Origin of the sequence: Methanosphaerula palustris E1-9c (assembly GCF_000021965.1) — an archaeon.
In the GTDB taxonomy this organism is placed as follows: Archaea; Halobacteriota; Methanomicrobia; order Methanomicrobiales; family Methanospirillaceae; genus Methanosphaerula; species Methanosphaerula palustris.
The window spans coordinates 2465687-2521763 of sequence record NC_011832.1; the positions used below are offsets into that span (position 1 = coordinate 2465687).

Sequence of the window (56077 nt, forward strand, 5' to 3'; positions counted from 1 at the left end):
TCATCGAAAAAGAGAAACCCGATGGGATTCTTTCGGGGATGGGCGGACAGACCGGTCTGAACCTGACCGCAGAACTGGCAGAGCTCGGAGCCCTCCGAAATGTCGAAATTCTTGGCACCCCGCTCGAGGCGATCTACCAGGGAGAGGACCGAGAGAAGTTCAAGGCCCTGATGCAGAAGATAGGAGAACCGGTCCCGAGAAGCATGATCTTAAACCGGCTCGACCAGCTTGGCGAGGTGATCGAAAAGGTCGGACTGCCAGTGATCATCAGGCCGGCCTACACCCTCGGGGGCGCCGGTGGCGGTATCGCCCATACCGTCGACGAACTCAAACGGATCGTCGAAATTGGCCTGCAGCGCTCACGGATCCACCAGGTACTGATCGAAGAGAGCGTGATGGGCTGGAAGGAACTCGAGTTCGAAGTGATGCGCGATGCGAAAGACACCTGTGTGATCATCTGCTCGATGGAGAATGTGGACCCTATGGGGGTTCACACAGGGGAGAGCGTGGTCGTCGCCCCGATTCTGACGTTGCGGGACGACGAATACCAGATGATGCGGTCGGCTTCGATCAAGATCATAAGGGCGCTCGATGTGCAGGGAGGGTGTAACATTCAGTTCGCCTTTCAGGACGGCGACTACCGTGTGATCGAGGTAAACCCCCGGGTCTCTCGTTCATCTGCCCTCGCCTCCAAGGCGACCGGGTATCCGATCGCGCGAGTTGCGGCCAAGATCGCCATCGGCATGCACCTCGATGAGATCACCAATGCCGTCACCGGATGCACACCGGCTTCGTTCGAGCCGTCGATCGATTATGTGGTCGTCAAGGTCCCGCGCTGGCCGTTCGACAAGTTCACGAGGGCCGACCGGACCCTAACGACGGCGATGAAGTCCACCGGCGAGGTGATGGCCATCGGCCGGACCCTCGAGGAAGGATTTAAGAAGGCGCTCCGTTCGATCGACACCGATATCAACACCCATACCAACCACAACGAGATCAGGATGATCCTGACCAGCCCGACCGATGAACGATTCGGGTGCATCTTTGACGCGTTCAGGGAGGGGTTCACGGTGGACGAGATCGCATCCCTCACCTCGATCAATCCGTTCTTCCTTCACAAGATGGAGAATATCGTGAAGATCGAGCGAACTCTCGCGACCGAGCCGACCGATCTCAGGATCCAGGAGGCCGCTGCCGCCGGGTTCTCGATGAAGGAGATCGCAGAACTGACCGGTCGACCGGTCGATGAGGTTCGAACCGCCGCCGGCGATCCGGTCTACAAGATGGTCGACACCTGTGCAGCCGAGTTCCCGGCCACGACTCCGTACTACTACTCGACCCACGGGGTGACCACCGATATCATCCAGAACGATAAGAAGAAGGTGCTGATCCTCGGGTCAGGGCCGATCCGGATTGGACAGGGGATCGAATTCGATTACTGTACCGTCCATGCCGTTAAGGCCCTACGGGAGGAGGGGGTCGAGGTCCATATCGTCAACAACAACCCCGAGACCGTCTCAACTGACTTCGACACCTCGGACCAGCTCTTCTTTGAACCGATGCAACTCGAGGATGTCGTGAACATCCTTAAAACGGACGATTACTTTGGAGTGATGGTGCAGTTCGGAGGACAGAACGCTGTCAATCTGGCCCTGCCGCTGCTGCAGGAGATCAAAAAACTCGGCCTCCCAACCGCGATCCTGGGCTCGTCCCCGGACGCAATGGATATCGCCGAGGACCGGGACCGGTTCAGCGAACTGCTGGACGCCCTCAAGATTCCATCGCCGCCGAACAGTTCGGCCTACTCTGAGGAGGCCGCACTGGCCATGGCCAATAAGATCGGCTTCCCGGTGCTGGTCCGCCCCAGTTACGTACTCGGCGGGAGGGCGATGGAGATCGTCCACGACAATTTCGAACTCGAGTCGTACATGAAGGAAGCAATGCGGGTGAGCAAAAGCCACCCAGTACTGATCGATTCGTTCCTGCAGGAGGCCATCGAGCTGGACGTGGACGCGGTCTGCGACGGCGACGAGGTGCTGATCGGCGGGATCATGGAGCATATCGAGGAGGCTGGGGTTCATTCGGGCGATTCGGCCTGTGTGATCCCGACCCAGTCCCTCTCCGATTCGGTGCTTGCCCGGGTCAGGGAGTATACCAAGAAGATCGCCATGGGGCTCGGCGTTGTGGGGCTCGTAAACATTCAGCTGGCTGTCAAGGACGACATCGTTTATGTGCTTGAGGCCAACCCCCGAGCATCCCGTACGGTCCCCTTCGTTTCCAAGGCAACCGGGATCCCGCTGGCCAAGGTGGCCGCGAAGGTGATGATCGGAAAGAAACTGAAGGACCTCGGGTATAAGGAGCGCACGTTCCGGCATGTGGCGGTGAAGGAGGTGCTTCTCCCATTCAATAAACTCCCCGGGGTTGACACCGTCCTCGGTCCAGAGATGAAATCCACCGGCGAGGTGATGGGGATCGACTACGACTTCGGCAGGGCCTACTACAAAGCCTGCATATCAGCGGACAACGAACTCCCGATCGAAGGGAACGTCTTCATCTCGGTCTCGACTGAGCAGAAGGAGGAGGTCCGAAGGATCGCAGCTCAGCTCCGGGACCTCGGGCTGACCCTCTTTGGAACGAAAGGGACCGTCGAGACGCTGATGCAGGCTGGGATCGAGGCGAACCTGGTCAGAAAGGTCCAGGAAGGATCCCCGAATGTGATCGATATGGTGCGTAAGGGTGAGATCAGGCTGATCATCAACACCCCGGTGGACAAGCAGTCCCGGCTCGACCATTACCAGATCATGCGAGCGGCCGTCGACTACGGGATCCCGTACATCACGACCCTGCAGGCAGCCCGGGCAGCTGCGCTGGCCATCGATGCGATCAAGCGGGAGAAGATCACGCTGGAACCAATCAGCCATTATCTTTCAGAGGTTGAATGATGGGAAAAGGAACTGTAATTCTGGCATTTTCTGGAGGGCTTGACACCTCCATCTGTGTACCGCTGTTGAAAGAACGCTACGGCTACGACCGGGTCGTAACGGTTGCTGTCGATGTAGGGCAGACTGCTGAGGACATCAACACTGCCACCGAGAAGGGGAACCTGATCGCCGATAAACACTTCACGATCGATGTGAAGGACCGGTTCGTCGCCGAACACCTCTTCCCCTCGATCAAGGCGAACGGGTCGTACGAGGGCTATCCAATGGGCACTTCGCTGGCTAGACCGCTGATCGCCGAGGAGATCGTGAAGATCGCACGGGCTGAAGGGGCGACGGCGGTGGCCCATGGTTGCACCGGCAAGGGGAACGACCAGCTTCGGTTCGAGTTCATCTTCCACGGAGCCGGCCTTGAGGTCGTTGCACCGATCAGGGAGTTGAACCTAACCCGGGAGTGGGAGATCCAGTACGCCCAGGAGAAGCAGATCCCGGTGCCAGTGGTGAAGGAGAAGCCGTGGTCGGTGGACGAGAACTGCTGGTCCAGGTCGATCGAGGGAGGGAAACTCGAAGACCCTGCCTTCCACCCGCCTGAAGAGATCTTCCACTGGACTGTCTCCCAGGAGGCAGCCCCGGTCACCCCTGCAGTGATCAGCATCCAGTTCAAGGACGGGGTACCTGTCGCGCTGAACAATGAACCGATGAGCGGCCTCGACCTGATCTTGGCCCTGAACACCCTGGCAGGTGCGCACGGTGTCGGCAGAAACGACATGATGGAAGACCGGATCCTCGGCCTCAAGGCACGAGAGAACTACGAGCATCCTGCCGCGACGGTGCTGCTGGTAGCCCACCGGGATCTGGAGCACCTGGTCCTCTCCAGGCAGGAACTGGCCTTCAAGGAAACGATCGATGCCAAGTGGTCAGAACTGGCCTACATGGGACTGATCTACGAACCGCTCTACTGGGCGCTGACATCGTTCATCGACAAGACTCAGGAACGGGTGAATGGGACCGTCGACCTGAAATTATACAAGGGCTCGGTCCATGTGCTCGGCAGGTCTTCACCTGATACGCTCTACTCGGACGAGTACGCCTCCTTCGACAGCACCACGGTGGACCAGTGTGATGCGGTCGGGTTCTCCAAGTATTACGGGCTCCAAGCCCGTCTCCTGATGAACCAGAAGCGGGATTGACCCGCCCCCCATTTTATGAAGGTGATCTGCCTCCTCTCAGGGGAACATCCGGTCCTCCCGGCCAAAGAACTCGAGGTTGCAGGTATGCTTACCGACCTCTGGCCCCAGGTGGCCGTGATGGACTGTCCGGATCCAGAAAAGACAGGCCGGCTCGCCCAGACACATCTGGTGCTCAGGTATCTCGATACCTGTGAGCCAACGCTGGAGGCGGTCAGAACGATGCTTGCCGATCTGGCCCTCTCGCCTGATGGAACCTTTGCGGTCAGGGCGAAGAAGGTCTGTGGTACCCCAATCGAGGCAGAACCGCCGGCGATCGAACGGTTCGCCGGCGGTCTGATCCAAGGAAAGGTCTCTCTCGCCGCCCCGGATCACGAGTTCCACTTGGTTTTCTCAGGGGACCGGTGCTTCTGCGGCGAGCTCCTCCTCCGGATCGACCGGAGGACGATGGACCTGCGCAACCCGTACGGGCGGCCGTTCTTTCACCCCGGCGTGATGATGCCGAGGATGGCACGGACGCTGGTGAACCTCTCGCTCGCCGAGCCGGGAGAGATCCTCTACGACCCGTTCTGCGGCACCGGGGGGACGATGCTCGAGGCTGACCTGATCGGGATCCAGGCGTACGGCTCAGACACCGATCGGGCGATGCTGATCGGTTCCCGACAGAACCTGCCCAAAGCCGGGGTGCTGGCCGGCGATGCAACCTGCCTGCCGGTGAAATCCGCCGCTGTCGACGCGGTCGTCTCCGACCTGCCGTACGGGCAGTCGGTGCCAATCATCGCCCCGAGCCTGGAGAAATTATACTCCGGCTCGCTCGAGGAGATCCGGCGGATCCTCAAGCCGGGCAGGCGGGCCGTGATCGTCACTCACCAACCGATCGGTTTGATCGCGCAGGAGTACCTGACCGTCCTCGGCCAGTACGAACAGCGGGTGCACAAATCGCTGACCCGCCGGATCCTGGTCTTAGAGAAGTGATGCCCAAGATCCTCTGATGAATACCTGGATCTTCACGATTTTTAGTGACATAAGGAAGCGATGAGAGACCAGCAGGCAATGTTCATAACTGTCTTCGGAGATATGACAGAATCATCGTCCTCTTCATCCAGTCTTGATCACAACCTAATAAGGGATTGTAGATGGAAGCAGGAACGCCAAACCTATTTGAAGAAATATGATGAAGAAAAATTCGAACATTCGGAGTCGCAGCGCCCGTCAATTCCTGCATAGGACATATCCAGGAGATCTGATCTGGATAGGTGGGACCCACAAAAAACACAAGATAAAACCAGAAATCTTCTGCCACAGAGTTACGTTGAACTGCCACACACGCTGAGTCACAGGGAGCAGGCGATTCGTCAGCCTGTCTACCCTCACACCTTTCAACACAATACATAAAAAATCCATAAAATTCTTTTTCAGGACCAATCCGGATATTTTCACAAACATACAATGAAAAAATCCGTTATCCCTCCTGAATAGATCGCAGTCGAAAAAAATGACGATCTCCTCACTTTAAAAAAATGATTGTCACGCCATCTCATCTCACCCTGTATACGATCAGCCGAACGGAGTTCGCGATAACCGGCAGCGACGACAACTCGTGTACCAGTGCCCCAGTCACCGGATTCAGAATGCCGGGAATGGTGAGCACCACAGCGGCGACCAGCACAACCACCGAGAAGATGAGGTTGTTCCGGATTGTCGAGAGCGCTTTCTTCGAAAGCAGATGAAGATGGGGCAGCGAGGCGAGATCATCTGATAGCAGGGCAATATCTGCTGTCTCAATAGCGACATCGGTGCCGCTCAGTCCCATGGCAATCCCGACATCTGCAGCAGCAAGGGCCGGCCCATCATTGACCCCGTCACCGACAAATGCAACACGATGGCCTCCTGACTGCATCTCCCGGACAATCGCGACCTTCTCCTGCGGCAGCACCTGTGCATAGATCTCCGTAATACCAAGGGCACGTCCCACCGAAGACGCAGAACACTCCTGATCTCCAGTCACCATCACACAGCGGAGACCGGCCAATTTGAGCCTGGTGACGATCGCGCCGGCATCTTCCCGAAGAGAATCCTCAAACATCAAAACTGCCGCGATTGTGTTATTGATCGCAAGATAGGCGATTATCTGTGAGTCCATGGCGCAATGCCGGGTGATATCCGCTGCATAAGGATCCACAACAACTCCATAATCCACCATGAGCAATTCATTTCCCAGAAGAACCGATGCTCCTCCAAGGACAGCACACACACCCCGGCCCGGCAAAACCTGGAATGATTCCGGGTCTGGGACGATCAGGTGACGACGCGACGCCTCCACCGTTATCGCCCCGGCAAGCGGATGTTCACTGAACTTTTCTATACCTGCCGCCACCAGAACGACGTCATCCTCTGTAAGGTTCCTGAGCGGGTGAACAGCGGTGAGAGCCGGCTTTCCGACTGTCAATGTCCCGGTCTTATCAAAGATCACCGTATCCACAGCTGCCATCTTCTCAATCGTCTCCCCGGTCTTGACGAGATTTCCGTACCGGGCGGCATTGCCGATGGAGGCGACGAGTGCAGTCGGTGTTGCAAGGATGATCACACAGGGGCAGAAGACGATGAACATCGTGATTGCACGCAGGATATCCCCGCTCCACCACCAGATGAGACCACCGAGAAGGAGTGCTGCAGGGGTGTACAGCCGGGAGTACCGGTCGAGCACCCGTTCTATCGGAGGTTTCTGGTCTTTTGCTTCCACAATCAGGTTCCGGATCCTCCCGAGGAGAGTCTGATCACCTGTTGTACCGGTGCGGATCTCAAGCGCTCCACACTCATTGAAGGTTCCGGCATAGACCATATCTCCGCTGGTTCTAGAAATTGAAACGCTCTCGCCGGTGATGGTAGCCTGGTTTATGGATGCCGTCCCGGAGATGACTTCTCCATCAACCGGGATCCGTTCACCAGACCTGACAAGCACGATCTCTCCTTCTCTCACCTCATCGAGAGGTATGAGGATATCACCGCCATCCTGCCGTACCGTGACCTGATCCGGCAGGAGAGCGGCAAGCGCTTCCATGGCGTTACTCGCCCGAGCAGCCACATACGCTTCCAGCATCCCACCAACAAGAAGAAGCACCGCGACAACTGCTGCCGCCGGGTACTGACCGATCGCAATTGCAGCGAATGTCGCAAGCGAGACCGGGATATCGGTCGTAAAATCCCGGTTCCAGATCCCCTGCAGTGCTGATAACCAGATCGGGATAGAACCGGTGAGTGCTGCAATCAGATAGAAGAGACCGCCCGTGCCGGAGGTGACGGTTTCATGGAGCATCATGTCGGGATCGATAAGGATCGCGATGGCGAGCAGAAGACCGCTAGCCAGAGTAAAAATTGTCTCAGGTTCCCATAACAATTCCCGGTAGCCAGTGCGGGCCGGTCTCTTTGAACAACACGAACAGGAACTCATGATGAATCACCCCAGCAGACAGATCTGCAAAGCCCGGTTACCTGCATCAGATACTCCCAGTTCCTTCTGCCAACCGTTCCCCTTTCTGCGTAAGGTTATACAGGACCGGGAATGATGCCCCGTTCCGTGCGCAGCACGATGCACAGCAATGCCGGCAACCGCTCTCCGAATCCGCCATCTCTTCCTGTCGGGCAAGGTACCCCTGCCGCTCCATCAGGGCGAGCCGATCTGCAAGCTGCTCGCGGGTGATCCCGATATCATCTGCAATCTCTGCATGCGTTACAGTCCCAGATTGGATCATTCGGGCTATCGATATGATCATTCCCGCCATTGCAGTCAGGCCCCCGCGAGATCGTTCAGGAATGCACGACCCCAGGTGATCAGCCCGATAATCGGCACGAGTGCAAGATAGAGCATCGGGACGACGAGCTGGATCGGGACCCAGCTTTCCTCACCCTCAGAGAAGAGGAGGATGTCGATTCCCTGCGCCCCGAGTGAGACAAGGGCGACAGCACCGAATACCAGGGACATAATCATTCCGGTATAAAGGAACGCAGGTCCATCTACCGATCCACGAACCAGTTTGTGGCATGCAAACAGAAACACCGTCCCGATAACACAGAGGACAAAACCGCCGGCAGGATCAGCCGGGATGAGATACACGCCGGTTAATTCAGCGAGTGATGGTATCGCAGCCGATGTGATCATCGCGATGCCGAAGATCAGGTATAGGACGCCAAAGAGTGCAGCAAATATGATCTTTCCATTAATCGCCATTTCAGTTCCCCCCAATGACAAAGTGCCCGAGGCTGGCTATGATGAATGCAATGATGTACGCGACCGAAAGGCCGTAGAAAACCGAGAAGCCAGTCCATTTCCATGACCCGGTCTCCTTGCGAATGACGGCAAAGGTGGTGAGACAGGGGAGGTAGAGCAGCACAAACGCCATCAGGGCGAATGCCGTGACTGGTCCGAGGTGTGGATCTGCCAGCAGTGCACTCTGAAGCGACCCTCCTTCGTCCCCGGTCCCGTACAGGACGCCGAGGGACCCGACCACGACCTCTTTTGCCACAAAGCCGAAGAGGAGCGCGACTGCGATCTTCCAGTCAAAGCCCAGTGGCGCGACAAGCGGCTCCAGCACGTGGCCGATCAGGCCGACAAAACTTTCCGCGCTGCCGTACTCAACCCCAAAGGGAAGCGATGCCAGGCCCCAGACGATAATACTTGCAAACAGGATGATACCTCCTGCCTTTCGAAGATACATCGATCCCCGGTCCCACATGTGCACGACCGAGGTCGCAAACGTCGGAAGCCGGTACGGCGGCATCTCCATTAAAAACGGCGCAGGTTTCCCGGGCAGAATCGTCTTCCGGAAGAGCCATGCTGATCCGATCGCAACCGAGATCCCGAGCACATAGAGAACAAAGACCACGGTTCCCCCATTTTCCGGGAAAAATGCGCCGGCGAAGAGGATGTACACCGGCAGGCGTGCCCCGCAGGACATGAACGGGTTGATCAGGATCGTGATCAGCCGGTCTTTCGGATCTTCGATAGTCCTGGTCGCCATGATGGCTGGAACATTGCATCCAAAGCCGATCAGCATCGGGATGAACGATTTGCCCGGAAGGCCGATTGAATACATCAGCCGATCCATGACAAAGGCCGCACGGGCAAGGTACCCGCTGTCTTCGAGGATCGAAAGGAGGAGGAGGAGGATGAAAATGTTGGGGATGAAGACGAGGATCGCACCCATCCCGCCGATGATGCCATTTCCTAATAAGGAACCGAGCCACGCGGGTTCCATACCGGATCCAACGAGATCCGCACAGTAACTCATGAGAGCATTGATTGCGTCTGAGAACGGAGCCCCGGCTGCAAACGTCAGCTCGAAGGCTCCCCACATCAGCGCAAGGAAGATCGGGATGCCAAGCCAGCGGTTGGTGATCACCCGGTCGAGGAGGTCCGAAGCGTTCATCGTCCGTACACAGGTCGCACAGACCTGCGGGAGGAGTGCTGTGATAACCTCGTACCTCCGGTCCGCCATCGCAGCCTCGGTCTCTGCTGGGTCGATCATTGCAAGCACAGCCTGGGCAGCGTTTCGGGCGGGACTTTCTATGATCTTCTCAAGGGCATTTTCATCTCCTTCAAGGAGCCGGATCGCCAGCCAGCGGGGAGGATACCGGGTGGAAAGCGCCGGATCCTTCCCCAGTGCCGTAACGAGTTCGGCAATCAGACGCTCGGTTTCATCGCCATACCCGATTGCGTGCTCATGATGCGGGGAGGTTTCGGCTTCATGGATTGCAGTCCGGAGGAGTTCGTCGAGCCCTTCCCCTTTGCTCCCCACAGTTCTGACAGCCGGGATCTCGAAGAATTTTTTCATCATAACCTGATCGATGGCAGTACCGTTCTTCTCGGCCATATCTGACATGTTGAGGGCGATCACGAGCGGGACCCCCAACTCCATGAGCTGGGTGGTGAGGTAGAGGTTGCGCTCGAAGTTGGTTGCATCCACGACATGGACCACAACATCAGGTTTCTCCTCGATGATATAGTCCCGGGCGATCACTTCGTCTTCAGAATACGCGGTCAGGCTGTAGGTGCCGGGAAGATCGACAACCTCAATCTCGTACTCCCCAAGACGAGCAAAACCGCTCTTCTTCTCGACCGTGACCCCTGGCCAGTTACCGACCTGCTGACGAAACCCGGTGAGGGCGTTGAAGATCGTACTCTTACCGACATTCGGATTTCCAGCAAGTGCGATCCGGATGCTCTTCTTCATGGTGAACCTGCTGCCACGCTCATGCCCACGAGAATCTTCATGGCCATGCCCCTGGATAGGGCATACCGGGAATCGGCAACTGATATAATCAGGGAGCCCCTGTCCGCACAGACCACGGTCACCCGGCTGTCAGGATAGATCCCCATAGCAACGAGCCGTCGGAGCGTGCCGCCTGTTGCCCGAATATCAGCTACGACAGCTTCCGTCCCGGGTGAGAGAAAGGAGAGAGGCATGGTCCCCATCTTCACGCACCCTCTGATGTTACCGAGATGAGTCGGGCTTCCTCTTTCCTGAGGGAGAGAAAATAACCTTTCACCTGGTATTCGACCGGATTGCCAAGCGGGGCTGCACGTACCGCTTCAACGACAGCGCCCTGAACAAAACCGAGGGCGAACAGTCGTTTGCGGACCGGACCCTGTGCCAGCACCGAAACTACACGACAGGTTCCCGGGGGCAGAATCCGATCGAGCGTGGTGATGCTGTCGCGCACTTCGGATCCCTTCGGAATCTCTTTTGATAATTCCATGTAAGAATCTCAGATGTTTGGTCTGGATAACAGCGACCCGAAGATCATTCGGATCCAGTAGAACCGGTCGAACACTCTTCGGATTTTTCCCCGGAACTGAAATTTTTGCGCAGATAACCATATTTAGGGCAACCTAAATATTATATTCTCTAATGATCAAGATCGATTATGCATTCGCTCAGCAGGAAAGCGGAAGATTATCTCGAAGCTATCCTGAACGCTTCATTTGAGAAGGGGTACGCTCGCACCAAGGATATCGCCCAAGAGCTCTGCATCCAGCCGCCGACCGTGGTCGAAATGGTCAAAAAACTCGACCGGATGGGCATGATTACCTACCGAAAGTATGAAGGAGTCACCCTGACGCTGCAGGGAAAAAAGATTGCAGAGGTGATCCGGGACCGGCACGAAACACTCCAGTCTTTTCTCGAGTTGATGAAAGTGCCCCATGCCATTGCGGTCAAGGATGCCTGCATGATGGAGCACGAACTCAGTACAGAGACCATCGAGCAGCTCCGTATGTTCCTGGCCTTTCTCAAAGTGAACCCACAGGTTGGATCGGTCATGAAAAATTTTGAAGCCTTTTCGATCAGAGTGGCAGATAGGCACCAGGATGATGCCCGTGGGAGTGGTCAGTCCAGTTTCCAGTCATGATCGATTCAATGTGAATGCTCGGGCAACCCGTCATGGTGATGGCTCTCGATATGATGAAAACATGGTCCCGATCCCGTGGCCGGGTCAACATGGATGGTGGCATTCGACAGGTACCGGAGATAGTGGAGGAGTTCGTGTTGAAACTCTTTAGCAATCGCGTGGCCGTTCTCCACAGTCAGAGATGAATCGACCGTGATATTGACCTCCGCATGAAGCCGGTGCCCCAGCCATCGGACCCTAACATCGGTGATCGCCAACACACTGTCGACATGATCCACAGTATGGCGGATCTCGTCAGTGATCGCTGGATCAACGCCATCGAGCAGGCGGGTGAGGATTGTTTTTCCTGACTCCCAGACGATCCAGAAGATCGTGATCGTGATGATGAGACCAATAATCGGGTCGACGAGCGGAAATCCACAATAGACCCCGACTGCACCAACAAGGACCGCTAGGCTCGTCAGCCCGTCAGTCCGTGCATGCAGGCCGTCGGCAACGAGTGCGGCACTGCCGATCTCTTTTCCGACCCTGATGCGGAGGCGTGCCACGGCTTCGTTCCCGATAAACCCAACAACTACCGCTACTGCAACCGCCCAGAGATAGGTCACCTCCCGCGGGTGAACGAGCCGATCGATCGAAACGTATCCGGCTACAATCGCCGAGGTCAGGATCATCAGCACCACAAAGACGCCAGCAAGGTCCTCGACACGGCCGTACCCGTAGGTGAACCGTTTCGTCGGACTCCACCGGGCCATCATGAACGCGAACAACAGTGGGATCGCGGTGAGTGCATCACCTAAATTGTGGATCATATCAGCGAACAGGGCGATGCTGCCTGAATAATAGACGATGACGACCTGGATGAATGCGGTCAGGAACAGAATAACAAACGACCATTTGACCGCCCAGATCCCCCGTTCGGTGGTGAGAATAGACGGGTCGACAATACCATGGGTGTGGGTATGGCCATGATGGCCAGCCCCGTGCTCAGGGTCGTGATCTCCGGGGTGTTCATGGTTATCATGATTATGAATCATCCTTCCTTGACCTCCTCATTCGTAAGACCCTCTTTTGGAGCCTGATTCATCATGCTCCAGGGGAGAACGGTGATGGTGGTCCTACTCTCCCAACAGTATGCCTCGACCCGGGTCACCACCCGACCGGCCATGCTGCTGGAGGTCAGGATCAGCGAGTCCTGCCCACTGAGCGCGCGAAGGATGCATTTGTCGATCACCCCATAGGTGAACTCGAGGGTCAGGTCCTCCAGGGTGGCACATTGTTTCGCACGGGTTCCCATCGCCCCAATTGCGAGGCCAGGGTGATCATTCACCCACGCGGCGATCGATGACGTCTCCACCTCATCGACATTGCAGACCGAGATAGTACCCGGCGTCGGATGAACGCAGGCCTCGTGATGGATGTGCTCGAGGATATAGACCATATCAAGGACACTGCGTGGTTTATGGTCAGGCTGAACGAACCCGCGCCGCCCGAGCTCCTGTGAGAGTTCGAGGAGGGTCGGCACCGAGAGGTGCGCTCTCCGCACATACTCGGTGTTCCCGAACGCCACGTCCGGCACGTCCTCCTTGAGGATCCTGCCGTCGAGCAGGAGGATCGCCCGGTCTGCCCACGGATACGCCAGTTCGACATCATGGGTGGAGATGATCACCGTCTTTCCGTCATGGTGCAACTCATCGAGCAATTCCATGAGATCCTCCGAGCCGGCAGGGTCGAGGCCGCTCGTCGGCTCGTCGAAGACCAGCACGTCAGGGTCCATGGCGAGCACCCCGGCGATCGCCACCCGTTTCTTCTCTCCGCCAGAGAGCTGGTGAGGCGGGCGGCGCTCGAACCCCTCGAGCCCGACATACTGGAGGGCAAGCGCAACAGCCCGTCGGATAGCCGGCTCATCGAACCCAAGGTTGGCCGGGCCGAACGCCACGTCCTGGTACACGGTCGGCGCGATGATCTGACGGTCGGAGTTCTGCAGCACGTACCCGACCCGTCGTCGGAGCTGACGGAGGGACCGGGTATCGTACCGGATCGGTTCATTATCGAAGAGCATGGTGCCAGCGTCCGGACGGATCATACCATTGAACATCTGCAACAGCGTGGACTTGCCGGCGCCGTTGGGGCCCACGAGCGCGATCTTCTCACCCGGACGGATATGGAAACTGATCCCCCTGATCGCCTCTCGGCTCCCCGGGTACCGATACCTGATATCCCGTGCTTCGATGATGATGCTCATGGGATCATCCCCCAGGGCCTCATCGCCAGCAGTATACCGGTCAGCCCGGCCAGGTACAGCAGTACCGGGACGAGTGACTGTAATTGCATCGGTTCCGCCAGATCCAACGAAGGAAATATACCATCATAGCAGCGGCAGTCCATCGCATGGATCAGGTCCTCTCCTGCACACCAACTGGAGATGAAGAGCGTCCCGCAGAGCATGGAGAAGGAGCGGACGGCCTCCCCTGGTCGGCTGTAGCCGAGGCGCATCACCTGCGCATGCCAGATCTCGACGGCCTGGTCATAGATGATGAAGATGTACCGGTAGACGATCATCATCAGGTCGATCAGTTCGATGGGGATCCCGATACGCTTCATACCGTTGAAGAGGTCCGTCATGGGCGTCGTCAGCGTGATGAAGAAGAGCGAGACCGAAGAGCCGAAGACCCGACAAAGCACCAGCAGACTCTGGCTGACAGCCCCAGTGGTGATGGTGAGATTGATCCATGGCACCGGGTTGAACCGAAAGATCACATCTCCTCCCCCGAGCATGAAGAGGAGGACGACGACGCTCATGGTGGTGAAGACGATCGGACCGAGCAGGAGTTTCCCATACTGGATCGGTGAGACCCGCCCCGGACCGATCAGTACTAGACTGAGGATAATGCCCGAGATCACCGGCACCACCGGGGACGGGGAGATAAGACAGAGGATCAGAGATCCCAACGCAAAAATGAGTTTTGTTCCGGGGTGGATATGCCGGAATGCACTCTGCTGGGCGATGGAATCCAGATTCGTTTCAATCATAGAACTCACAGGGTTGGCGAGGATCGTCGCTGCCCCAGCCAGTACCCGAGGACCAGCCCGACCACTAAGCCACCGAAGGTGGCCTGTAAGGCAAAGAGCGAGGACTCGATCTCACCACTTGGGGGGACGTACTGGGGGATCAGGGGTTTGAAGGAGTCGACAGAGTGGCCGGTCAGGTTGGCGATCATATCAGACCCCACGTCGTCAGACCCGGTAAATTCATGAGTGCCCCCTGAACTGGTGATGATGAAGAGCCCGACAAAGGCGATCAGGGTGATGAGGGTGAACACTTCAAGTTTCCTCTTAAACATCAGGCCACCTCTGCATCGCCGGCCAGCCGCGCTTTCGCGATCTGTTCCTCTGAGAAGACATGAAGTTTCAGGATGATCTCAGGCTTGAGCTGGATGATGTACTTGAAGACCAGGGCGAGCACGACACCCTCCATGATCGAGAGCGGAATCTGAGTGATCGCAAAGATCGAGAAGAACGCTGAGAATGATGCCAGGAACCCGCCGACCTGGGCCGGGTAGGCCAGGGCCAGCTCGAAAGAGGTGATGATATACGTGACAATATCAGCAACGGCAGATGCCAGAAAGACGGTCACATAGATGTTGATCGACGTGTCCTTCATGAGTTTGTACACGGCGTACCCGGCTATCGGACCGCCGATGGCCATGGAGACCATGTTGGCGCCCATCGTGGAGAGGCCGCCATGAGCAAGCAGGAGGGCCTGAAAGAGAAGCACGATCGCACCGACGACTGCAGTGACACAGTACCCGAAACAGATGGTCGACAAACCAGTCCCAGTCGGATGGGAACAACTCCCAGTGACCGAAGGGAGCTTCAGGGCCGAGAGGATGAAGATGAACGCTCCGCAGACCCCGAGCAAAGGCAGGTACTCCCGGTCTTCTTTCATCATTCGACGCAGTTGAATAATTCCCATGACAAGGAACGGCAGGGCGATGAGCCACCATACGAGACACCAGCCGGCCGGTAGAAATCCTTCCATAATATGCATTTTATTTCTCCACTCAAGTGTACCTGTTATAATTAAATAAAATTTGCTTTTTGATTTTATCGTGGAATCCCCATCCATTCGGTGTTGGTTGGAATTTCTGGATCGGATCTGACACAGGAACCTGGAGATTGATGATACGATCACAGCATACTCCCCTGGGTTGCCTCTCTCAGGGGGTCAGGATGGTTTCAACAGGAAAGCATTCCAAACTGGGCGAACTGATCGGAAAGGGGGTGATCTTGGCCCCCAGACCGCACTGGAACGTCAGACCGACCCCTCGCCAGCCTCTCAGAGGAACGTCCTCGACCGGCTTGCACGCTTCTCGGTGACTGAGGAGGATCTCTGAGGATGTGCTCAGGATCTGGCAAATGAGTCCCGGTCGACGGGGCTCTCAAAAGAGGCGTTCATCACCCGGTTGAAGATGCTGGCGCAGGATCCGTCGCTCGTCGTCCTTGTGGCGGCACTGCTTCATATCATCGATGAAGCAGCCTGGGGTCTCCTGCCAGAGGCCGAGGCCTGCGAGGTGGCCAGCAGCATAGTGAAGCATACGGCCGGAGTCGAGGTGATACCATGGGATAAGAAAAGGACCACGGTGCAGGAGTCGATCCTGCACGATCTGAAGATGACTGTATGTACCTGGGTACTGCAGGATTGTTCGGGTGTGAACACCCCTCTGGCACCAATGCAAAGGGGAACGGTAAAGCAGAAGTCATGAGATCTGAAAAGAGAGAACATGTCAAAAATTATTGGATTCAGTCCTGATTCGTCAACGATGCAGGATATAGAGGAGTTTGAGAACAAAGTGATGATCCGGCGGAAGAACCGGGTGCTGCTGGGAACGGTGTATGCCGATATCCAGCAGGATCAGTGGGCGGTCGCGATGGCATATAACCTATCCCATCATCCGGGACTGTACGGACATGAGCATGGGCTCGAAGTGAGGTACTCCTATTCACCACAAACCGGGGCCGGCGTGAGGATGTTCCGCTCTGATGTCGACCAGGAGCGTACGCTGGATGTGGCCGGGTTCAAGAGCCCGGATGCGTTTATCAGGTATGCAGTGGACCAAGAGAAGAGACTGGCGAACGAGTAAAATTCTGTTGATCCGAGGAGGAGGGAGGGGATGATCAGCCAGACTGAGTTCCATCGCCAGCCTCTTTGGAAGGTCAAACGCGATCGGGTGGAAAATGGATAAAGAAAAAGGAGATTGAGATTAAGAGCGATATCTTCTTCACTCAATTAACTCTCAATCAGTGCCGGCTCGCCGGGCAGACCAGTGAGCCGCGATGAAGAGGCGGATCAGTTCGGTGGCCACCGCCGCCGTCTGGCCGTCATCGGTCGGGCAGACCTCGACATAGTCGAAGCCGACAGCCTGCGGAGCGAGCCGGGTCACCACCTCGCGGAGATCATACGGGGTCAACCCGAACGGCTCCGGGGTGCCGAGACCGGGAGTATAACAACAGTCGATTGCATCGGCGTCGATCGAGAGATAGACTCCCTGATCCCCAATCGTCTGCTGCACCTCGTCGAGCACTACGCCGATCCCATCCCTCCGCACCTGGTCTGAGGAGTAGAGGATCAGTTCCTTCGCAAACTCGTACTGCTCGCGGGTGCCGCTCCGCTGGCCAATCATCACGATGTTGGTCGTCCCCTCATTGTAGACCAGCCGGGATGTGCACCCATGGTTATAGACTGCGCCCCGGTACTCCTCGCGGAGGTCCAGATGGGCATCACAGACGACGAACCAGTCGGGCTTCACCGCCCTGACCGCGCCGACGGTGAGCGTGTGCTCTCCACCAAAAAAAATCGGAATCTTTCGATCCCTGATCAGGTCAGCGATCGCCTCTGCGACCATTGCGACCGCCTCCTCTGAGACAACCGGCAGGTCGAGATCCCCGAGATCACAGATCGGGACCTGATCCAGGTCCAGATCATAGACTGGGATATAGGGTTCAAAATTATAGGAAACATCCCGTATAGCCCGGGGGCCAAAGCGCGTTCCTGGCCGGTACGATGTCGTACCATCAAACGGGCCCCCGAGCATACAATACCGGGCGTCGGCATAGAGTGCCTCGGCATCAGCAAAGAGATAGTTCAGGACGTTTTGCATACGGTTACTAGAGCCGTACTGATTAATCCAGTTTCCGCATCCCCATCGATTCGATGTAGGTGACCTCTTTCCCCACCTCGACATCGTTCTTCTTATCATCGGTGATCTTGATCTCGAAGTTCGTGAACTCCTTAAGGTCCATCAACTGAGCCATGTCCCCGCTGATCGAGAGCACCTGTGCCGCCTTCCGTTCAACGATCGGGACGTATGTCTTGGCTGATACCGGCTGAACAATCGAGCGCTTAACGCCGTCAAAGATTCCGACCACATCGATACGTGCCTTGGCCGCACCGTGTTTGCCTGGCTTTGATGTGTTGATACCGAGAATCTTGCATGGCTGATCATCGACCACCATGTACCGTCCGTCCTTGAGCTTTCCAATTTCTGTCTGTTCCTTCATCTTAATAACACCCGATATATCAGTTGCAGTGATAGTTTATCTTGATTGAATTACATAAATACGACGTACGGATACCATAAAAAACCGGAGGTTTCATGGAGTTTCTTGCTGCTTGTGAAGAGATGGCTGAACAGGTCGGGACGGCGATCGCCGATCTCGTCGATACCGAGGATGGAGATCAGTTCATCAGGATGGGGGCCGATGGCACCCCGACCAAGAAGATCGATCAGATCGCCGAGGATCTGGTCGTCGAGTACCTGACCACCCACCGCCTCTGTAAAACTCTGATCAGCGAGGAGTGCGGTAAGATGGATATCGGTGGCGAGAAAGGGACGATCTTTCTCGATCCGGTCGACGGCACCTACAACGCCCTATCAGGGATCCCATTCTATGCGATCTCGATCGCCTATGCCGAGGGGGGCGTGGTCAGGAAGGGGTTCGTCCGGGACCTGGCCAATGACGAGACCTTCTCTGCAGAACTCGGTAAGGGAGCCTTCCATAACGGCGAACCGGTCACCACCTCGTCGACTTCGTTGCTCGAGGCGAGCGCGATGTCGATCTATGGGCGCAAGTTCGATCCGGCCAACGTGATGGATCTCGGCCGAACCGTCCGCCGCTGGCGGCTGCTCGGGGCATCGGCCCTCGAACTCTGTTACACTGGTTGCGGCCGGCTCGACGGGTTCATCGATCTCCGTGGCACTCTCCGGGTCACCGATGCGGCTGCCGGGATCCTGATCTGCACCGAGGCCGGTGGAACAGTCACGGACCGGGACGGGCTCCCACTCCACTTCCCCGACGAGGTGACGATCGGTCGCTGCCTGGTCGCTACCAACGGGGTGCTCCACCCGAAAGTGATCGAGTACCTGAGATGATCCCATGAAACTGCTGCTGATGTCCCGTATCGACAGCGAAGAGACGCTGGCATATACCCGGACGCTCGGAATAGACCTTGAAAATGTCGGTTTTCAGATCATCTATGACACGGCCACAGCTTCAGCCTTGGAAGTGAATGGGGTTCCCCTCTCCTCTGCAGACCCGGACGCGGTCGTGGCGATTGGCGGGGACGGGACGATCCTGCTCTGCATTCAGCAGATGAACATTCAGCGCCCCATCATCGGGATCAACCGGGGTGAGGTGGGATTCCTCGCGGACCTTGAGCCAGAGGAGGCGTTCTCGTTTCTGAAGGAACTGAAGCCCGGCTTCCCTGTGGAGCGAAGGATGAGGATCGACCTCTCGGTCGACGGCAAACCACTCGGAACCGCGCTGAACGAGGCAGTGATCGTGACCAGCCGGCCAGCCAAGATGCTCCGGTTCTCGGTGCTGGTCGATGGGGTCCGCGCCGAGCAGTTTCGGGGGGACGGCCTCCTGATCAGCACCCCGACCGGCTCGACGGCGTACGCGATGAGTGCCGGGGGGCCGATCATCGACCCCCGGATCGAGGGGTTTCTGCTGGTTCCGCTCGCACCATACATGCTCTCGTCCCGCCCGCACCTGATCTGTGCGACCAGAACCCTCGCAGTCAGGCTGGAGGCGAGCAAACCGGCGCACCTGGTCTTGGACGGGCAGCGGACGATCGATCTCGGGGACCAGGCGACGATCGAGATGACCCGCTCGCCAGAGCCAGCACAGTTCATCGATGTGAACCGGAACTTCTTCTCCAAGGTCGAGCAGAAACTCCGAAATCTCTGATCCTCCCTGAATCCCCCCATATTTTTTGCAGTTCAACGAGTGAACCATGACCAGTATGCCAAAAACCATAGATCACACAGCCAGAGCAGTTCCCCGGACCTACCAGCAGAGTCTTGAACAGGAGCAGGCGGTAGTAATTCTTGGTATCTCCCGCAAAACAGTCTGGCGCGACATTCAAGAGGCACACCGTAAGGTCACGGATGTCCTCATGCATGGCCAGCATCACCAGCACCATCCCTTCCCAGAGCACCGAGACCGGTCGCTGGACACGATGCGGGTGTTGAATAGACCCTATGCAGCGGAACCACGGAGTATCTTTGACAACACACAAGCACATCTTCGGACCAGTCCTCTCCCGCAGGCTCGGACTATCGCTCGGCATTGATCTGATCCCATTCAAGACCTGCTCGTATAACTGTGTCTATTGTGAATGCGGATCCTCGCCAGATCTGACCATTATACGGCAGGAATTTTTCCCCGTAGAACAGGTCATCTCCGAGGTCCGTGACGTGCTCGCATCCCGCCCCCACCTCGATTCGATCACGTTTGCCGGTTCCGGTGAACCGACCCTCTCCCGGTCGCTCGGGCAGGTGATCACGTTCATAAAACGCGAGTACCCGGAGTATACCCTGAGTGTCCTCACCAACGGAAGTCTCATGACCGATCAGGGGGTTCGGGATGAACTGACCCCTGCCGACCGGGTCATTCCGACCCTGACCACGGCCTCCCAGGAGACTTTCGAGCGCATTCACCATCCCCACTCCTCGCTCAGCATAGAGGCGATCATCACGGGAATGGTGCAGTTTCGGAAGATGTACGCCGGTGCGCTCTGGCTCGAAGTGTTCGTCATCCCCGGCCTGAATACCTCTGCAGCGGAGCTGGCCGGCCTGAAATGGGCGATTGAACGGATCGATCCGGATCGTGTCCAGCTGAATACCCTTGACCGGCCTCCTGCCGAGGATTGGGTTCAGGCGGCTTCGGACGCCGAACTGGAACGGGTCAGTGCAGTGCTTGGACGGTCTGGGGTCGAGATCGTCGGCCGGGACCATCCCGGTTGCCGGGCAGAAAAGACGAAGACGAATGTCAGCGACCTGATCCAGGCGACGCTCTATCGCCGGCCGTCAACCCTCGAAGACCTCGTACGGACCACCAGCCTGAGCACCGGCGAGCTGGCTGACATTCTTGGCGTGCTCGAAGAGAAAGGGACGATTACTTCCCAGAAGGGGACCCGCGGAATTTTTTATTCAATCTGCCAGAAAAATTCCATCAATGGGATACCTGAATGAAGGTTACCATTCTCGTGGACAATACCGCTCTCTTCGACCGATTCTTCATCGCAGAGCACGGTTTTTCCGTATTTGTTCCTTCCTCCAGGGAGAAGGTGCTCTGGAAGAGGAGGAGTCCCAGCTGTCATAAACGGGGGATGGGTGATTCCAATTGATTGAAATTCAAGATCTGTTGAAATCCTCTAGTACTATGATCGCACGATAAGGCAAATATCTAATAAGAATCGTTGCTCCTTGAGTCAATGGCAAAACCAACAACAAGGAGCAGAGATAATGTCAACGAACTGGTATATCAAACTTATCAGATACATCTGTTCAGTACTACGATCCTCCCATTTCCCTCTTTATTCCTGCAAATATTCCAAGAGAACGTATACTCAGCATCAGCTCATGGCTATTCTTCTCTTTCGTGAAGCCCTTGGTACTGACTATCGGGATGTGGTTGAACTCATCAGTCTGATGGGTCGGATCAAAGACATCCTCCAGTTGAACCAGGTTCCCCACTACTCGACCATCCATAAGTTCATGGCTCGAACTCCTTCTGCAATATTCTCGATATTCCTGAATAAAACTCTCAAATTGTTTTATTCCTGGGGTGAAATTGTTCCAACAACTGCCATCGATTCTACGGGATTCACAAGTCCGTACGCCAGTCATTATTACTCCTGGCGTACGGGAAAAATGCGAAAAAACATTGTGAAAACGTCGATTGCAGTAGATACACGCAAGCAGGTGATTCTCTTCTCCAAAATCTCGCTGAAACCAGTTCACGACATTAAACACACTGAACCACTTCTCAGGCAGTGCCAGAAGACCAGAAAAACCGGGTGTTATGTGATGGATAAAGGGTACGATTCCGAGGAACTTCATCGACAGATCAGGGAAGAGATGGGTGCTGATTCGGTGATACCTGTCAGAACCTGGAAAGGAAAGATCTATTCGGGGAAATACAGACAAGAGATGAATAACAACTTTGATTCAGAACGATATCGCGAGAGGAACAAAGTTGAAACAGCGTTTTCAGTCATCAAAAAAAGATTCGGAGAGGACCTCAAGGCACGAAAATATTGGTACCAGGTCAAGGAGATCAAGGTCAAAATGATCCTCCATAACCTCACGAAGGTGATTCAATCAGTCGTGATTATCACCATAGTTGAAGCATTTCAACAGAGCCGAAATTCAGTCATGGTGAACCTCAATCTTCGTTTTGGGTTAAACGTTTGCTTCCCCCGGGTCCAGGAGGTACCACCGCACGATTTCACTCACTCTTCTCATCGTCGGTCATCTCTCCAAGGATATCCAGAGTCGGTCCGACTTCGATGATCCTGCCACCCCGCATGAGAGCGAGACGGTCGCAGATATCCCGGACGAAGTCCATGTCATGAGAGACGACGACAAACGTCTCATCCATCTCATCGCGGGCATGCAGGATCGAATGTTTGACATCCTGTTTTGTGATCGGATCCATCGTTCCCGTCGGCTCATCAAGGATTACCAGGCGCGGCTCCCGGATCATTACCTGCGCGAGGGCGACCCGGTGCTTCTCCCCCTCGCTGAGGTGACCGGGCAGGCGGTCGAGGATCTCCCTGCTCTTATCCTCGGTGAACCCAGCCATCTTCAGGGTCACGACCGCCTTGCGCACTGCCAATTCTTTCGGAAACTCCAGTCCGATCGCATCGGTCAGGTTGTCGATAACCGTTCGGTGCGGGTAAAGGTCGTACTCCTGGTGGAGGAGCCCGATGTAACTCTTCGCCCTGCCACGGAACTCGATCCCCGGTTTGGTCATATCGATCCACTCCTCTCCGACCTTCATATTCAACTCCCCGCCCGTGGGTTCAATAATACCGGCGATGATCCGTGAAAGAGTGGTCTTGCCAGCCCCACTCTTCCCGATGATGCCGAAAATCTCCCCCCGTGAGACTTCGAACGAGACCCCGTTGACAGCCCTGATCACGCCCCGGTCCACCGAGATGTAGCGCTTCTCGACATCGCGGGCCGTCAGGATTTTCTCGCCATGTTTCACAGGCACTGAGGATTCGATCTCATGGTAATCCTCTGCAAACGAATCGATGATCTTCTTCGGGGATCCGATCGCGACGATATCTCCATCCACCAGCAGCATCGCACGGTTCGCCAGGTCCTCGATCACCTGGGAGAAGTGCGATGTGACGATCATACCCATTCCGTTCTGTTGCACTGCTTGCGTGAGCATCCTGTGCACCTGCCGAGCCGTCTCGGGATCGAGCGTTCCCGTTGGTTCATCGGCAAAGAGCATCGCCGGATTCTTTGCGAGCTGCCGGGCGAGGACCACCCGCTGCTTCTCGCCACCCGAGAGATCACGGGCGATATGCATCATCCGGTGCGAGAGTTTCACCTGTTCGATGAGGTCGGCCGCTCGACTGACCGCACGCTCCTGAGGGTAACGGATGTCGTCGAGGGCGTGGAGTACGTTCTCAATGACCCGGTCATTACCATAGAGGGCAAACGTCCGCTGGAACATGATGGCGGTTCGGTTCATAACCCGGGACTTCATACCGTCGTTCTTCTCATCCCAGAGATCGACGTCGACGGCCACGAGCTTCCCCCCGCATTCTGGGCATCTCCCGCCGGCCCGGCTCTGGACGTCCATGAATGTACAGCGATCACATCCCACCATGTGGTAGACAATAGAGCCTTGGGTCGGTGGTTGTTCAACCCCCCGGAGGAGGTGCATCAGCACGCTCTTACCAGCCCCGCTCCTTCCGATGACACCAATAATCTCCCCTTCCTGGATCTCGAACGAGACCCCATTTAAGACTCGTGTATTCCCGAAGTCCATGCAGAGGTCATGTACACTGATGAATGGTTTTGGCATCTCTCATCCTCCTTTGTCTTATTATTATCTACACATATGCGCATAAGTATCTGATCATAAAAAATTTTAAAAGAGAATGCAGCAGAGATCGGTCCTGCACGCATTGCGGATAAGGTGTAGACCGAGATCTAAATGAATCCATTATAATGGTGAGTCCGGGACCACAATCTCTTGATATCTACAAGATTCAACCGTGAGAGGTGTCATTTGGGACACTTTGGACACCGGCCCTCAGCTGCTTTTGTACAGCCAGAGATTTCGATCCCTTTCCCGTGGACCAGCGCGTCAGCGATCTTGCGCCGGGCTTCATGCAGATCCCGCCATGCAGTCTTGCGTGAGACTCCAAGCCTTGCTGCCGCTTCTTCCTGCTCAAGTCCTTCGAGATCTATAAGTCGTATCAACTCGATTTCATCTGGTTGCAACGAGATGCCCGGTCCTTCTTCCTCCGGGCAGCAGCAGGGTCTGAAACAGCGTGATTCCTGGTTGCCATTGATTATCCGCCGGAGTCGTGGCCTTCCCCGGCGTGGACACTCCAGTGCCTCATCAATTTCATCAGATCTCATGACCAGCTCCTTATCATAGAATATACCCAGAATCGTATAACTTGTTTCCCGGTTCTGCTGCAACCTCACGATTCAAAAGGTGCCCGATTTCCAGAACATTAAAAAAAGGTTCCTCTCGGGTCCTGTCGGAGATATTTAAAAAAGGGGATATCCTCACTGGCAGTTCGGGCCTCGATTGCATCGATGTTGATTATCCCCTGGTACACGCCCGGATCCGCAGCAGCAGGTATCACCGGATTTCAGGGCGGACGTGCAGGATTCCCAGTGGTGGCCGGCGCTTTCCAGATGTTGCTCACCACACGCACAGGTGTGCAGGGTAGTGGATTCAGTCTCGTCGCTGGGATTGATTGTATCCTTGTTAACTGGTTGCGTGTCTTCTGGCATAGGTTCACCAACCGTACGACTGCCGCACGGTAATTACTCATATGCGCATAAATGACTTAAACCATTGCACCAGAACCCAACACATCTCATCGACGTGAATCGGCACTTCCTCTCCAAGTCGAGCAGAAATTCTGGAATCTCTGATCCCCATTATCCTCCATCTTTATATTAATGAAGGGCAACGAGTGAATCATGATCACTCTATCAAAAACTGTGGATTACGCAGCCGGCGCAGCTGCCCTGATCTCTCTGTTGGGACTCTCTGGCTCACCGGTGGCCATCCGGTTCGCAGCGACAAAGGAGGCGGTTCCTGAAGGGATCGACGAGGTGCCTGAGACAATCCGGCACTGTAGTATGGTAAATCTGGCACGCAAGGAAGGGAAGATCTTTTCTGCGACTGCGGAGAAGCACCTCTGCAACGGTGGTGCCTGGTCGCTCGGGCTCAGGCCGATCACCCAGAGTCTTCGGGACGGGGAGTTCTACTACAAACTCGGCAAGTTCGAGTCAGACGCTGCCTGCAAGCGGACGATCGATCAGATCCCGCGTCTGGAGACCGGTTCCACCTATGCAACGCTCTACGCCCCGCTCGAAAAGACTCCGTTCATCCCTCAGGTGATTGTGATCATCGCCAACCCGTTTGCGATGCTGAAACTGGCCCAAGCCTCCCTGTACCACCTCGGCGGCCGGCTGCACCCCTCATTCGCCGGGATCCAGTCAGTCTGCGCCGATGTGACCGCCAACACCTACCTCACCGGAGCGGTCAACATCTCGCTCGGCTGCGACGGGTCACGGAAGTTCTCGGGGATCGCCCCTGACGAGATGGTGATGGGTTTTCCAGCAGAACAGCTCGGCGAGATCGTCGACGCATTGAAGATCGTCTGCGCCGCACCAGGTTCGCAGAAGAAATAAAAATAGAGGATAGAGCAAAGCAAAAAAGACTGGGAAGGATCAGAGATCCTTCACCTTATCCATGATGTCCTGGATGAACCCTTTTTTTTTTTCGGACCTCGGGCCCTTCTTCCCTTCGATCACGAGGATCTGACGGTACAATTCTTTTTCTTCGTCGCTTAACTGCCTCGGAGTGATGATTCTGACCCGGACCAGCAGATCCCCGGGTCGGCCCCGCCGTTTGACCCCCTCGCCAGGGATCTTCAGGGCAGTGTTGAACTGGACCCCGGCCGGGATCTTCAGTTCGACGGTCCGCTTGTCGATTGTCTGGACCTCGATCGTCGACCCCATGGCCGCCTGAGCAGGCGAGATCTCCACCTGAGACTCCAGATTGTCACCGCTTCTGACAAACCGGTTATGCGGTGACACCTGCACCTCGATATAGAGATCGCCGTTCTGGGCCCCATAGTCCCCGGCCTCCCCGTATCCTTCCATCCGGAGACGCATCCCGGTATCGATACCAGCGGGGATGTGGACGTTCACCTTTCTGCGCACGCGGGAGTGGCCAGAACCCCCACACGCTTTGCAGACCTTATCAGGAACCTGTCCCTTACCCCCACATTCGGTGCAGGGAGCAGTCCTGACGAACTGACCGAAGATCGTCTGGCTCGTCTGTCGCATCTGCCCTGAACCCCCACACCGGGTACAGGTATGCAGTTTCTTACTCTCACTGCCGGTCCCCCCGCAGGCTTCGCAGGGCTCGGTGTGGTAGACCTCGATCTCCCGGTCCACCCCGGTCACGGCCTCCTCAAGCGGGATCTGCATCCGCATCAGCAGGTCGTCGCCGCGCTGCGGCCCCCGGGGCCCTCCACCCCGGGCACCGCCAAAGAAGGTATCGAAGATGTCGCCGAAGCCAGAGAAGTCGGCGTTGAATCCGCCGCCATAGGCCCCGCCACCGGCATACGATCCCTTTGAGGCGTTGGTGAAGGTCTCATGTCCCATCTGGTCGTACTGGGCCCGTTTCTGCTGATCTGAGAGGACACTGTAGGCCTCGTTGATCTGCTTGAACTTCTCCTCAGCACCCGCCTCTTTGCAGACATCGGGGTGATACTTCCGTGCTAGGTTGCGGTACGCCTTCTTGATCTCCTTCTCGCCTGCTGTTCGTGGGACCTCCAGGATCTCGTAGTAGTCTCCCGCACCCATCTACTCACTCTTCTTTGACTTTGTAGTCGGCATCGACGACGGTGTCGTCCTGCTTCTGGGAGGTGCCTTCCGATCCTGCGGTTGCCTGCTGTTCTGCCGCGGCTGCCTGGGCCTTCTGGTAGATCTTGGTCGTGGCTCCATACACCGCTTCGGTCAGTGGCTCCATCTCCTTCTTGATCGCTTCCAGGTCATCATCTTCGAGTGCCTTCTTCAGCGCTGCAACGCCGGCCTCAATCTTCTGTTTGTCCTCCGCATCGATCGCATCGGGGTTGTCCTTCAACATCTTCTCTGCCGTGAAGACAGCAGTGTCTGCACCGTTACGCAGTTCGATCTCCTCCCGATTCTTCTTGTCGTCCTCTTCGAAGGCCTTGGCGTCGTTGACCATCTTGTTGATATCGTCCTCGGAGAGTTTCTTGTCCCCTTTGATCGAGATCGCCTGTTCATGGCCGGTGCCGAGGTCCTTGGCCGAGACATGGATGATCCCGTTGGAGTCAATGTCGAAGGTGACCTCGATCTGCGGGATACCCCGGGGTGCCGGCGGGATGCCGGTCAGCTGGAATTTGCCGAGGGTGAAGTTGTCCTTCGCAAGTGCACGCTCACCCTGGACCACATGGATCTCAACACTGGTCTGACCATCTGCCGCTGTGCTGAAGATCTGGCTCTTCCGGGTCGGGATCGTGGTGTTCCGCTCGATCAGCTTGGTGGAGATGCCGCCGAGGGTCTCAATACCAAGGGTCAGCGGAGTGACGTCCAACAGGACGATATCCTTCGCCTCACCGGTCAGCACTGCGGCCTGGATCGCGGCACCGAGGCCGACGACCTCGTCGGGATTGACACCCTTGTCGGGCTCCTTGTTGAGCAGTTTCTTGACGGTCTCCTGGACGAACGGGGTCCGGGTCTGACCGCCGACCAGCAGCACATGGTCGATATCTGCAGCCGTTAACTTGGCGTCCGCGAGGGCCTGCTTGACCGGGCCGATCGTAGACTCGACCAGGTCACCGACGATCTGCTCAAACTTGGCACGGGTCAGGTCGATGTCCAGGAACTTGGGACCGCTGGCACCGGTAGTGATGTAGGGGAGGTTTATCGTGGTTTTCTGGACCGTCGAGAGTTCGATCTTCGCGTTCTCTGCAGCATCGCGGAGCCGCTGCAGGGCAATCACATCCTTTTTGAGGTCGACCCCCTCGGTCCGCTTGAACTCCTCGACCAGGTAGTCAATGATCTTCTTGTCGAAATCATCGCCTCCGAGGTGGTTGTTTCCAGCCGTGGACTTCACCTCGAAGACACCGTCGCCGAGTGTCAGGATCGAAACATCGAAGGTACCACCGCCAAGGTCGTAGACCAGCACCGTCGCTTCCTGCTCCTTGTCGACCCCGTAAGCCAACGCACTGGCGGTCGGCTCGTTGATGATCCGAAGGACCTCAAGGCCGGCGATCTGACCGGCATCCTTGGTCGCCTGCCGCTGGGCATCGTTGAAGTACGCCGGAACCGTGATGACAGCTTTCGTGATCTTCTCGCCCAGGTAGGCCTCGGCGTCCATCTTTAGTTTCTGCAGGATCATCGCGGAGATCTCCTGTGGAGAGTACTTCTTGTCGTCGATCTGAACCGTCTCGGAGGTTCCCATCTTCCGCTTGATCGACATGATCGTCCTGCCGGTGTTCGTGATCGCCTGCCGTTTGGCCAGGTTTCCAACGAGCCGTTCCCCCTCCTTGGTGAACGCGACCACTGAGGCAGTGGTCCGGCCCCCCTCTGCGTTCGGGATCACGACCGGCTTGCCGGCTTCCATGATCGCCATACATGAGAAGGTGGTCCCAAGGTCGATTCCGATGACTTTCTCTTTTACCATGATTTTATGCCTCCCTGTTATTTCCTTTTGAAACTGCGACTTTTGCGCATCTGATAATCCTATCATTCATCCGGTACCCACGGGCGACCTGATCTATCACCACGCCATCCGCTGCCTCGGCAGGGACGTACGCAATCGCTTCATGGGCAGCCGGGTCGAACGGCTCGTTCAGACAATCGATCGACTGGATGCCATGCCGACCGAGGATGGCCATGAAGAGCTTTCTAATCTGGTTAAGCCCTTCGCGAAGGTGCGCATCATCAGTCTTCTCTGCACGTTCCAGATTGTCCATCACCTCAAGTATCTCAACAGTGAACTGTTCGATGGCTGTGGTGATCCGAAGATTCTGCTCCTTTGCCATCCGCTTTTTGTAATTGTCAAAATCTGCGGCAAGCCGGAGAAACTGGTCATTCAGTTCTTCATAGGCCTTCTTCAACTCGTCGGTACCGGGTGATTGGGACGCCGTGTCAGCGGCCATATCTGCGGCCGAGCCGGCTGCCTTATCGGCTGTTGAAGATCCATGCTGATTCTCTGCTGTATCTTCCACTTTTTCTGTTCCCATAATCAGACCCAATATCTATTGGATAGTAGTTCTATATAAATATATCCTTAACCTGAGGCTATCATCACTTTCGGATCAGGTACCTCCAAAAAATCTGTGAATTGCCCATAGATCATCAGAAAATCGCCAACCATCTGAATCAGAAGCCCCAAGAATTGGGCAATCTTGGAGAAGAGAGGAACCATCCCGAGAGGATATAAAGGAAGGGTTTCATAGTAATGACCATGAAATGGGCACTGTTGTCTGTCTGGGATAAGACAGGGATCGTAGACCTGGCAAAGGCTCTCGTAGAGAACGGGATCAACCTCCTCTCCTCTGGTGGCACTGGGGCAGTGCTCAAGGAGGCACACATTCCCTTCACCGAGGTCTCGGCGTACACCGGCTCGCCTGAGATGATGGGCGGGCGGCTGAAGACTCTCCATCCAAAGATCCATGGCGGGCTGCTCGGCAGGCGGGGGATCGATGATGAGGTGATGGCTGAACACGGAATCGAGCTGATCGACCTGCTGGTCGTGAACCTGTACCCGTTCGAGATGATGGCAGCCAAGGCTCTGCCCCTTCCCGATCTGATCGAATACATCGACATCGGCGGACCTGCGATGATCCGGGCTGCAGCCAAGAACTACCATGATGTCGCGGTCGTGACCGACCCGGCCGGGTATGAAAGAATCAGGGAAGCGGTGAAGCGTGGAGGTTTCACCGAGGACGAGCGGCTGGAACTGGCCAAACTGGCCTTTGCACGGACCGCAGCCTACGACGTGGCGATCAGTAACCACCTTTATGGCCTGGAAGGAGGCTTTCCACCGATCTACTCGGTTCAGTTCACGAACGGCCGGACCCTACGCTACGGTGAAAACCCGCACCAACAGGCGGCAGTCTACGGCGAATTCGGGATCGCAGACCAGCAGCCCCTGCAGGGCAAGCAGATGTCATACAACAACTATCTTGACCTGAATGCAGCGGTGGGACTCCTCAGAGAGTTCGACGGGCCGGCAGCAGTGATCGTCAAGCACAACAACCCGTGCGGGGTCTCGGTCGGCGAGGAGATCAGGACCGCCTACCTCACAGCACGGGAGGTCGACCCGCAGTCGGCTTATGGCTCTGTGGTCGCCCTGAACCGGGAGGTGGACGCTGCGCTCGCAGAAGATCTTTGTGGAACCTTCGTCGAGGTCGTGGCCGCCCCCTCATTCTCACCCGGGTCGCTCGTAATCATGAAGAAGAAGGAGAATATGCGGGTGCTCGTCTTGCCGGCCCCGGCACAGGCCGACGAGGTCAGATCGATCGATGGCGGGCTGCTGGTCCAGCGGACGCCGCCGCACTTGGAGAACTGGACGGTCGTCTCAGAGCGGGAGCCGACCGAAGAGGAGATGCAGGCCCTCAGGCTGGCATGGAAGGTCTGCAAGCATACCAAGTCGAATACGATCATCTTCGCAGACCAGACCAGAACGCTCGGGATCGGGGCTGGGCAAATGTCCAGGGTTGACTCAGCGAAGATTGCGATCGAGAAGGCCGCAGGACCGCTCAACGGTTCAGCCGTCGCATCTGACGCATTCCTGCCGTTCCCCGACACCCTTGAGGTCGCAGCAGCTGCCGGGGCGACGGCCCTGATCCAGCCGGGCGGCTCGATCCGGGATCCCCTGGTGATCGAGGCCGCCAACAAACTCAACATTGCGATGGTCTTCACCGGGACACGCTACTTCAGACATTAAAAAGAAGAGTGCTCAGGCGATCCTCTTCCTTGCGTCCTTTCCCGAGGCGCAGATGAAGACCTCGGTCACCTTTTTCCAAGTCTCCTTCATCTCTTCTGTAAGTACATTCATTTCCCCCTCCACTATCCAGATCTGTCTGCCTGATGGTGATATCAAAACGCTGATCCCACATAGATGTTGTGGATGAAACCGGTCCTCCTGTCCGAGAAGGTATTGATCAAAGATGAGTGGATCTTATTACCTTTCTCCGATAATCCGACCTATCATCTTTTTCGTAAGAGTGAGGGTCATTCAGGTTTTTTCAGGCGATCTGGCAATATTTTCCGGAATAAAATAGATATGCTTAAATTCATCAAGTTCACTACATCTGCATTAATCATAGAAGGTGTTTAGTATGGACTATGGAAACATGATTTCAGATGCATTTGAGTATACGCGCGAGGCACTTGTTGGAAAATGGGTGCGATGGGTACTGCTGACGATCGTCTCGATCATTCCGATTGTGAATTTTATCTTCTTTGGATATGTAATGGAGATCTACCGGGGCACCAAGCCAGCACCTGAACTGGAGAACTGGGGCACGCTCTTTGTGGACGGCCTAAAACTCTTCATCGTCATGCTGATCTACGCCATTCCGGTGCTCGTGATCCTTGCGATCTTCGGTGGGATTAGTTTCCTCAGTATGATCGCATCAGGGAATGCGAATGCAGACCCGACCCTGATTGCAGGTGCGATCGCCTCTTTGATGGGCGGCATCCTCCTCGCCCTGATCGTCGGATTGATTATCGCGATCATCGCAGTCATCGGTACTATCAGGTTCACCAGGACAGGATCGTTCGGAGAGGCATTCAACTTCAGCGCCATCCTTGAGACGATCGGTTCGATCGGCTGGGTGGATTACATCATCTCCCTGGTCATCCTCTTCGTCGTCTTGGCGGTCGTGCAGTTTGTACTGGGGCTCCTCATGGTCATTCCGGTTCTCGGCTGGATCATCAGTTTCTTCATCACCGCAGCAATGGTGATCTTTGAGGCCCGGTACATGACGCTGCTCTACGACAGCGCCTAAACCTAAATACTAATCAATCCCTTTTTTTCAGAGAAAGAGAGAGATCAGTATCACTTTTTTCTGAGTAGTATTTTCAAGATCTGCAACATGGGTTCGCAGGTAATAAAAAGGGACGATTCATCAGTCGGTTCATCCTCCGATGCCGGTTATCTCCGCCGGGACTGGATGCAGTTCTACAAGATACACCATAAATGGCCTTTCTTCATCGATACCTGAACGATATGAGAGGCAGGGGGAGATCAATCCGTCCGTTTGATCAACGACCTGGCGAACAACAGACCGGGTTCCAGGAAGAAGCGATAACCAGTAAAGAGTTCTGGTTACCCTTACTCGATCACATAGTATATCAGATAATCCACCAAAAATGAGTCAATTCCCATTTTTAGATTATCTGTTGATATTCTTAAAAAACAATAGATACGCTTAAATTCATCCGGTTCACTACATCTTCATCAATCACAGAAGGTGTTAATTTGGATTACGGAAACATGATTTCAGATGCATTTGAGTATACGCGCGAGGCGCTCGTCGGACGATGGATGCGATGGGTACTGCTGACGATCGTCTCGATCATTCCGATTGTGAACTTTATCTCCTTTGGATACGCAATGGAGATCTATCGAGGCACCAAACCGGCACCTGAACTGGAGAACTGGGGCACACTCTTCGTGGACGGCCTGAAACTCTTCATCGTCATGCTGATCTACGCCATCCCGGTGCTTGTGATCATCGCCATCTTCGGCGGGATTGGTATCCTCAGTCTGATCGCTTCAGGGAATGCGAATGCAGACCCGACCCTGATCGCAGGGGCTATTGCCTCCCTGATGGGTGGTCTCATGCTCGCTCTGATCGTTGCCCTGATCATCAGTATTTTCGCGGCCATCGGTACAATCAGGTTCACCAGGATCGGATCGATCGGCGAGGCCTTTAACTTCAGTGCCATCCTCGAGACGATCAGATCGATCGGCTGGGTGGACTATATCATCGCCCTAGTCATCCTCTTTATCGCTATTGCGGTCGTGCAGTTTGTGGTGGGTCTCCTCAGTATCATCCCGATAATCGGCTGGATCATCAGTTTCTTCATTGCATCGGCTCTGGTCATCTTCCAAGCTCGATACATGACACTGATCTACGACAGCGCCTGAACCGATACCAATCCAACCCATTTTTCCAGGATCCACGATCTGATAGATTCATCCCTCCCCGACATATCGCTGAATCCACACCAGAGGTCGAAGAGATTTAAACAGGCAACCTGTCAATCCACCTCACCAGGGTCACCGGCAGGAAAACTCCTTCGCAAATGCCACGGCCCGGTCCACATCCCGTTGGTCGGGTCGGCCGCGATGGATCCCACCGATCACTCCGAAGATCGCATAGGTGTCGTACCTAGCAGAACAGAACTCCCCACAGACCGGCACTCCATGATTAGCCAGAGCCACCTTCAGAGCCCTGTGCCACCGCTTCGATAGGAGCGGAAGGCCGGCGGTCGAGAAGATAAATGCCCGCTGACCAGATGCCAGCTGCATTCGCTCGGCGAGTTTGATCAGTGACTGGTGGTGTTTCCCGAAATAGATACCCGACCCAAATCCGATCAGATCAGATCCCTCCAGATCCTGCGGCTTCACCTGCCCGATCTCTCTGCACTCGGCGTACAACTCCGTGGCCAGCGCCTCTGCGATCACCCTGGTGTTGCCATGGTGCATGGACTGATAGACGATCAGCACCTTCATGATGATTCCCCGATGCCCTAACGACCTGCAGAGCCACCGCTTCTGATCAGATGGATGGGAAATGCTTTCGGATTATACTATCTCTTCGAAAAGATAGATGAGCCTGCAGATGAGATAGTACTGCCATGCGAGATGAACCTGCAGTCTCGATCGTACTGGTAAACTGGAACGGCTGGAAGGACACCGTGGAGTGTCTGACCTCCCTCTCTCGCCTGCAGTACCACAGGATCCAGATCGTGATCGTAGACAATGGGTCGACCGATGGCTCAGTGGAGAAGATCGGTGATTACTGTCAGGGTCGTCTCAACGTCACCTCCCCGTTCTTCCCGGACCAGCCGGCAGTAGTAGCAGTCTCATTCTCTCTACTGACTGCAGAAGAGGCCAGGTCGACCGGAGCCGTAAACGCCGAAACGGGCACGGTCACCGTCATCACCAACCAGAGGAACCTCGGATTCGCCGAGGCGAACAATCAGGGGACCCGGTTCGCTCTTCGGGCGTTCGAGTCCGATTATGTCCTCTTTCTGAACAACGACACCATTGTGGACCCCGGATTCCTCACCGCATTCATTGCGGTCGCCAAAGAGGATCCGTCGATCGGGTTCCTCGGCCCCAAGACCTGCTACTATGACTACCAGGGGCGACGGGATGTGATCAACTTCGCTGGTGGGGAACTGAGTCTCCTCACCGGGAACACCGTGCACATCGGCCAGAACCAGCCGGACCAGGGGCAGTTCGACACCCAGAGGACCGTCGACTATGTCGAGGGGTCCTGCCTTCTGGCCCGTTCCTCGATGCTCCGGCAGATCGGTCTCCTCGACCCCGGCTACTTCGTCTACTATGAGGAGAACGACCTTGTTATGCGGGGGAGAGAAGCAGGATTCTCGGCCGTCTATGTCCCGACAGCGGTGATCTGGCACAAGGTCTCGGCCTCCTCCAAGAAGACCCCTATCAAGACCTACTACATGGCCAGGAATCGATTTTGGTTCATGAAGCGGCATGCCGGGTGGCATTATCCGCTCTTTCTGATCGTCTTCTTCCTCAGTTCATTCTGGCTCTCGACCGGGATCCATCTCCTCTACTACAAGAGCCCAGACGCTTTTCGGGCTTACGCACGAGGAATCAGGGACGGCCTCAGAGGACCGGCCCCTCTCCCGGAGACCCTCTAACGAGATCTGAAAAAGATGACTCCGTCGACAAGGAGAAAGAAGGTCTCCTGACAACACAATGAACCGATCGAGTCAGTTACGTCTGATAGCTTCGACCTCCAGGCGCATCATACCGATATGGATCGCCCCGTCTTGATCGGGCGGATACATCCGGAGATACTGACCGATGAACGCCTCGATGAAACCCGGTCGCTCATCCTCAGGCAGCCGCACCAGCTACGGAAGCCAGGTGGTGCGGATCCAGCCGGCGAACGCCACCCGGTCGGGATAGCCCATGTCCTTCGGGATCAGTTCCACCCGAACCGGCTCAAGTCCGGCTTCTGTCAGCCATTGACGGTACTCTTCTGGATCAAAAAAACCGTAGGAGAAGGAGAACCCATCATAATATCCACACCAAAGAGGGTTCTTCACCAAGATCGCCAGGACCTCAAAGACCTGGGCTGCATTTCCCTTGCCGCCCATCTGGGCGATCAGCCTGCCGCCCGGACGAAGGCTGCGGGCAATCCCCGCCAGCACAGAACAGTGATCCGGGATCCTGTGGAGGGCGGCGTTCGAGAAGACCAGGTCGAACTCCTCACAGAATTCAAGAGACCTGGCATCCATCTGAGAAAAGGTGAGGTTTTGATGGATACCGGGGAGGAAATTATCCGTTGCAAACCGGATCATATCAGGAGAACTGTCGATCCCGGTGACCAAACCCTTCGGCACGCTCGCTGCAATCGCTGCCGTCACCTTCCCGTCCCCACACCCGATATCGAGCACCAGAACTCCTCGGAGAGCCTGAGCTTTCCGATCAGTTCCTCTGCCCATCACTGCTGGGACGGGGAATTCCGATTATAATCGGCCGCATTCCAGGTAAACAATGGCCTCTGATCTAATGGTTCCATGATGACACCTTCAGGAATAGATAAGACCATGAAGTTGTTACGTGCTTCTCCAACACAGACTCCGATCTATAACAGGAGAGAAGAGAGACTGAACTGATACGAAGAGAAAAAATGAAAAAATGATACCCAGATCTGGATCGATCAGGTCCGGAGGAGGTTGACCAGCACTGCCTTCTGGACATGTAGCCGGTTCTCGGCCTCGTCCCAGACGGCGGAATGCGGCCCGTCCAGCACCTCATCGGTGATCTCCTGACCGCGGTGCGCAGGCAGGCAGTGCATCACGATCGCGTCAGGGTCCGCCTTCTTCAGCAGTGCCTCGTCGACCGTGTAGCCAGCGAAGGCCTTCACCCGCTGGGCCTGTTGGGTCTCATCACCCATAGAGATCCAGGTGTCGGTGAAGATCACCTCGGCGTCCTTCACCGCCTCCTCGGGCGAGTTGAAGACCGTCACTTTACCGCCGACGGTTCTCCCCCGCTCCACAACCGCAGGATCAGGGCGATAGCCGTCAGGGGTGGCGACCCGGAGGTCCATCCCGGTCAGTCCGGATGCCAGGATCAGCGAATTGCAGACATTGTTTCCATCCCCGACCCAGGCCACCCGGATATCCTCGGTCGAACCGAAGTACTCCCGAATCGTGAAGATGTCGGCCAGCAGCTGACAGGGGTGCTCTTTATCCGAGAGTCCGTTGATCACCGGGATCGTCGAGTGGGCGGCGAATTCCGTGATCGTGCTGTGCAGGAACGCCCGGATCATCACGCCTGAGGCATACCGCGATATCACACGAGCCGTGTCCCGGACCTCCTCACCGCGGCCGAGCTGCATATCCTTGTGATTCAGGTGCAGGGCGTGGCCGCCGAGATCGTTCATACCGACCTCGAACGAGATCCTGGTCCTGGTCGATGGCTTCTCAAAGATCATCGCCAGATTCTTCCCGGCCAACACCGGGTGTTCCTTCCCTTCCTTCCGCAACGTCTTCAGTGTCGCTGCATCCTGCATTATCTGCTCAAGGTCCTCTGCCTTGAGATCAAGGATTGAGATAAGGTCTCTCTTCATCGAATATCCCTCATATGGGCGCATCGCCGGGCCAGCAGCCCGTCAGTGCCGATATCTCTTCTGTGATAGACTGGACCCTTTACTGCAGAAGCAGCCTGCTCTGCGATCCCTTCGGCCTCGGTCAGGGTTTCTCCGACCCCGACGAACGCCAGCGTCCTCGAGGAGGCTGTGCAGAGGTGCCCGTCCTGCTGATCAACATTCGCGTAGAAGAGCCGGGCATCTCCATACGCTCCGATCGTTAACGGGGCGCCAGCCTTCGGAGCGGCCGGATAGCCCTCGGGCACCAGGTACTTGCATACCGTCGCCTTCTCCTGGAATGAAACCTGCATCCGGTTCAGTGTACCGTCGGCGATCGCAAAGACGACCTCCGACAGGTCTGATTCAAGCAGCGAGAGGACGTTCATCGCCTCAGGATCACCGAATCGGGCATTGAACTCCACAACCATCGGCCCGGTGGCCGTAGCCATGAACTGCCCGTACAGGATCCCTTTGTACGGAATCCCCTCTCCAGCCATCGCCCCGACCACCTGTTCCATGATTGAAAGGGCCGTGGCAAAGTCCTGTTCGGTGACGAATGGGAGTCGGTGATTGGGCATCGAGTATGAACCCATCCCCCCGGTGTTGAGCCCCAGGTCCCCTTCAAGAGCCCGTTTGTGGTCCTGGACCAGCGGCATCGGGACCAGGTGGGTCCCATCCACAAACGCCATCAGCGTGAACTCTTCGCCGAGCAGCCGCTCCTCGATGACGACCTCGCCAGCCAACTCCCGGACATAGGCGAGCGCACCCTCCTGGTCGACCTGCTCTCCCATCACCCGGACCCCCTTGCCGCCAGTCAACCCGATCGGCTTCACGACAAGATCGCCGGGATAGTCCCTGACGAACCGGCAAGCCTCTGCGGTGTTGTGAAAGACCCGGTACCCGGGACGGCCAGGGATCCGATGTTCTTCCATCAAATCCCGACAGAAGGCCTTGTCAGTCTCAATCCGGGCAGCCGTCCGGGTCGGTCCGACCGCAGGGATGCCGGCCTCGTTCAGTTGATCCACGATACCGGCCTCGAGCGGGGCCTCCGGGCCAATCACAGCCCCATCGATCCCCTGCTCGCGGGCATACCTGACAACAGCCTCAACATCAGTTTCGCGGATCTGCTTCACCGCTGCTGCGAGATCAACAATCCCTGGATTCAGCCGCCCCATCACTGCATGGACGGCCACCTGACTGTTGCGGGCGAGTGCCCTGGTGATTGCATGCTCCCTGCCGCCACCACCCACAACCAGTATCTTCATGACCATGTATACGAACCCACGTTAGAAAAAACTGATTACAGGTGGAGGAGCTCGCTGACTCTAACCAGCGGAACCAGCCGTACCCCAACAGCAGCCAGGGCTTCGACTGCCCCCTGCTCACGATCCACCACAGTCATCACCGTCGTCACAGTGGCACCAGCTGCCCGGAGCTGCTCGACACCGTACAGGGCCGATCCTCCGGAGGTGGTCACATCCTCGACCAGCAGCACCTTTCTACCCTTGACATCCCCGATGACCACCCCCGCCTTACCATGATCCCGGGCGGCCGATCGAACGATCGCATACTCCTTGCCGGCAGCCAACCCGGTGGCTACGGCCAGTGGAACCCCGCCGACGGCGACCCCGGCGACGACATCAAAGGATCCCCGCTCTGAGAACTCTGTTCCAACGCGGTTCAGCAGTGCAGGATGTGTCATTGCCGTTTTGATATCGATGTAATATCTGCTGATGGCACCGGACGCGAGGATGAAATCTCCAAACTCAATGGCCTTGTAATCGATCAGCAGTTCTGTGATTGTCTTTTCATTCACCATGGTACATCCTTGACTCCTATTGCATATCCAATCAGATTCACAGCCCGGTGAAGGAGTGGGGTCAGGACCAGAATCCAGAAGATCACCGGAATGGTCAGATTGACCGCTGCGAACCCATAATCTCCAATCAGCAGCAAAAGCAACGACCCTGCGACAAGGTCGTACTGATCTGCCAGCGGCCACGCGGCACCTCGTTCCTTACCGATCCGGCGCTTCACAAAACTCTTGACCATGTCCCCTGCCAGGGCTCCGACAGCCAGCAACAGCACCGATAGCACAGTATGCCGGGGAAGCCAGACGAACACGCATGCGTCCTGCACAGAGACCTGGATCAGCCCGAGGAGGACCCCAGAAAGAATACCGAGGACCAAGCCACGCCAGGTCTTGCCGTCGCCGAGCAGCCGCCGGCCGTCAGACCATCGTCGTCCGCCATCGATCGGAGTTCCGCCCCCAAAGAGGGCCGCTGCAGGATTCGGAAGATAGGCAGGGAGCATGAGCCAGAGCGCTGAAAGCACTGGTATGATAAGGTAATCAATACTAATAATTAAGACTCCCGTGTTCAGTAATAAAGCGCAGATGTAAATATTAAGGTATCGAAACGAAGAGAGTATATACTGATACAGAGAGTGCACCGGTGGACTGTTATGTTGGTTAAGAAGACAAAGAGCCTCTGTCCGGCATGCAAACGCGTGCTTGATGCCACCATTGTGGAAGAGGACAATAAGATCTGGCTGGAGAGGACCTGTCCGAACCACGGTTTCATCAAGAGCCTATACTGGTCGGACAGCAGAATGTACCACCGCTTCCAGGAGTATGAAGCAGTGGGAACCGGGATAGAGGAACCCGTTCTCCAGGGAGAACCCGACACATGTCCCCAGAACTGCGGGCTCTGCTCAGGCCATCACTCGGCCACCCTGCTCGCGAATATCGACGTGACCAATCGCTGCAACCTGAACTGCGACTTTTGCTTTGCCAATGCACGGGCCTGCGGGTTCATCTACGAGCCGGACTTTGACGAGATCGTTGGAATGATGAAGAACCTCCGGAACGAACGGCCGGTTCCGCCGCCGGCTGTACAGTTCTCTGGTGGGGAACCGACGATGCGGGACGACCTTCCGGACCTGATCCGCGAGGCGAAAGCCCTTGGATTCTCGCAGGTGCAGATCGCATCAAATGGGATCAGACTCGCACAGGATCTGTCCCAGGTGCAGCAGTTGAAGGACGCCGGTCTTTCGACGATATACCTGCACTTCGACGGTATATCAAAGGAGACAAACCCGTTCCTTGCCACCAGCAAAAAAGCGATCAGCAACTGTGCTCAGGTCGGGATGGGCGTGGTGTTGGTGCCGACGGTGATCCACGGTAGAAACGATCAGGAGGTCGGTGCGATCATCAGGTTCGCCGCAGAGAACATCGGGGTGATCAGGGGTGTGAACTTTCAGCCCGTCGCCTTCACCGGAGCTGCCAGCGCAGACGATGTAGCCAAGGAACGGGTCACGATCCCTGACCTGACCGCCAACATCGAAACCCAGACCGGCGGTGCACTCAGGCAGGATGACTTCTATCCGATCCCCTGCGTGGCCCCGTTCACCCACCTAGTCGAGGAGTACACCGGCAAACCGCAGGTCGCTTTCACCGCCCACCAGCACTGCGGGGCGGCGACCTACATCTTCGTCAACGGCAACGAGATCGTGCCAGTGAATCGGATGATCGATGTCGAGAAGTTCCTTCAGTCTGTGGACCACATGGCCATGACCCTGGCACGGGGCGGTTCGGTCAGCAAGTACAGAGCCCTCCTCGAAGGGGTCAAGGACATTCATACCTCGCTCAAGAGGGGGGAATCCGGGAAGGCCGGCGAGATCTGGCGACTGATCGCGACCACGCTGATCAAGCAAAACTATGATGCACTCCGCGAGTTCCACTGGAACGCCCTCTTCATCGGGACCATGCACTTCATGGACGACTACAACTATGACCTGGACCGAGTGCAGCGATGTTGCATCCATTATGCAACCCCAGACGGCAGGATGATCCCATTCTGTACTTACAACTCGGGTCCGGTCTATCGCGAGAAGATCTGGAAGCAGTATGCAAAGCCACTCCCCCAAAAAAGTGGAGAAACACCGGGCATTGAGAGCTCCACCATAGAAACGGCGGTTCTGTCCGATGTTCCCCCGTCCTGAGCGCGACCTCGGCGATGGCCAGGTCCTGGACTGCGAGACCAGTCGAGTCAAAGACCGTGATCGCCCGATCATCAATCCGCCCTTTTTTACCAAGTACTACCTCGCTGATCATCCCGCTGATCGGCACGTTCACCTCCCCAGAATGAGCGGCCTGCGCCGGGTCGTCGACATAGACCGCGGCGTGATTCAACTGGGCCGGATCGAGTTCTCCTAGCCCGGTGCATCGGCGCCGAACGCATTGATATGTGTCCCCGCCTGGATCCATTCCTCCTGAATGATCGGGGTTGTCGACGGAGTCGTGGTCACCAGGATGTCACAGTCACAGACTTCGGCGAGGGGGAGGGGGATCTTTCATGGTAATGAGGATAGACCACTGCAAAGGTCGTGGCATGCTCAGGCGAGCACGACCAGACCTTCACCTCCTTGATCGTCCTGACACAGGCCAGCCTCGAACTGGGCCTTTACCTGCCTGCCGGTCCCGACCATCCCGACAACAGTTGCATCTGCTCTGGCCAGATAACGGGCAGCGACAGCCCCGGCCGCACTGGAACGGAGAACCGTCAGTTCGGTTGCATTTAACAGGGCCCATGGAAACCCATTAGCTGGATCGGATCAGTATCAGCAGCGCCATCACCGTCGGCAACCCGATGGTGCGGTTCCCAGGGTGGACATTGACGATCTTCACCCCAGCCAAGTCCAGCAAGGGGATATAAACCGGCATCGTCCGGAGGTCACCCTGCGGGAAGAAGAGATGGAGTTCGGGTAGCACCTGCACCTCACCCCGGCCATGAGCAGCGAAGACCCCTCATTTATCGCCGCGAGATCGATCCCCTCCTCTGGATGGTCATAGTACTGCATATCCCAAACTGAACCTGTATGGTATTGAAGATTCCGGAGAAGTGATAGTCTAGATATTTACGATGAGACCACCCACGCTGAAAGAGGTGCATATGAGAGCGGATATCTATATCGTCCATAAACCGACCGACACTGAGGGGGACAACTCCACGGCGATGGTCACCCGAGAACTCGATATGAAGGGGGAATGCTGGCACCCCCTCTCCCTCGCAGAGATCGATCTGTTCCGGAACAGGATAGAGCAGGCGGTGATCTGGGTCTGTGGGATGGAACAGGAGAACCACCAGTTCGAGGTGCTGCAGACGTTGGCCGCCAGAAATCGTGTCGTCAACACCCCTGAAGCGATCGCAACCTGTGCAAGCAAAGCCCTGACCACCGCGCTATTGGTCAGAGAGAATATACGAACACCAGAGACCTTCTTCTCGGCCAGCAGAAGAGACGCTGCGGTGTTCATCAGGTTACAGGGAAAAGTGGTCTATAAACCAGTGTACGGGTTCGACGGCAACGGCGTCAGGTTGATCACCAGCGAGGACCAGCTCGAAGACGGGCCGTACTATCTGCAGGAGTATGTCCCCAACGACCGCGATTTCCGGGTCTTCGTCATCGGAGACGAGGCTGTCGGTGCCATCGAACGGCGGTCAGATCACCTGACCCACAACATCCACCAGGGCGGAACAGCCAAGGCTGTGCCAGTGGATCCGGAGATGGCATCGATCGCCATCGCTGCGACAGAGGCAGTCAATGCTGACTACGCCGGCGTCGACCTGTTGCTGGACCAGGACGGGTATACTGTCCTCGAGGTGAACGGCACCCCGAACTGGCATGGCATGACAGCCCCGATCCCGGTTCTGATCGCCGATCACCTAGTTTCAGCGGCCCGGCTCACTCGCCGATGAATTGAATCAACTCGGCGCGGACGTAGGCTTCAACCTCTTCGAGGACCGGCTTTGTCCCGCGGAAGGCCAGTACCTCACGCTCGTCGCCGTCCATATTCGCAAATGAGATTCGTTCGCGCCGGTCGGCCAGTTCCACATCGAACTTCTTTACGACATCGGTGATGATCGACCGCGGTACTCCTGGGGGAATGATGATATCATACAGTTCTGCTTCTTCTACCATGGGAAACCTACTTTCCAATTTTTATTCTCCGGGGGAGGATACAGGGCCCTCCACGGACCCCGCCGACCGGACACTTCGGATGGCCGAGGGAGTTCATACACCGACCCATCAGGGCGGCCCCGCGGGCCAGCCCGTCATCGACGAAGACCAGATGATCGTTCGGATCATCCACAAAGAGATGCCGATCGGTCAAACCCTGCAGGATATAGGCCGGCTTCTGCCCTGAGATCGCTGCCCTGCCCGTAAACCCGATCGAAGTATTTGGGGGAACCAGATCCTTCTGCACCGCCACATCGACCAGCCGGAGGGCCATCTCGGCACAGACCCGGTCCACGACATCAGTCAGCATCGGGAGGCCGTGCTCTCTGTATATCTCGCCGCCAATCTCTTTAAGGACCCCGGTATCAGACCCGTTCTCGCCCAGGTCGCACCCAATCATCGCGATACCCGAAGCCGAGGCCACATCTGCCCTGACTGGGACACGGCCGAACCGTGTTCTCTCTGGGGGAACGATCCTGATATCAATATGTTCATGGATCTGTTTCACGTACTCGTCGACCTTTCCCCGCTTTAGTCGGAGCGATAGGCTGCCGAGGGTCGACCGGTCACTGAAGAGATCGAGGGCTGTCCCCCGTTTCTCCTCTACCAGGCCGGTCCCCCGGACGAGCGCGTCCGGGATCGCGCCGGCAAGGCCGCAGAAGTTACCCACCGTCTTTGCAAACGGATTCTCGGTATCCGCATCGACATCACTGGTGATCCGGCCGTCAAGGGTGGTCCCGAAGTCCACCGAGACACAGGGGTTCCGGAAGTCCACCGTGGTCCACTTTGCTCCCTCCTTGATTCCAGCCATCGCGAGCTCCCCTTCCATCTCGTTGGCGACCATCTCCACTCCTGTGGCCCCGACCGGTGGAAGTACACCGGCCACAGCACCGACAAAGACAACCTTGTCTGCATAGGAGAACGGCTGCAACCGCCGGGGAAGGTTGCCCTTGCCCATCGGCGGGGTCATCTTCCTCGGTGGGACACCGGCCTCCAGGCAGCCATTGGCCAGCGCGATGACGAAGTCCCCGACCTGGTCGGGCGAATCCATCGCGGCAACTACTCCGGTCGACCTGACCACAAAATCGAGGTCGTCCTCAATCGAGAGGTTTGCCTCTTTGTGGCACTCGATCAGGGTCTGTTTAACCAGTTCAGTCACCGACTCTCGGGTCAGTTCAGTCCCATCCAGGGTCGCTCCGAAGATTACCTCACCCGGCCTCGGGGGACGGACATCCCGACTCATCTTGACCGTCTTATTGATCACATAACTGCGGCCGGTCTCGAGGTTCGTCCCGGTCAGGATGCACTTGGTGGTGGTGTTCCCCATCTCAACCGAAGCCACAATAAAGTACGGCTTCACCTTGTATTCGGGCATCACGCTACCTGCACCATGCGAGATCGAAGGGGGCGGGGGGCTCTCAACGATATGAGGTACAGGCCCGAAAAAGCGTTCCATAAACCGGGCGCACATACTATTCAGTACTTTGTACGCCGGATTATACCTTTCGCTTATACCATTGAAATCAAAAAAAGAGAATGAAACTGATCTGTTCAGTTCTTGCTGGTTGTGTTCTGGGTCGTGAGGTTACCGATACTGCTGACCGTCTCAAACCCGACCGGGGTCACCACAGTTCCAGTTGTGGACTGGACAGATGAATTGGTAGTGGAGGTCTTGATCGATGATGATGTGGTGGCCACGGTGCTGATACCAGAGGTGGTGTCAACGGATGGCACAGTCGTCTGGGTGGTGATAACACCAGACTGGTCGCCAGTGGTGGTCGTGTTCAGTGTCTTTGTGGTACCTGTTGAGGTCGTATTGCTGACAACCGTGGTCCCGGAGGTAGTCTTGGTGCTGTTACCAGCAGAAGTGGTAGCCGAAGCAACGGGTGAGGTAGTGCTGGACTTCACAGACGAGGTGCTGTTTGCAGCGATTGTGGTCTGGGCTGCACCTGCTGAGGTGTTCTGTGTGTGCACCGCAGAGTCCACCGAGGTGGTTGTCTTGTTGGTGGAGGTGTTGCTGACGCATCCTGCAACCAGCAGAACACAGGCGAGCATTGCGATTGTTCCAATGAGTAACAACTTTCTTGACATAGATGACGTTCCTGTCCTTTTTTGCGGCCCATTTCCCCTGATAGAGAAAGATGGTTGATCTTGCTGGATCCCGCTTTACAGTCCTCTGCAGGTTGCAGAGTTTGCCTGATAAAATCAGCGTCTGAATATTTAATTATATATCATTGGCATCTGCAATCCCGGCAGACCTCTGGTTAGATCCGGAACGAGACCGAATAGATCGCAGAGACAGTGAACCCGATCCCGGGTTCATCCAAAGAATAGATATATACACGAATATTATTGCTAAGAGTCTGACAGGAAACCTGTCCACTTTAAGCCTATGAAACAAATCAGCATAAATCCGGTTAAAAACCATGGAATCCGGTCAGTCGGGCTTATCCTTATGCTTCTCCTCCTGGTGCAGGGTGCCGCAGCCGCTTCGGTGCTGGTCGCGGCATCAGATAGCAGTGCATCAGCAAGGAGTGCAGCTGATTATCGCTGTGATGGGAGTAGCGATCAGGTCCAGATCAACCAGGCCCTCGACAGACTCGCCGGCTCCGGCGGGGTCGTAAACCTCGCGGCAGGGACGTTCCACTGTGATAACTTCATCTATGTACCGGGAGCGATCACCCTGACTGGCCAGGGCGAGGGAGGGACCACCATCGAAATGATCAATTCAGGGGAGACCGATCTCCCGATCACGGTCAACTCCCCCGAGGTCAGCCTCTCCTCGTTCACCCTTCGTGGCACCGGTTACATCAAGATTACAACCAGCCAAGTAACTGTGACAGATGTAGCCGCGACCAACATCGGCACCAACGGTCACCGCTACCCTGCCGGCGGCAACGGGATGTTTTTTATCTGGGCCGATGGGACACATAACATCGAGGACGTCTCCTTCATCAACTGCAGGGCCGTGGACTGCAACACCCACGGGTTCAACCTGAATGCAAAGGGAACCGCTCCGAAGGAAACCAGGAACATTCGGTTCATCAACTGTCAGGCGACCCGCTGTGGGTTTGGGGCAGAGTCACGGGACACCGATATCACCGGCTTTGACCTGCAGGAGGAGAACGATGTCTATGATATCCAGCTGATCGGGTGTATCGCCGACGACAACTGGGAATCCGGGTTCCACTTCGAACCGGGCGAGGATGAGACACCCCCGACTGTCAAACAGGGGATCGTGATCCGCGACTGCATAAGCAGGAACAATGGGCAGCGGAACACGCTGACCTATCCGTACCACACCTTCATGTCCGGCTTCTTTGTCTCCCGGAACGCGGTGTTAACAAACTGTAAGGCGATCAACAACCGGAACGCCGGCTTCTTCGTCCAGGGCGGGAGGAACATCATCTTCAACGACTGCACCGACGATGGATCCTCCTACGGCTGGAAGATCGTCAAATGGAGCTCAGGGGTCACACTGAACGACTGCACGGCCTCGGACAACAAGATATGGGCGCTCTGGTCCGCGTTCGCCGACCACATCACCCTGAACCGGTTCGTGCAGGACAATGCAGGGGGACTCTACGGAACCCAGTCGATGCTCGGGTGGTATTATGGCGAGCCCGCCTACGAGCAGCCGGTGAACGACTCGTACTTCGACATCACCGCCTATGGCAATCATGCACTCCCGATCATAAACTTCAATGGAACCGGGAACATCTACTACCTCCGATGGGGCGACTGGCCGGGCCAGAACGGCACTGCCCCGCCGCCGACATCCCCGGCCCAACCGAACGCATCCTTCATCGCCTCACCCTCGACCGGGTTCGCCCCGCTTGCGGTCCAGTTCACCGATACCACCACCGGGGTTCCAACCGACTGGTACTGGGACTTCGGAGATGGGACCACATCCAGCGAACAGAATCCATCCCATACCTATACACAGGACGGACTCTGGACAGTCACCCTCCATGTAGGTAACGCTCTCGGAGATGCGAGTACGCAACAGACCGTGGCCATCGGGACGAATCCCCATGCAGGGTTCACGACGACGGATCGGCGGGTGATCGATGCCGGTGGTACGATCCACTTCACTGACACCTCCACTGGCCACCCAAACAGTTGGTTATGGGATTTCGGAGATCTCACCACTTCAACCGACGAGAATCCGATTCACCGGTTCCTGACCGCAGGGATCTTCATGGTAAAACTTATCGCCACCTATGGGGCTGGAACCGACACCGAGGTGAAGAGCAGTTACATCACCGTCTACCCGGTGGCGCAGATGGGCGTCGATGTGAGCGACGGGGCAGCACCAATGACGGTCCACTTCACCGACCGGTCGTACGGCTCGCCATCGTCACGCCTCTGGGACTTCGGGGACGGATCCACCTCGATCGAGCAGAATCCGGTCCATATCTATCCTTACGGTGGAACATATACGGTGACGCTGACGGTGGAGGGGATAAATGGTGGACCGATCGATCGCGCTACCGCCACCCTCTCAGTGACCGGCGCACCATCGGCCAGTTTCACGGCGACGCCGGCCGGCACTACCCCACCGGTAACAGTCACGTTCCTGGACCGGTCGATCGGACAGATCGATAGTAGATTCTGGTCGTTCGGCGACGGAACCACCTCGACCGAGCAGAGCCCGGTCCATACCTATTCAAATGCCGGAACCTACAATGCGACGCTGACGACGAGCAATCGCTGGGGGAGCAGCAGCACAACGTTGCAGGTCAATGCAGGCGACCCACCCTATTCTCCAATCCAGGGGGTTATCGCACTTCCAGGACAGAGCGCACTGCCAACGGACCCAAATCGCGAGAGGTTATATAAAGATCTGAATGGAGACGGGGCGATCAACTTCAACGACGTGGTGCTTTACTTCAACGAGATGGATTGGATCTCAGATAATGAACCTGTTTCAGCCTTTGATTTCAATAAAAACGGGAAAATCGACTTTGATGACATCGTCTTCCTCTTCAATCTACTCTGAACGGTCAGGGCAGATCCCTTTTTATATTCATCTGGTAAGAATCAAATATCAGCGGATGTTTTGATTACGGCGTATCTACGTATATTCCAGACTACAGGGGTTAACACCTGATGAAAGAACAGACAAAATGCAGGCGTCTGCAGCGACATATCCTGACTATGATCGCCTCGTCACCGGGGTGCACGTTTCAGGATATCGTCACTGCATACAATGGGATTCACAGGTCAGAGGAGATCAGATATTCTCTTCGCTGGCTGGAACGGCGAGGTGCGGTGCAGGTACATCAAAATGCCACATCGATCTGCTGTTACCCTACTGGCAAGATCTGGTCCGGGATGATCAGTGCCTGACCAGCGTCATCTTTTTTAAGTTCAATTCACCACACCCCGACACCCGTCACACCGGGTTCTCAGACGAGGCTTATACCCCTTTGCAGCAGGGAATGTCGATAAACTTCCTCTGACCACCCTGCAAACCACACCAACGGTGACCCCGACGATTCCCTGACAGTGACGACGGTGGCCCCCGGCACACCAGTTCCGAACTTCACACATTCCTGTCCGGGCGGAGCCGATTCCCGAACTCTCCAGGTCATCGATAGTTCACAGACCGCCACATCGATCAGGTGTGACTTGTGCGACGGCACCACCACAGGTCCGACCGGGTTCCAGTACATCGAGTCGACTCATAACCAGGACAACGGGCATCCCCACGACACAGGGTACAACTTCGGCAACCACTTCTCCGGATGAACCCAGATCCTGGTCGGGGGAGGTCAGGTCTCCGACTCCCTTTTTAATTATCAACCGGAACTTTCCGACCGGTTCAGACAATCTCTCCGGGTTCAGACAATCAGGAGCCGTCATATAAGTTCTCATCAAATTGCTGCTGACCGAGGTTAGGGACAGGGATCTCCGTCGTGTTTATCTTCGACCTCTGCATAAGTAGGTTCTATGCACAATCGGTACATGCTGGAAGAGCTTGAAGTGATGCTCGTCCTGTTGCTGTTCGGGTGCAGCGTTCAGGTCGCAACGGCGGCGGATACGTATCAGTTCGTGGCGCAGTGGGGGACCAGTGGCTCAGGGGACGGGCAATTCAACTCCCCGTATGGAGTCGCGCTCGACGGTGTGGGGACCGTTTATGTCACCGACAAGAACCTCGACCGAGTCCAGCAGTTCAACGCCACCGGCGGTTTTATTAGAACATGGGGAACTCCCGGATCTGGAGACGGACTGCTCTGGAACCCCAAGGGAATCGCAATCAACAGCGCGGGAAACGTCTATATTGTCAACAACTGGAACGATAGAGTTCAGCGGTTCACCTCGACCGGCATCTTCCTCGCACGGTGGGGGACCGGCGGCACCGGGGACGGGCAGTTCAAATCCCCATCTGGGGTCGCGGTCGACAGCGCAGGAAACGTCTATGTCGCCGACATGTACAACTACCGGGTTCAGAAATTCTCCTCAGCCGGCACTCTCCTCGCGAAGTGGGGAACCGAAGGAGGGGGAGACGGGCAGTTCGATTACCCGACCGGGATCGCGGTTGACAGCGAGAACAACGTCTACGTCGTTGACTCCTATAATAACCGGGTCCAGAAGTTCACCTCGAACGGTACCTTCCTTGCGAAGTGGGGAGCCAGGGGATCTGGAGACGGAGAGTTTGCGGATTTCCCAGAAGAGATCGCAGTTGACAGCACAGGTAACGTCTTTGTCACCGACACCGGAAACAACAGAATTGAGAAATTCACCTCGAACGGCACCTTCCTCGCCAAGTGGGGAGGACGCGGCTCAGGGGACGGGCTGTTCGAATCACCCACCGGGATCGCCGTCGACAGCGCGGGAAGGATCTATATCGCCGATACCGGCAACCACCGGATCCAGATGTTTGCTTATCCAACACCGACTGAAATTCCAACCGTCGTTGTGCCGACCACTATACCAACCGGGATTCCGACTGTCGTTGAGCCAACCGTCACGATCACCGCCACGCCTTCGGCAACGACCACCGTTCCAACCGAAATTCCCTCGGTGATCGTGCCGACCGTCACAGTCACCCCAAGCATCGAGATACCGGTCTTCCGATTCACCCCGCCTTCGCTCGCCATCCCACGTGGGTCAACAAACACGACCACCCTCTTCCTCGATGGTTTAAACATTACCTCGGGCTACAACGTGACGCTCGGTCTCACCCTCCTCAATCCGGCAATCAGCGAGATAGTCGGTGTATCCCTCCCTGGGTGGACGATGGCGAAGAATCTGACCCTCCCCTCTGATACGGTATGGTTGACCACACTCAATACAGCGGGCCTGGGCGAACCCACTGCTTCAGGCGCCAGGATCGGAACGATCACTATCAGGGGTGACCAGGGTGGAGAGACCGCGCTCTGCGTCATTCAGGCGTATGTCAGCGATGAAAAAGGAAAACCTGTCGCACCCCAACTGGCAGTCTGCCCGATCGAGGTAACGATCCCCTATCGTCCGCTCCCTGGCACTTCGTCCAATCCAAATGATCTCAACGGGGACGGCCTCTATGAAGATATCAACGGGGACGGGGTGCTCGACTTCAATGACGTGATTCTCTTCTTCAACCAGATGGACTGGATCGCTGATAATGAGCCTGTCATCGGCTTCGACTTCAATGAAAACGGGCAGATCGACTTTAATGACGTGGTGCTTCTCTTCAACCAACTCTGACCTTTTTCCATATCCCTTCCTCTCACTCCAATTAACAGGAGCACAGGTACAGCGCGAGCTTCCCTGTGGACCCCAAGGTGATGGCCTCAAGAGACCAATTCCAATGACATCCCCCTCTGCCTTTCCACAGTATCGACGTGGTGATCGAACCATACGGTGGGGAGGGGTACCGCCCACCCAGGAAAAAAGTCAACTGATTAAAATGGTATGAGTTGAAGGGCCCCAAAGCGACGATTGTGCAATATATGAAGCCAGTCATATGATCAGGGACAAGGAACCGATATGCCCTATATAGGGCTAATAACCGCCGCAGATCAGCAACCTCCTCCTATTTTCGGAGATTCCTTGATGACCATCACGGTCATGTCACTAACTTTCTCACGACTCAGGATCAGGTGGATTTTCCCCACCACACGACTCCTGTCGAACTCGATCAGGTTCGAGATAAACATCTGGGACCCTCCGGGGTAATGTCATTTACCTGCCTCCCCAGCCATGAGATCTGAAGATCCCAGTACCATATAGGAGGAGCTGACGACTCCTTCCCCACTGGAGAACATGTGAATCGTCGGTATGCCCGTTCTGTAAGATAGATAGTTGACCCACCAAATTCCCTGGGACCCGGATACAGATCGTCTAGGCTCTCCCAGATGTTCTTTCCCCACTTTTCCTAAATTCAGTCTACAAAATCGTTGTTCGTTTTCTTTATTTCAGGTTCTCCTCACAGGTCTCCTCACAGGTCTCCACAGAGGCCAGGGTATGATGACAGGTGCTATTGTGCGACGAGAACGGCCGTTGAACGGTATTTCTCGTGGTTGAAGGCCTTTCCAAAAACTGGTACTCCGATGTGAGCGGCTCGATCAGTCATTCCAGGGATTGATCAAAGATGGCTTACACCCAGATTGTTTAGAGGGTTTTGATACAACCCTCAGAAAAAGATGGGGCCAGGCCCTACCTGTGCGCAAAGTAGGCCGTGACCCCAGCGGACGTGACCGCGTCGATCCTGACGAAACCGATCCGCTCGAACTGGACAACAGTCCCCTGTTTCTGCCGAACCCCAGGTTCGCAGAACCCAGATTGATCCCCCTGCTGTTGGTGGAGCAGGCAGGGAACCTTCGCCTCGTTTGGCAGCCACTGAACAATCGGAGCTTTTGCCGCCCGGGCTTCGGCCAGACTATCACCGGCGTAGGCGAGGTGCGGGACTCCGTCCTCGAATGAAATCGAGACATTGAAGAGGTCCTTGAGCCGGAGCATCGTGACCTCCGGCCGGATCTCAGCCGCCGGCAGGATGACCGTACCATTGAAGGCAAGGGAACGGGTACCGCGGGCAGAGTCGTTCGGGTACAGCGCTGCCTCGGCGACGGTCGCAGGCGCCCCTGATATCGGTAGTGTCACCGGACCTGGGACAAAGAAGTACCGGTCGGCATCGTGATCGATCACGGCCTTGTTCTCGGCGTACAGATTCTCCCATGAGAACGAGATATCGGTGTCCCCGGTTCCAATAGCCACCATTGCGTTCCTGACCGCTTCGGCGGTGATCCCTCGCCTAGCCAGGGCACGGAGGGTACCGAGTCGGATATCATCCCAGCCCGAGTAGGTGCCGGCGTCGATCCCGACATGCATCTCCGAGGTGGAGAGGACGACCCCCTCGATTCCCATCCTTCCGTAGTGGATGTACTCCGGCACCGTCCAGCCGAAGTAGTCGAAGATATAGCGTTGACGCCCGGTGTTCGCGATATGGTCCTTGCCCCGGATCACATGCGTAACCCCGAGCAGGTGGTCGTCGACCGCTACCGTGAAGTTCATCAGCGGATAAACTGTCGCCTCAATCCGCGGGTGGAGGGTCGAGGTGAGCACCCGGAAGATCGGGTAGTCGCGCATCGCCGGGTCGGGGTGTTCCAGATCAGCTCTCACCCGGAGACTCACCTCGCCCTCGGCAAAGGTACCGTCGAGCATCTGCTCCCAGAGGTTCAGGTTCTCCTCGACAGTATGACCCCGGCACGGACAGGGCTTCTTCGCCCGTCGTAACTCACGGAACCGATCGTTATCGCAGGTGCAGACATAGGCGCCGCCGAGTTCGATCAACTTCACGGCGTACTGATAATAAAGATCGAACCGGTCGCTCTGATAGACGATCTCAGTGATGCCGAGGTTCATCCAGGCGATATCCTCCTGCACCATCCTGTAGGCATCGGGGTCGACCCTCTTCGGATCGGTATCCTCGATCCTGAGGATATACCGGCCGCCGTACCGCTTCAGGTAGGCATCGTTCAGCATCGCCGCCCGTGCATGCCCAAGGTGGAGAGGTCCGCTCGGGTTCGGTGCAAACCGCATCACGACCCCGCGCTCTGCATTTTTGAGAGGCGGAAGTTCCCCTTTCCTGGTCGCCTGCTTCTCAGGGACGACCAGCAGTTCCGGGGCGATCGCTTCGAGCATCCTGAGCCGGTCCTCCGGAGAAAGGGCGGCCACCTCCTCGATCACCTGCCTGACCAGGGCCGATACCTCCTTCGCCCTTGAGCGGAACTCGGGGTGCTTGCCCATCACCGCACCGACGATCGCCCCGGCCTTGGGGGCATCGCCATGCCTGACTGCGTTCTGCAGGGCATACGCTCGCAGCACCTGCAGCAGATCCTCAGTCATCTTCAGTAGCCCCGCTCGACAAAGAACGTGCCGATACTGATCAGCAGATCCTTCTCATCCGACGGCTTGAGGATGGCCAGGATCTTTCCTGCCGAGGTGACCAGACCCTCTGCAGTGGCCTTCACCTCACCGATCACGCCGTTGTCAGTGAGCTGCTGGATCAGGTCATCGATCTCGGCATCATCCAGCCGGCGACGGTACGGTGCCAAGTCGAAACCGTGCTCCCGTGCCTTGATGTTGATCAGAGTCTGTTTCCCCTCCCTGATATCGGAGGCCCGATCCTTACCACTCCTCTCCGGCGATGCGAGCAGATCGATCAGGTCGTCCTGGATCTGGAAGGCCACCCCGATGTTCATTCCATAGCGATAGAGCGCATCGACCTGCGGTTGCGACCCACCGGCCAGCACCCCACCCATTGCGGTTGAAGCAGCGTACAGAGCACCGGTCTTCTTCCCGACCATCTCCAGGTACTCCTCCTCGCTTACGTCATCCCGGTCTTCAAAGGCCATATCCAGGTGCTGCCCTGCACAGATCTCCTCACAGGTGACCGCGAGCATCGAGACAGCCCGGAGCTTAGCCGCATCCATGGCCAGTGCCTGGCAGATGAATGCAAATGCACGGGCATAGAGGACATCTCCCGCCAGGATCGCGGTCGGTTCGTCCCACTTCTTGTTGACCGTCGGGACACCCCGGCGGACTTCATCCCCGTCCATGATATCATCATGGATCAGCGTGAATGAATGAGTCAGTTCAAGCGCGATGGCGGCTGGCATCAGATCGTCGGACGATCCCTTCCGGACAGCGTCGGCGGCCAGCATCATCACCGCAGGACGGAGCCGTTTGCCACCTGCAGTCAGCAGGTGCGCACTCGCCTTGTTTAGTTCTCCGACTGGGTCCCCAAAGTACCGGTCGATCAGCCGATCGACCTGATTTCCGACCTTTTCAAGATACTCGATTAACTCCATAGCACACCGTAATGTTTTAGTTCAGTTTCACCCGCTGCCCGTTCTTGAAGAGGTGCAGATCGTTCTGGAGGGTGTATCCAAGCCCGCCTGCAAAGTCTGCGTAGGCTCCTGTCATCCCAAGACCTCCATGAGCCGGGATGATATGCTGCGGGTTGAGCAGGTTGACAAACTCGTAGTGGTCCTCGATGTAGGCATGCCCGCTGACATGCAGTTCATCATGAATACGAGCCCCAGCCATCCTCAGCCGGGTCTCAAGCAGGTACCGCTGCCCGTAGTTAAGTGGATTAGGGATCACCTTGGCCGAGAAGAGGATCTTATCCCCCTTCTGGATTTGATAGGGAGTCTCCCCAGCTCCGATCCTGGAGAGGGTCGCCCCCGGCTCGCCCTGGGCACCGGTGACAATCGGGATGAATTTTTCCGGCCCGGTCTTCATGATCCGACGCAACGTCCGGTCGACGGTCCGTCGGTTCCCAAACATCGAGGTATTTGGAGGAAACGAGACCAATTTCATCTGTTCGGCAGCAGAACTATACTTCTCCATCGAGCGGCCAAGCAGGACTGGCGTTCTGCCGATCTCATGGGCGCACTCGGTGATCGTCTTGATACGGGCGATATGCGAGGAGAATGTCGATACGATGATCCCCCCCTTCTCATCCTCGAAACTACTGATCGTATCCCGGACAAGGTCACGTGCGATCTGTTCGCTCGGGCACCGCCCCTTGGAGTGGATGTTCACCGCCTCCACGATCAGAGCGAGCACACCCTCCTTTCCGATCTGACGAAGGCGAGCAAAGTCAGGCGGCTCCCCGATCACCGGGGTGCGATCGAGCTTGAAGTCGCAGGCATAGACCACCGCACCATGGGGGGTGTGAAGGACCGCCGTCACGGTATCGATGATACTGTGCTGGGTTCTGACGAATTCAAGCGTCAGGTGCTGCGAGATCGTATACTTCTGTCCGGCCTTCAGTGCAAAGAGTTTGTTGTTCACTCCAAACTTCTGTTCGCCGGCGATCTGCTGCCGTATCAGTTCCGTAGTATACGGGGTACTGATGATCGGGGCATTGTACCGGTGCGCCAGCTTCGGGATCGCACCGATATGGTCCAGATGCCCGTGAGTGCAGACGATCGCTTTCACCGTCCCCTCGACTGTGTTCATCATCGTATCATCAGGGATGGCCTTCATCTGGATCAGATCCAGAGAGTGCATATTCTCGACCTCTGCATCCTCGTGGATCATCACCTGATCCAGGCGCAGCCCCATGTCGAAGACGACAATCTCTTTGCCGCATCGGACGGCGGTCATATTACGACCAACTTCGTCGTAACCGCCGACGCCTATCACTTCAATTTCCATTATATTTCCTCCGTTTAGTGTACACCCAGCGCACCATTGGTGCCTGAAATGATCACCCGAGTCCGCTTCAGTGCGGCAATGTCCGGCGAACCAGTCAAAAACATCGTCACCTTCAGCTGGTGCAGTAATCGCTCAATTGTATTGGAAAGCGATTCTTCACCTTTTAGCGCCGGGTTCAGCAGTGGGAGTGCCATCCCTGCAAGGTCAGCACCCAGCGCCACTGCCTTGGCCATATCGATCCCAGTCCGAACGCCACCGGTGGCGATCACCGGCAACCCTGCTGGCACCACCTCGCAGAGGCTGGTCACCGTCGGGATCCCCCATGAGAGAAACTCCTCCCCGAGGGAGACCAGGTGCCGATCCTGGTCCCTGCTACTTTCATCGGCACGGATCGCTTCAATGGC

At 56.4% G+C, this 56077-nt stretch carries 56 protein-coding genes and 2 pseudogenes (2 of these 58 cut by a window edge); 24 read left to right on the forward strand and 34 right to left on the reverse strand.

From position 1 onward, the window contains the following. The 3 genes in view from carB to MPAL_RS11585 are tightly spaced (at most 15 nt apart) and all read left to right on the forward strand, a layout consistent with a single transcriptional unit that may run on beyond the window. On the forward strand, nt 1-2942 hold the 3' portion of the coding sequence (gene carB, locus MPAL_RS11575) for a carbamoyl-phosphate synthase large subunit (RefSeq protein WP_012618923.1). The gene continues 229 nt to the left of window position 1, outside the view; 2942 of the gene's 3171 nt are visible here — the last part of the coding sequence; the start codon falls outside the window, past its left edge; its stop codon occupies nt 2940-2942. Next, entirely contained in the window at nt 2942-4129 is a 1188-nt protein-coding gene (locus tag MPAL_RS11580; RefSeq protein WP_012618924.1) for an argininosuccinate synthase, read from the forward strand. The genes carB and MPAL_RS11580 overlap by 1 nt, the downstream gene beginning before the upstream one ends. A gap of 15 nt (nt 4130-4144) precedes the next feature. Continuing rightward, on the forward strand, nt 4145-5101 hold the full coding sequence (locus MPAL_RS11585) for a methyltransferase domain-containing protein (protein ID WP_012618925.1): 957 nt from the start codon (nt 4145-4147) through the stop codon (nt 5099-5101). A 562-nt stretch (nt 5102-5663) separates the two neighbouring features. Here MPAL_RS11585 and MPAL_RS11595 read toward each other — a convergent pair. The 6 genes from MPAL_RS11595 to MPAL_RS11620 are packed head-to-tail and all read right to left on the reverse strand — an operon-like array spanning nt 5664 to nt 10882. Continuing rightward, complete coding sequence (locus MPAL_RS11595; RefSeq protein ID WP_012618926.1) at nt 5664-7577, reverse strand: heavy metal translocating P-type ATPase; 1914 nt, start codon at nt 7575-7577, stop codon at nt 5664-5666. A 46-nt stretch (nt 7578-7623) separates the two neighbouring features. Then, nucleotides 7624-7878, reverse strand: coding sequence for a helix-turn-helix domain-containing protein (locus MPAL_RS11600; protein WP_148208235.1), 255 nt, complete (start codon nt 7876-7878; stop codon nt 7624-7626). 35 nt (nt 7879-7913) lie between these two features. Next, complete coding sequence (locus MPAL_RS11605; protein ID WP_012618928.1) at nt 7914-8354, reverse strand: hypothetical protein; 441 nt, start codon at nt 8352-8354, stop codon at nt 7914-7916. Nucleotide 8355: 1 nt separating this feature from the next. Continuing rightward, nucleotides 8356-10356, reverse strand: coding sequence for a ferrous iron transport protein B (gene feoB / locus MPAL_RS11610; protein ID WP_012618929.1), 2001 nt, complete (start codon nt 10354-10356; stop codon nt 8356-8358). After that, the gene (locus MPAL_RS11615; protein WP_012618930.1) at nt 10353-10598 is read right to left on the reverse strand and encodes a FeoA family protein; all 246 of its coding nucleotides are present in this window, start codon (nt 10596-10598) and stop codon (nt 10353-10355) included. The genes feoB and MPAL_RS11615 overlap by 4 nt, the downstream gene beginning before the upstream one ends. A gap of 2 nt (nt 10599-10600) precedes the next feature. Next, nucleotides 10601-10882: a FeoA family protein gene (locus MPAL_RS11620; protein ID WP_012618931.1), complete on the reverse strand. Its 282-nt coding sequence runs from the start codon at nt 10880-10882 to the stop codon at nt 10601-10603. A gap of 168 nt (nt 10883-11050) precedes the next feature. Between MPAL_RS11620 and MPAL_RS11625 the strand changes: the two genes are divergently transcribed. Further along, on the forward strand, nt 11051-11533 hold the full coding sequence (locus tag MPAL_RS11625) for a metal-dependent transcriptional regulator (RefSeq protein ID WP_012618932.1): 483 nt from the start codon (nt 11051-11053) through the stop codon (nt 11531-11533). A 5-nt stretch (nt 11534-11538) separates the two neighbouring features. On the opposite strand, the gene MPAL_RS11630 is transcribed toward MPAL_RS11625, so the two are convergent. The 5 genes from MPAL_RS11630 to MPAL_RS11650 are packed head-to-tail and all read right to left on the reverse strand — an operon-like array spanning nt 11539 to nt 15584. Then, nucleotides 11539-12570 (reverse strand): cation diffusion facilitator family transporter, encoded by a 1032-nt coding sequence (locus MPAL_RS11630; protein ID WP_012618933.1) that lies wholly within the window; start codon nt 12568-12570, stop codon nt 11539-11541. Next, complete coding sequence (locus tag MPAL_RS11635; protein WP_012618934.1) at nt 12567-13778, reverse strand: energy-coupling factor ABC transporter ATP-binding protein; 1212 nt, start codon at nt 13776-13778, stop codon at nt 12567-12569. The genes MPAL_RS11630 and MPAL_RS11635 overlap by 4 nt, the downstream gene beginning before the upstream one ends. Then, the gene (gene cbiQ / locus MPAL_RS11640; protein WP_012618935.1) at nt 13775-14566 is read right to left on the reverse strand and encodes a cobalt ECF transporter T component CbiQ; all 792 of its coding nucleotides are present in this window, start codon (nt 14564-14566) and stop codon (nt 13775-13777) included. The genes MPAL_RS11635 and cbiQ overlap by 4 nt, the downstream gene beginning before the upstream one ends. 5 nt (nt 14567-14571) lie before the next feature. Further along, nucleotides 14572-14877 (reverse strand): energy-coupling factor ABC transporter substrate-binding protein, encoded by a 306-nt coding sequence (locus tag MPAL_RS11645; protein ID WP_012618936.1) that lies wholly within the window; start codon nt 14875-14877, stop codon nt 14572-14574. After that, on the reverse strand, nt 14877-15584 hold the full coding sequence (locus tag MPAL_RS11650; RefSeq protein ID WP_012618937.1) for an energy-coupling factor ABC transporter permease: 708 nt from the start codon (nt 15582-15584) through the stop codon (nt 14877-14879). Before MPAL_RS11650 ends, MPAL_RS11645 begins: the two co-directional genes overlap by 1 nt. A gap of 160 nt (nt 15585-15744) precedes the next feature. Between MPAL_RS11650 and MPAL_RS11655 the strand changes: the two genes are divergently transcribed. From MPAL_RS11655 to MPAL_RS11665, 3 genes are all read left to right on the forward strand, one after another. Then, on the forward strand, nt 15745-15930 hold the full coding sequence (locus tag MPAL_RS11655) for a hypothetical protein (RefSeq protein ID WP_048145370.1): 186 nt from the start codon (nt 15745-15747) through the stop codon (nt 15928-15930). 75 nt (nt 15931-16005) lie between these two features. After that, nucleotides 16006-16299, forward strand: a complete 294-nt coding sequence (locus tag MPAL_RS11660; protein ID WP_048145371.1) for a hypothetical protein — start codon at nt 16006-16008, stop codon at nt 16297-16299. A 57-nt stretch (nt 16300-16356) separates the two neighbouring features. Further along, a complete protein-coding gene (locus MPAL_RS11665) occupies nt 16357-16677 on the forward strand; it encodes a hypothetical protein (protein WP_236610381.1) in 321 nt (106 codons plus the stop codon). Nucleotides 16678-16830: 153 nt separating this feature from the next. On the opposite strand, the gene speB is transcribed toward MPAL_RS11665, so the two are convergent. Further along, a complete protein-coding gene (speB, locus tag MPAL_RS11670) occupies nt 16831-17694 on the reverse strand; it encodes an agmatinase (RefSeq protein ID WP_012618939.1) in 864 nt (287 codons plus the stop codon). A gap of 22 nt (nt 17695-17716) precedes the next feature. Next, nucleotides 17717-18094: a translation initiation factor IF-5A gene (locus MPAL_RS11675; protein WP_012618940.1), complete on the reverse strand. Its 378-nt coding sequence runs from the start codon at nt 18092-18094 to the stop codon at nt 17717-17719. Nucleotides 18095-18189: 95 nt separating this feature from the next. On the opposite strand from MPAL_RS11675, the gene MPAL_RS11680 reads away from it, so the two are divergent. The 6 genes and pseudogenes from MPAL_RS11680 to MPAL_RS11695 all read left to right on the forward strand — a co-directional run. Further along, nucleotides 18190-18966 (forward strand): bifunctional fructose-bisphosphatase/inositol-phosphate phosphatase, encoded by a 777-nt coding sequence (locus MPAL_RS11680; RefSeq protein WP_012618941.1) that lies wholly within the window; start codon nt 18190-18192, stop codon nt 18964-18966. A gap of 4 nt (nt 18967-18970) precedes the next feature. Beyond that, nucleotides 18971-19783, forward strand: a complete 813-nt coding sequence (locus MPAL_RS11685; RefSeq protein ID WP_012618942.1) for an NAD(+)/NADH kinase — start codon at nt 18971-18973, stop codon at nt 19781-19783. 46 nt (nt 19784-19829) lie between these two features. Then, a complete protein-coding gene (locus MPAL_RS15380; RefSeq protein WP_083767053.1) occupies nt 19830-20168 on the forward strand; it encodes a DUF134 domain-containing protein in 339 nt (112 codons plus the stop codon). Then, nucleotides 20101-21069 (forward strand): radical SAM protein, encoded by a 969-nt coding sequence (locus MPAL_RS11690; RefSeq protein ID WP_236610382.1) that lies wholly within the window; start codon nt 20101-20103, stop codon nt 21067-21069. The genes MPAL_RS15380 and MPAL_RS11690 overlap by 68 nt, the downstream gene beginning before the upstream one ends. Then, nucleotides 21066-21224 carry a hypothetical protein gene (locus MPAL_RS16345; protein WP_012618944.1) on the forward strand — a complete coding sequence of 53 codons (159 nt, stop codon included), beginning with the start codon at nt 21066-21068 and terminating at the stop codon, nt 21222-21224. The genes MPAL_RS11690 and MPAL_RS16345 overlap by 4 nt, the downstream gene beginning before the upstream one ends. Nucleotides 21225-21342: 118 nt before the next feature. Next, nucleotides 21343-22242: pseudogene (locus tag MPAL_RS11695) on the forward strand (IS5 family transposase); the annotation flags it as partial. Between the two features lie 85 nt (nt 22243-22327). Here the strand turns inward: MPAL_RS11695 and atwA are convergent. Together atwA and MPAL_RS11705 are read right to left on the reverse strand one after the other, a co-directional pair. Then, nucleotides 22328-23923, reverse strand: a complete 1596-nt coding sequence (atwA, locus tag MPAL_RS11700; protein WP_012618946.1) for a methyl coenzyme M reductase system, component A2 — start codon at nt 23921-23923, stop codon at nt 22328-22330. A 203-nt stretch (nt 23924-24126) separates the two neighbouring features. Beyond that, entirely contained in the window at nt 24127-24486 is a 360-nt protein-coding gene (locus MPAL_RS11705; protein ID WP_012618947.1) for a DUF134 domain-containing protein, read from the reverse strand. Between the two features lie 576 nt (nt 24487-25062). On the opposite strand from MPAL_RS11705, the gene MPAL_RS11710 reads away from it, so the two are divergent. Then, nucleotides 25063-25779: a DUF169 domain-containing protein gene (locus MPAL_RS11710; protein WP_012618949.1), complete on the forward strand. Its 717-nt coding sequence runs from the start codon at nt 25063-25065 to the stop codon at nt 25777-25779. Nucleotides 25780-25818: 39 nt separating this feature from the next. On the opposite strand, the gene dnaJ is transcribed toward MPAL_RS11710, so the two are convergent. From dnaJ to MPAL_RS11725, 3 genes are read right to left on the reverse strand one after another with little or no spacing between them, the layout of a single operon-like run. Beyond that, the gene (gene dnaJ, locus MPAL_RS11715; protein WP_012618950.1) at nt 25819-26961 is read right to left on the reverse strand and encodes a molecular chaperone DnaJ; all 1143 of its coding nucleotides are present in this window, start codon (nt 26959-26961) and stop codon (nt 25819-25821) included. A 4-nt stretch (nt 26962-26965) separates the two neighbouring features. Beyond that, nucleotides 26966-28807 (reverse strand): molecular chaperone DnaK, encoded by a 1842-nt coding sequence (gene dnaK, locus MPAL_RS11720; RefSeq protein ID WP_012618951.1) that lies wholly within the window; start codon nt 28805-28807, stop codon nt 26966-26968. 4 nt (nt 28808-28811) lie between these two features. Further along, a complete protein-coding gene (locus MPAL_RS11725) occupies nt 28812-29369 on the reverse strand; it encodes a nucleotide exchange factor GrpE (protein WP_012618952.1) in 558 nt (185 codons plus the stop codon). Nucleotides 29370-29593: 224 nt separating this feature from the next. Between MPAL_RS11725 and purH the strand changes: the two genes are divergently transcribed. The 3 genes from purH to MPAL_RS11745 all read left to right on the forward strand — a co-directional run bounded on the left by purH (nt 29594) and on the right by MPAL_RS11745 (nt 33289). Next, a complete protein-coding gene (purH, locus tag MPAL_RS11730) occupies nt 29594-31078 on the forward strand; it encodes a bifunctional phosphoribosylaminoimidazolecarboxamide formyltransferase/IMP cyclohydrolase (RefSeq protein WP_048146052.1) in 1485 nt (494 codons plus the stop codon). Nucleotides 31079-31487: 409 nt separating this feature from the next. Beyond that, the gene (locus MPAL_RS11740) at nt 31488-32144 is read left to right on the forward strand and encodes a DUF4013 domain-containing protein (protein ID WP_148208313.1); all 657 of its coding nucleotides are present in this window, start codon (nt 31488-31490) and stop codon (nt 32142-32144) included. 488 nt (nt 32145-32632) lie between these two features. Further along, on the forward strand, nt 32633-33289 hold the full coding sequence (locus MPAL_RS11745) for a DUF4013 domain-containing protein (protein WP_012618956.1): 657 nt from the start codon (nt 32633-32635) through the stop codon (nt 33287-33289). Between the two features lie 132 nt (nt 33290-33421). On the opposite strand, the gene MPAL_RS11750 is transcribed toward MPAL_RS11745, so the two are convergent. Next, on the reverse strand, nt 33422-33877 hold the full coding sequence (locus MPAL_RS11750) for a flavodoxin family protein (RefSeq protein ID WP_012618957.1): 456 nt from the start codon (nt 33875-33877) through the stop codon (nt 33422-33424). 125 nt (nt 33878-34002) lie between these two features. Here MPAL_RS11750 and MPAL_RS11755 point away from each other — a divergent pair, with 125 nt between their 5' ends. Continuing rightward, complete coding sequence (locus tag MPAL_RS11755) at nt 34003-35043, forward strand: glycosyltransferase family 2 protein (protein WP_012618958.1); 1041 nt, start codon at nt 34003-34005, stop codon at nt 35041-35043. Nucleotides 35044-35115: 72 nt separating this feature from the next. Here MPAL_RS11755 and MPAL_RS16730 read toward each other — a convergent pair whose 3' ends face one another. The 6 genes from MPAL_RS16730 to MPAL_RS11780 form a co-directional block, all read right to left on the reverse strand. Next, a complete protein-coding gene (locus tag MPAL_RS16730; RefSeq protein ID WP_201763848.1) occupies nt 35116-35256 on the reverse strand; it encodes a hypothetical protein in 141 nt (46 codons plus the stop codon). Nucleotides 35257-35259: 3 nt separating this feature from the next. Then, the gene (locus tag MPAL_RS11760; protein WP_201763849.1) at nt 35260-35853 is read right to left on the reverse strand and encodes a class I SAM-dependent methyltransferase; all 594 of its coding nucleotides are present in this window, start codon (nt 35851-35853) and stop codon (nt 35260-35262) included. 218 nt (nt 35854-36071) lie between these two features. Continuing rightward, the gene (argF, locus tag MPAL_RS11765; protein WP_012618959.1) at nt 36072-36983 is read right to left on the reverse strand and encodes an ornithine carbamoyltransferase; all 912 of its coding nucleotides are present in this window, start codon (nt 36981-36983) and stop codon (nt 36072-36074) included. Continuing rightward, nucleotides 36980-38272, reverse strand: coding sequence for a phosphoribosylamine--glycine ligase (gene purD / locus MPAL_RS11770; protein WP_012618960.1), 1293 nt, complete (start codon nt 38270-38272; stop codon nt 36980-36982). The genes argF and purD overlap by 4 nt, the downstream gene beginning before the upstream one ends. Nucleotides 38273-38301: 29 nt before the next feature. Continuing rightward, complete coding sequence (gene pyrE, locus MPAL_RS11775) at nt 38302-38820, reverse strand: orotate phosphoribosyltransferase (protein ID WP_012618961.1); 519 nt, start codon at nt 38818-38820, stop codon at nt 38302-38304. Continuing rightward, nucleotides 38814-39314, reverse strand: coding sequence for a CDP-2,3-bis-(O-geranylgeranyl)-sn-glycerol synthase (locus tag MPAL_RS11780; RefSeq protein WP_012618962.1), 501 nt, complete (start codon nt 39312-39314; stop codon nt 38814-38816). Before MPAL_RS11780 ends, pyrE begins: the two co-directional genes overlap by 7 nt. Nucleotides 39315-39464: 150 nt before the next feature. Here MPAL_RS11780 and tes point away from each other — a divergent pair, with 150 nt between their 5' ends. Next, nucleotides 39465-41003, forward strand: coding sequence for a tetraether lipid synthase Tes (tes, locus tag MPAL_RS11785; protein ID WP_012618963.1), 1539 nt, complete (start codon nt 39465-39467; stop codon nt 41001-41003). 64 nt (nt 41004-41067) lie between these two features. On the opposite strand, the pseudogene MPAL_RS17375 reads toward tes, so the two are convergent. Both MPAL_RS17375 and MPAL_RS17270 read right to left on the reverse strand, forming a co-directional pair. Next, nucleotides 41068-41585, reverse strand: a pseudogene (locus MPAL_RS17375) (ornithine cyclodeaminase family protein); the annotation flags it as partial. 16 nt (nt 41586-41601) lie between these two features. Continuing rightward, complete coding sequence (locus MPAL_RS17270) at nt 41602-41772, reverse strand: hypothetical protein (protein ID WP_269078467.1); 171 nt, start codon at nt 41770-41772, stop codon at nt 41602-41604. Between the two features lie 151 nt (nt 41773-41923). Between MPAL_RS17270 and MPAL_RS11795 the strand changes: the two genes are divergently transcribed. After that, complete coding sequence (locus MPAL_RS11795) at nt 41924-42757, forward strand: ATP-grasp domain-containing protein (protein WP_236610384.1); 834 nt, start codon at nt 41924-41926, stop codon at nt 42755-42757. Here MPAL_RS11795 and MPAL_RS11800 read toward each other — a convergent pair. From MPAL_RS11800 to MPAL_RS11810, 3 genes are all read right to left on the reverse strand, one after another. Beyond that, entirely contained in the window at nt 42744-42980 is a 237-nt protein-coding gene (locus tag MPAL_RS11800; protein ID WP_012618965.1) for a hypothetical protein, read from the reverse strand. The two genes, MPAL_RS11795 and MPAL_RS11800, sit on opposite strands and share 14 nt — an antisense overlap. A gap of 7 nt (nt 42981-42987) precedes the next feature. Beyond that, the gene (locus tag MPAL_RS11805) at nt 42988-44490 is read right to left on the reverse strand and encodes a methanogenesis marker 14 protein (RefSeq protein WP_012618966.1); all 1503 of its coding nucleotides are present in this window, start codon (nt 44488-44490) and stop codon (nt 42988-42990) included. An 80-nt stretch (nt 44491-44570) separates the two neighbouring features. Next, nucleotides 44571-45110 (reverse strand): hypothetical protein, encoded by a 540-nt coding sequence (locus MPAL_RS11810; protein WP_012618967.1) that lies wholly within the window; start codon nt 45108-45110, stop codon nt 44571-44573. A gap of 364 nt (nt 45111-45474) precedes the next feature. On the opposite strand from MPAL_RS11810, the gene MPAL_RS14775 reads away from it, so the two are divergent. The 4 genes from MPAL_RS14775 (at nt 45475) to MPAL_RS16735 (ending at nt 50714) form a co-directional block, all read left to right on the forward strand. Beyond that, entirely contained in the window at nt 45475-48021 is a 2547-nt protein-coding gene (locus tag MPAL_RS14775) for a PKD domain-containing protein (RefSeq protein WP_236610385.1), read from the forward strand. 127 nt (nt 48022-48148) lie between these two features. After that, nucleotides 48149-48484 carry a hypothetical protein gene (locus MPAL_RS11820; protein WP_158303676.1) on the forward strand — a complete coding sequence of 112 codons (336 nt, stop codon included), beginning with the start codon at nt 48149-48151 and terminating at the stop codon, nt 48482-48484. A 55-nt stretch (nt 48485-48539) separates the two neighbouring features. Next, nucleotides 48540-48773, forward strand: coding sequence for a hypothetical protein (locus MPAL_RS11825; RefSeq protein WP_158303677.1), 234 nt, complete (start codon nt 48540-48542; stop codon nt 48771-48773). Between the two features lie 201 nt (nt 48774-48974). Continuing rightward, entirely contained in the window at nt 48975-50714 is a 1740-nt protein-coding gene (locus MPAL_RS16735) for an NHL repeat containing protein (RefSeq protein WP_012618969.1), read from the forward strand. 951 nt (nt 50715-51665) lie between these two features. Here the strand turns inward: MPAL_RS16735 and MPAL_RS11835 are convergent. The 4 genes in view from MPAL_RS11835 to fni are tightly spaced (at most 16 nt apart) and all read right to left on the reverse strand, a layout consistent with a single transcriptional unit that may run on beyond the window. Further along, nucleotides 51666-53354, reverse strand: coding sequence for a glutamate--tRNA ligase (locus MPAL_RS11835; protein ID WP_012618971.1), 1689 nt, complete (start codon nt 53352-53354; stop codon nt 51666-51668). 2 nt (nt 53355-53356) lie between these two features. Next, nucleotides 53357-54319 (reverse strand): polyprenyl synthetase family protein, encoded by a 963-nt coding sequence (locus MPAL_RS11840; protein ID WP_012618972.1) that lies wholly within the window; start codon nt 54317-54319, stop codon nt 53357-53359. 16 nt (nt 54320-54335) lie between these two features. Continuing rightward, nucleotides 54336-55673: an RNase J family beta-CASP ribonuclease gene (locus MPAL_RS11845; RefSeq protein WP_012618973.1), complete on the reverse strand. Its 1338-nt coding sequence runs from the start codon at nt 55671-55673 to the stop codon at nt 54336-54338. Nucleotides 55674-55687: 14 nt separating this feature from the next. Continuing rightward, nucleotides 55688-56077, reverse strand: partial view of a type 2 isopentenyl-diphosphate Delta-isomerase gene (fni, locus tag MPAL_RS11850; RefSeq protein WP_012618974.1) — the 3' end only. It continues 675 nt past the right edge of the window; the window shows 390 of its 1065 coding nt (coding positions 676-1065); the start codon falls outside the window, past its right edge — the gene reads right to left on this strand; its stop codon occupies nt 55688-55690.

What these genes read in the sequence shown, in the direction of transcription:
- MPAL_RS11580 (WP_012618924.1), top strand. Translation starts at nt 2,942, where the DNA reads ATGGGAAAAGGAACTGTAATTCTGGCATTTTCTGGAGGGCTTGACACC.
- MPAL_RS11585 (WP_012618925.1), top strand. Translation starts at nt 4,145, where the DNA reads ATGAAGGTGATCTGCCTCCTCTCAGGGGAACATCCGGTCCTCCCGGCC.
- MPAL_RS11595 (WP_012618926.1), bottom strand. Translation starts at nt 7,577, where the DNA reads ATGAGTTCCTGTTCGTGTTGTTCAAAGAGACCGGCCCGCACTGGCTAC.
- MPAL_RS11600 (WP_148208235.1), bottom strand. Translation starts at nt 7,878, where the DNA reads ATGATCCAATCTGGGACTGTAACGCATGCAGAGATTGCAGATGATATC.
- MPAL_RS11605 (WP_012618928.1), bottom strand. Translation starts at nt 8,354, where the DNA reads ATGGCGATTAATGGAAAGATCATATTTGCTGCACTCTTTGGCGTCCTA.
- feoB (WP_012618929.1), bottom strand. Translation starts at nt 10,356, where the DNA reads ATGAAGAAGAGCATCCGGATCGCACTTGCTGGAAATCCGAATGTCGGT.
- MPAL_RS11615 (WP_012618930.1), bottom strand. Translation starts at nt 10,598, where the DNA reads ATGGGGACCATGCCTCTCTCCTTTCTCTCACCCGGGACGGAAGCTGTC.
- MPAL_RS11620 (WP_012618931.1), bottom strand. Translation starts at nt 10,882, where the DNA reads ATGGAATTATCAAAAGAGATTCCGAAGGGATCCGAAGTGCGCGACAGC.
- MPAL_RS11625 (WP_012618932.1), top strand. Translation starts at nt 11,051, where the DNA reads ATGCATTCGCTCAGCAGGAAAGCGGAAGATTATCTCGAAGCTATCCTG.
- MPAL_RS11630 (WP_012618933.1), bottom strand. Translation starts at nt 12,570, where the DNA reads ATGATTCATAATCATGATAACCATGAACACCCCGGAGATCACGACCCT.
- MPAL_RS11635 (WP_012618934.1), bottom strand. Translation starts at nt 13,778, where the DNA reads ATGAGCATCATCATCGAAGCACGGGATATCAGGTATCGGTACCCGGGG.
- cbiQ (WP_012618935.1), bottom strand. Translation starts at nt 14,566, where the DNA reads ATGATTGAAACGAATCTGGATTCCATCGCCCAGCAGAGTGCATTCCGG.
- MPAL_RS11645 (WP_012618936.1), bottom strand. Translation starts at nt 14,877, where the DNA reads ATGTTTAAGAGGAAACTTGAAGTGTTCACCCTCATCACCCTGATCGCC.
- MPAL_RS11650 (WP_012618937.1), bottom strand. Translation starts at nt 15,584, where the DNA reads ATGCATATTATGGAAGGATTTCTACCGGCCGGCTGGTGTCTCGTATGG.
- MPAL_RS11660 (WP_048145371.1), top strand. Translation starts at nt 16,006, where the DNA reads ATGCTGGCGCAGGATCCGTCGCTCGTCGTCCTTGTGGCGGCACTGCTT.
- MPAL_RS11665 (WP_236610381.1), top strand. Translation starts at nt 16,357, where the DNA reads ATGCAGGATATAGAGGAGTTTGAGAACAAAGTGATGATCCGGCGGAAG.
- speB (WP_012618939.1), bottom strand. Translation starts at nt 17,694, where the DNA reads ATGCAAAACGTCCTGAACTATCTCTTTGCTGATGCCGAGGCACTCTAT.
- MPAL_RS11675 (WP_012618940.1), bottom strand. Translation starts at nt 18,094, where the DNA reads ATGAAGGAACAGACAGAAATTGGAAAGCTCAAGGACGGACGGTACATG.
- MPAL_RS11680 (WP_012618941.1), top strand. Translation starts at nt 18,190, where the DNA reads ATGGAGTTTCTTGCTGCTTGTGAAGAGATGGCTGAACAGGTCGGGACG.
- MPAL_RS11685 (WP_012618942.1), top strand. Translation starts at nt 18,971, where the DNA reads ATGAAACTGCTGCTGATGTCCCGTATCGACAGCGAAGAGACGCTGGCA.
- MPAL_RS15380 (WP_083767053.1), top strand. Translation starts at nt 19,830, where the DNA reads ATGACCAGTATGCCAAAAACCATAGATCACACAGCCAGAGCAGTTCCC.
- MPAL_RS16345 (WP_012618944.1), top strand. Translation starts at nt 21,066, where the DNA reads ATGAAGGTTACCATTCTCGTGGACAATACCGCTCTCTTCGACCGATTC.
- atwA (WP_012618946.1), bottom strand. Translation starts at nt 23,923, where the DNA reads ATGCCAAAACCATTCATCAGTGTACATGACCTCTGCATGGACTTCGGG.
- MPAL_RS11705 (WP_012618947.1), bottom strand. Translation starts at nt 24,486, where the DNA reads ATGAGATCTGATGAAATTGATGAGGCACTGGAGTGTCCACGCCGGGGA.
- MPAL_RS11710 (WP_012618949.1), top strand. Translation starts at nt 25,063, where the DNA reads ATGATCACTCTATCAAAAACTGTGGATTACGCAGCCGGCGCAGCTGCC.
- dnaJ (WP_012618950.1), bottom strand. Translation starts at nt 26,961, where the DNA reads ATGGGTGCGGGAGACTACTACGAGATCCTGGAGGTCCCACGAACAGCA.
- dnaK (WP_012618951.1), bottom strand. Translation starts at nt 28,807, where the DNA reads ATGGTAAAAGAGAAAGTCATCGGAATCGACCTTGGGACCACCTTCTCA.
- MPAL_RS11725 (WP_012618952.1), bottom strand. Translation starts at nt 29,369, where the DNA reads ATGGGAACAGAAAAAGTGGAAGATACAGCAGAGAATCAGCATGGATCT.
- purH (WP_048146052.1), top strand. Translation starts at nt 29,594, where the DNA reads ATGAAATGGGCACTGTTGTCTGTCTGGGATAAGACAGGGATCGTAGAC.
- MPAL_RS11740 (WP_148208313.1), top strand. Translation starts at nt 31,488, where the DNA reads ATGATTTCAGATGCATTTGAGTATACGCGCGAGGCACTTGTTGGAAAA.
- MPAL_RS11745 (WP_012618956.1), top strand. Translation starts at nt 32,633, where the DNA reads ATGATTTCAGATGCATTTGAGTATACGCGCGAGGCGCTCGTCGGACGA.
- MPAL_RS11750 (WP_012618957.1), bottom strand. Translation starts at nt 33,877, where the DNA reads ATGAAGGTGCTGATCGTCTATCAGTCCATGCACCATGGCAACACCAGG.
- MPAL_RS11755 (WP_012618958.1), top strand. Translation starts at nt 34,003, where the DNA reads ATGCGAGATGAACCTGCAGTCTCGATCGTACTGGTAAACTGGAACGGC.
- MPAL_RS11760 (WP_201763849.1), bottom strand. Translation starts at nt 35,853, where the DNA reads ATGGGCAGAGGAACTGATCGGAAAGCTCAGGCTCTCCGAGGAGTTCTG.
- argF (WP_012618959.1), bottom strand. Translation starts at nt 36,983, where the DNA reads ATGAAGAGAGACCTTATCTCAATCCTTGATCTCAAGGCAGAGGACCTT.
- purD (WP_012618960.1), bottom strand. Translation starts at nt 38,272, where the DNA reads ATGGTCATGAAGATACTGGTTGTGGGTGGTGGCGGCAGGGAGCATGCA.
- pyrE (WP_012618961.1), bottom strand. Translation starts at nt 38,820, where the DNA reads ATGGTGAATGAAAAGACAATCACAGAACTGCTGATCGATTACAAGGCC.
- MPAL_RS11780 (WP_012618962.1), bottom strand. Translation starts at nt 39,314, where the DNA reads ATGCTCCCTGCCTATCTTCCGAATCCTGCAGCGGCCCTCTTTGGGGGC.
- tes (WP_012618963.1), top strand. Translation starts at nt 39,465, where the DNA reads ATGTTGGTTAAGAAGACAAAGAGCCTCTGTCCGGCATGCAAACGCGTG.
- MPAL_RS11795 (WP_236610384.1), top strand. Translation starts at nt 41,924, where the DNA reads ATGAGACCACCCACGCTGAAAGAGGTGCATATGAGAGCGGATATCTAT.
- MPAL_RS11800 (WP_012618965.1), bottom strand. Translation starts at nt 42,980, where the DNA reads ATGGTAGAAGAAGCAGAACTGTATGATATCATCATTCCCCCAGGAGTA.
- MPAL_RS11805 (WP_012618966.1), bottom strand. Translation starts at nt 44,490, where the DNA reads ATGTGCGCCCGGTTTATGGAACGCTTTTTCGGGCCTGTACCTCATATC.
- MPAL_RS11810 (WP_012618967.1), bottom strand. Translation starts at nt 45,110, where the DNA reads ATGTCAAGAAAGTTGTTACTCATTGGAACAATCGCAATGCTCGCCTGT.
- MPAL_RS14775 (WP_236610385.1), top strand. Translation starts at nt 45,475, where the DNA reads ATGCTTCTCCTCCTGGTGCAGGGTGCCGCAGCCGCTTCGGTGCTGGTC.
- MPAL_RS11820 (WP_158303676.1), top strand. Translation starts at nt 48,149, where the DNA reads ATGCAGGCGTCTGCAGCGACATATCCTGACTATGATCGCCTCGTCACC.
- MPAL_RS16735 (WP_012618969.1), top strand. Translation starts at nt 48,975, where the DNA reads ATGCACAATCGGTACATGCTGGAAGAGCTTGAAGTGATGCTCGTCCTG.
- MPAL_RS11835 (WP_012618971.1), bottom strand. Translation starts at nt 53,354, where the DNA reads ATGACTGAGGATCTGCTGCAGGTGCTGCGAGCGTATGCCCTGCAGAAC.
- MPAL_RS11840 (WP_012618972.1), bottom strand. Translation starts at nt 54,319, where the DNA reads ATGGAGTTAATCGAGTATCTTGAAAAGGTCGGAAATCAGGTCGATCGG.
- MPAL_RS11845 (WP_012618973.1), bottom strand. Translation starts at nt 55,673, where the DNA reads ATGGAAATTGAAGTGATAGGCGTCGGCGGTTACGACGAAGTTGGTCGT.